Annotated in this window: 54 protein-coding genes; 28 read left to right on the forward strand and 26 right to left on the reverse strand. The window is 71.3% G+C overall.

The window, feature by feature from the left end; all coding sequences use genetic code 11:
* The 5 genes from I2501_RS28200 to I2501_RS28220 all read right to left on the reverse strand — a co-directional run.
* On the reverse strand, positions 1 to 1,356 hold a 1,356-nt coding region (locus I2501_RS28200), incomplete at its 3' end, for an urease subunit alpha (RefSeq protein ID WP_236047392.1).
* Positions 1,353 to 2,072, reverse strand: coding sequence for an urease subunit gamma (gene ureA, locus I2501_RS28205; protein ID WP_196197096.1), 720 nt, complete (start codon positions 2,070 to 2,072; stop codon positions 1,353 to 1,355). The genes I2501_RS28200 and ureA, both read right to left, overlap by 4 nt.
* Before the next feature lie 20 nt (positions 2,073 to 2,092).
* The gene (locus I2501_RS28210) at positions 2,093 to 3,286 is read right to left on the reverse strand and encodes an agmatine deiminase family protein (RefSeq protein WP_196197097.1); all 1,194 of its coding nucleotides are present in this window, start codon (positions 3,284 to 3,286) and stop codon (positions 2,093 to 2,095) included.
* A gap of 55 nt (positions 3,287 to 3,341) precedes the next feature.
* On the reverse strand, positions 3,342 to 4,214 hold the full coding sequence (locus I2501_RS28215; RefSeq protein ID WP_196197098.1) for an agmatine deiminase family protein: 873 nt from the start codon (positions 4,212 to 4,214) through the stop codon (positions 3,342 to 3,344).
* The gene (locus tag I2501_RS28220; protein ID WP_196197099.1) at positions 4,211 to 4,864 is read right to left on the reverse strand and encodes a TetR/AcrR family transcriptional regulator; all 654 of its coding nucleotides are present in this window, start codon (positions 4,862 to 4,864) and stop codon (positions 4,211 to 4,213) included. Before I2501_RS28220 ends, I2501_RS28215 begins: the two co-directional genes overlap by 4 nt.
* A 235-nt stretch (positions 4,865 to 5,099) precedes the next feature.
* Between I2501_RS28220 and I2501_RS28225 the strand changes: the two genes are divergently transcribed.
* From I2501_RS28225 to I2501_RS28260, 8 genes are all read left to right on the forward strand, one after another.
* Positions 5,100 to 6,101: an agmatine deiminase family protein gene (locus I2501_RS28225; RefSeq protein ID WP_328806691.1), complete on the forward strand. Its 1,002-nt coding sequence runs from the start codon at positions 5,100 to 5,102 to the stop codon at positions 6,099 to 6,101.
* A 105-nt stretch (positions 6,102 to 6,206) separates the two neighbouring features.
* Entirely contained in the window at positions 6,207 to 7,955 is a 1,749-nt protein-coding gene (locus tag I2501_RS28230) for an ABC transporter substrate-binding protein (RefSeq protein WP_196197100.1), read from the forward strand.
* Positions 7,952 to 8,911 (forward strand): ABC transporter permease, encoded by a 960-nt coding sequence (locus tag I2501_RS28235; RefSeq protein ID WP_196197101.1) that lies wholly within the window; start codon positions 7,952 to 7,954, stop codon positions 8,909 to 8,911. Before I2501_RS28230 ends, I2501_RS28235 begins: the two co-directional genes overlap by 4 nt.
* Positions 8,908 to 9,777 (forward strand): ABC transporter permease, encoded by an 870-nt coding sequence (locus tag I2501_RS28240; protein ID WP_196197102.1) that lies wholly within the window; start codon positions 8,908 to 8,910, stop codon positions 9,775 to 9,777. Before I2501_RS28235 ends, I2501_RS28240 begins: the two co-directional genes overlap by 4 nt.
* Positions 9,774 to 10,802, forward strand: a complete 1,029-nt coding sequence (locus I2501_RS28245) for an ABC transporter ATP-binding protein (RefSeq protein WP_196197103.1) — start codon at positions 9,774 to 9,776, stop codon at positions 10,800 to 10,802. Before I2501_RS28240 ends, I2501_RS28245 begins: the two co-directional genes overlap by 4 nt.
* On the forward strand, positions 10,795 to 11,661 hold the full coding sequence (locus I2501_RS28250) for an ABC transporter ATP-binding protein (protein WP_196197104.1): 867 nt from the start codon (positions 10,795 to 10,797) through the stop codon (positions 11,659 to 11,661). Before I2501_RS28245 ends, I2501_RS28250 begins: the two co-directional genes overlap by 8 nt.
* A gap of 39 nt (positions 11,662 to 11,700) precedes the next feature.
* Positions 11,701 to 12,927 carry an agmatine deiminase family protein gene (locus I2501_RS28255; RefSeq protein ID WP_328806692.1) on the forward strand — a complete coding sequence of 409 codons (1,227 nt, stop codon included), beginning with the start codon at positions 11,701 to 11,703 and terminating at the stop codon, positions 12,925 to 12,927.
* Positions 12,924 to 13,838: a DUF4436 family protein gene (locus I2501_RS28260; RefSeq protein ID WP_196197105.1), complete on the forward strand. Its 915-nt coding sequence runs from the start codon at positions 12,924 to 12,926 to the stop codon at positions 13,836 to 13,838. Before I2501_RS28255 ends, I2501_RS28260 begins: the two co-directional genes overlap by 4 nt.
* 23 nt (positions 13,839 to 13,861) lie before the next feature.
* Here the strand turns inward: I2501_RS28260 and I2501_RS28265 are convergent, their stop codons facing one another.
* On the reverse strand, positions 13,862 to 14,563 hold the full coding sequence (locus tag I2501_RS28265) for a hypothetical protein (protein ID WP_196197106.1): 702 nt from the start codon (positions 14,561 to 14,563) through the stop codon (positions 13,862 to 13,864).
* Between the two features lie 133 nt (positions 14,564 to 14,696).
* Here I2501_RS28265 and I2501_RS28270 point away from each other — a divergent pair, with 133 nt between their 5' ends.
* Complete coding sequence (locus I2501_RS28270; RefSeq protein WP_196197107.1) at positions 14,697 to 15,959, forward strand: agmatine deiminase family protein; 1,263 nt, start codon at positions 14,697 to 14,699, stop codon at positions 15,957 to 15,959.
* Between the two features lie 43 nt (positions 15,960 to 16,002).
* Here the strand turns inward: I2501_RS28270 and I2501_RS28275 are convergent, their stop codons facing one another.
* A complete protein-coding gene (locus tag I2501_RS28275; RefSeq protein ID WP_196197108.1) occupies positions 16,003 to 16,443 on the reverse strand; it encodes a VOC family protein in 441 nt (146 codons plus the stop codon).
* Positions 16,440 to 17,285, reverse strand: coding sequence for a helix-turn-helix transcriptional regulator (locus I2501_RS28280; protein WP_196197109.1), 846 nt, complete (start codon positions 17,283 to 17,285; stop codon positions 16,440 to 16,442). Before I2501_RS28280 ends, I2501_RS28275 begins: the two co-directional genes overlap by 4 nt.
* A 129-nt stretch (positions 17,286 to 17,414) precedes the next feature.
* Between I2501_RS28280 and I2501_RS28285 the strand changes: the two genes are divergently transcribed.
* A complete protein-coding gene (locus tag I2501_RS28285; protein ID WP_196197110.1) occupies positions 17,415 to 18,194 on the forward strand; it encodes an SDR family oxidoreductase in 780 nt (259 codons plus the stop codon).
* A 36-nt stretch (positions 18,195 to 18,230) separates the two neighbouring features.
* On the opposite strand, the gene I2501_RS28290 is transcribed toward I2501_RS28285, so the two are convergent.
* Together I2501_RS28290 and I2501_RS28295 are read right to left on the reverse strand one after the other, a co-directional pair.
* Complete coding sequence (locus tag I2501_RS28290; RefSeq protein ID WP_196197111.1) at positions 18,231 to 18,851, reverse strand: L-threonylcarbamoyladenylate synthase; 621 nt, start codon at positions 18,849 to 18,851, stop codon at positions 18,231 to 18,233.
* Between the two features lie 125 nt (positions 18,852 to 18,976).
* Entirely contained in the window at positions 18,977 to 19,444 is a 468-nt protein-coding gene (locus I2501_RS28295; protein ID WP_196197112.1) for a molybdopterin-dependent oxidoreductase, read from the reverse strand.
* 311 nt (positions 19,445 to 19,755) lie between these two features.
* On the opposite strand from I2501_RS28295, the gene I2501_RS28300 reads away from it, so the two are divergent.
* Positions 19,756 to 20,772: a GNAT family N-acetyltransferase gene (locus tag I2501_RS28300; RefSeq protein ID WP_196197113.1), complete on the forward strand. Its 1,017-nt coding sequence runs from the start codon at positions 19,756 to 19,758 to the stop codon at positions 20,770 to 20,772.
* Between the two features lie 126 nt (positions 20,773 to 20,898).
* On the forward strand, positions 20,899 to 21,090 hold the full coding sequence (locus tag I2501_RS28305) for a hypothetical protein (protein WP_196197114.1): 192 nt from the start codon (positions 20,899 to 20,901) through the stop codon (positions 21,088 to 21,090).
* 51 nt (positions 21,091 to 21,141) lie between these two features.
* On the opposite strand, the gene I2501_RS28310 is transcribed toward I2501_RS28305, so the two are convergent.
* Together I2501_RS28310 and I2501_RS28315 are read right to left on the reverse strand one after the other, a co-directional pair.
* The gene (locus I2501_RS28310; RefSeq protein ID WP_196197115.1) at positions 21,142 to 21,624 is read right to left on the reverse strand and encodes a GNAT family N-acetyltransferase; all 483 of its coding nucleotides are present in this window, start codon (positions 21,622 to 21,624) and stop codon (positions 21,142 to 21,144) included.
* Positions 21,625 to 22,129: 505 nt separating this feature from the next.
* Entirely contained in the window at positions 22,130 to 23,377 is a 1,248-nt protein-coding gene (locus I2501_RS28315) for a chitinase (protein ID WP_196197116.1), read from the reverse strand.
* Positions 23,378 to 23,665: 288 nt separating this feature from the next.
* Here I2501_RS28315 and I2501_RS28320 point away from each other — a divergent pair, with 288 nt between their 5' ends.
* The 4 genes from I2501_RS28320 to I2501_RS28335 all read left to right on the forward strand — a co-directional run bounded on the left by I2501_RS28320 (position 23,666) and on the right by I2501_RS28335 (position 26,882).
* Positions 23,666 to 24,943 (forward strand): serine hydrolase domain-containing protein, encoded by a 1,278-nt coding sequence (locus tag I2501_RS28320; RefSeq protein WP_196197117.1) that lies wholly within the window; start codon positions 23,666 to 23,668, stop codon positions 24,941 to 24,943.
* 117 nt (positions 24,944 to 25,060) lie between these two features.
* Entirely contained in the window at positions 25,061 to 25,780 is a 720-nt protein-coding gene (locus tag I2501_RS28325; RefSeq protein WP_196197118.1) for a hypothetical protein, read from the forward strand.
* 129 nt (positions 25,781 to 25,909) lie between these two features.
* Positions 25,910 to 26,365, forward strand: coding sequence for a flavodoxin family protein (locus I2501_RS28330; RefSeq protein WP_196197119.1), 456 nt, complete (start codon positions 25,910 to 25,912; stop codon positions 26,363 to 26,365).
* 31 nt (positions 26,366 to 26,396) lie between these two features.
* Positions 26,397 to 26,882, forward strand: coding sequence for a hypothetical protein (locus tag I2501_RS28335; protein ID WP_196197120.1), 486 nt, complete (start codon positions 26,397 to 26,399; stop codon positions 26,880 to 26,882).
* Here the strand turns inward: I2501_RS28335 and I2501_RS28340 are convergent.
* On the reverse strand, positions 26,879 to 27,100 hold the full coding sequence (locus I2501_RS28340; RefSeq protein WP_196197121.1) for a hypothetical protein: 222 nt from the start codon (positions 27,098 to 27,100) through the stop codon (positions 26,879 to 26,881). The two genes, I2501_RS28335 and I2501_RS28340, sit on opposite strands and share 4 nt — an antisense overlap.
* A 227-nt stretch (positions 27,101 to 27,327) precedes the next feature.
* On the opposite strand from I2501_RS28340, the gene I2501_RS28345 reads away from it, so the two are divergent.
* From I2501_RS28345 to I2501_RS28355, 3 genes are all read left to right on the forward strand, one after another.
* The gene (locus I2501_RS28345; protein ID WP_328806693.1) at positions 27,328 to 28,089 is read left to right on the forward strand and encodes a cysteine hydrolase; all 762 of its coding nucleotides are present in this window, start codon (positions 27,328 to 27,330) and stop codon (positions 28,087 to 28,089) included.
* A gap of 110 nt (positions 28,090 to 28,199) precedes the next feature.
* Positions 28,200 to 29,183: an ATP-binding cassette domain-containing protein gene (locus tag I2501_RS28350; RefSeq protein WP_196197122.1), complete on the forward strand. Its 984-nt coding sequence runs from the start codon at positions 28,200 to 28,202 to the stop codon at positions 29,181 to 29,183.
* The gene (locus tag I2501_RS28355) at positions 29,180 to 29,941 is read left to right on the forward strand and encodes an ABC transporter permease (RefSeq protein ID WP_196197123.1); all 762 of its coding nucleotides are present in this window, start codon (positions 29,180 to 29,182) and stop codon (positions 29,939 to 29,941) included. The genes I2501_RS28350 and I2501_RS28355 overlap by 4 nt, the downstream gene beginning before the upstream one ends.
* 2 nt (positions 29,942 to 29,943) lie before the next feature.
* On the opposite strand, the gene I2501_RS28360 is transcribed toward I2501_RS28355, so the two are convergent.
* Positions 29,944 to 33,240 carry an AfsR/SARP family transcriptional regulator gene (locus tag I2501_RS28360; RefSeq protein ID WP_196197124.1) on the reverse strand — a complete coding sequence of 1,099 codons (3,297 nt, stop codon included), beginning with the start codon at positions 33,238 to 33,240 and terminating at the stop codon, positions 29,944 to 29,946.
* A gap of 104 nt (positions 33,241 to 33,344) precedes the next feature.
* Between I2501_RS28360 and I2501_RS28365 the strand changes: the two genes are divergently transcribed.
* Complete coding sequence (locus tag I2501_RS28365; protein WP_196197125.1) at positions 33,345 to 34,175, forward strand: COG4705 family protein; 831 nt, start codon at positions 33,345 to 33,347, stop codon at positions 34,173 to 34,175.
* Between the two features lie 305 nt (positions 34,176 to 34,480).
* Positions 34,481 to 34,720, forward strand: coding sequence for a dsRBD fold-containing protein (locus I2501_RS28370; RefSeq protein ID WP_196197126.1), 240 nt, complete (start codon positions 34,481 to 34,483; stop codon positions 34,718 to 34,720).
* A 50-nt stretch (positions 34,721 to 34,770) separates the two neighbouring features.
* On the opposite strand, the gene I2501_RS28375 is transcribed toward I2501_RS28370, so the two are convergent.
* The 5 genes from I2501_RS28375 to I2501_RS28395 form a co-directional block, all read right to left on the reverse strand.
* Positions 34,771 to 35,424 carry an HAD family hydrolase gene (locus I2501_RS28375; RefSeq protein ID WP_328806694.1) on the reverse strand — a complete coding sequence of 218 codons (654 nt, stop codon included), beginning with the start codon at positions 35,422 to 35,424 and terminating at the stop codon, positions 34,771 to 34,773.
* The gene (locus tag I2501_RS28380; protein WP_196197127.1) at positions 35,421 to 36,263 is read right to left on the reverse strand and encodes an enoyl-CoA hydratase-related protein; all 843 of its coding nucleotides are present in this window, start codon (positions 36,261 to 36,263) and stop codon (positions 35,421 to 35,423) included. The genes I2501_RS28375 and I2501_RS28380 overlap by 4 nt, the downstream gene beginning before the upstream one ends.
* 30 nt (positions 36,264 to 36,293) lie before the next feature.
* Positions 36,294 to 37,568, reverse strand: a complete 1,275-nt coding sequence (locus tag I2501_RS28385) for an acyl-CoA dehydrogenase family protein (protein ID WP_196197128.1) — start codon at positions 37,566 to 37,568, stop codon at positions 36,294 to 36,296.
* 216 nt (positions 37,569 to 37,784) lie between these two features.
* Entirely contained in the window at positions 37,785 to 38,456 is a 672-nt protein-coding gene (locus I2501_RS28390) for a TetR/AcrR family transcriptional regulator (RefSeq protein WP_328806695.1), read from the reverse strand.
* Positions 38,457 to 38,511: 55 nt separating this feature from the next.
* On the reverse strand, positions 38,512 to 39,459 hold the full coding sequence (locus I2501_RS28395) for an alpha/beta fold hydrolase (RefSeq protein ID WP_196197129.1): 948 nt from the start codon (positions 39,457 to 39,459) through the stop codon (positions 38,512 to 38,514).
* A 140-nt stretch (positions 39,460 to 39,599) separates the two neighbouring features.
* Between I2501_RS28395 and I2501_RS28400 the strand changes: the two genes are divergently transcribed.
* Positions 39,600 to 41,165: an AMP-binding protein gene (locus I2501_RS28400; protein ID WP_196197130.1), complete on the forward strand. Its 1,566-nt coding sequence runs from the start codon at positions 39,600 to 39,602 to the stop codon at positions 41,163 to 41,165.
* A 130-nt stretch (positions 41,166 to 41,295) separates the two neighbouring features.
* On the forward strand, positions 41,296 to 42,561 hold the full coding sequence (locus I2501_RS28405) for a GNAT family N-acetyltransferase (protein WP_196197131.1): 1,266 nt from the start codon (positions 41,296 to 41,298) through the stop codon (positions 42,559 to 42,561).
* 19 nt (positions 42,562 to 42,580) lie between these two features.
* On the opposite strand, the gene I2501_RS28410 is transcribed toward I2501_RS28405, so the two are convergent.
* Positions 42,581 to 43,648 carry an alpha/beta hydrolase family protein gene (locus I2501_RS28410; protein WP_196197132.1) on the reverse strand — a complete coding sequence of 356 codons (1,068 nt, stop codon included), beginning with the start codon at positions 43,646 to 43,648 and terminating at the stop codon, positions 42,581 to 42,583.
* Positions 43,649 to 44,044: 396 nt separating this feature from the next.
* On the opposite strand from I2501_RS28410, the gene I2501_RS28415 reads away from it, so the two are divergent.
* The gene (locus I2501_RS28415) at positions 44,045 to 45,220 is read left to right on the forward strand and encodes a hypothetical protein (RefSeq protein ID WP_196197133.1); all 1,176 of its coding nucleotides are present in this window, start codon (positions 44,045 to 44,047) and stop codon (positions 45,218 to 45,220) included.
* A gap of 193 nt (positions 45,221 to 45,413) precedes the next feature.
* Positions 45,414 to 46,670, forward strand: coding sequence for a cytochrome P450 (locus tag I2501_RS28420; protein WP_196197134.1), 1,257 nt, complete (start codon positions 45,414 to 45,416; stop codon positions 46,668 to 46,670).
* 38 nt (positions 46,671 to 46,708) lie between these two features.
* On the opposite strand, the gene I2501_RS28425 is transcribed toward I2501_RS28420, so the two are convergent.
* The 4 genes from I2501_RS28425 to I2501_RS28440 form a co-directional block, all read right to left on the reverse strand.
* Positions 46,709 to 47,809, reverse strand: a complete 1,101-nt coding sequence (locus I2501_RS28425; RefSeq protein WP_196197135.1) for a C40 family peptidase — start codon at positions 47,807 to 47,809, stop codon at positions 46,709 to 46,711.
* Between the two features lie 41 nt (positions 47,810 to 47,850).
* Positions 47,851 to 48,333, reverse strand: a complete 483-nt coding sequence (locus I2501_RS28430; RefSeq protein ID WP_196197136.1) for a poly-gamma-glutamate biosynthesis protein PgsC/CapC — start codon at positions 48,331 to 48,333, stop codon at positions 47,851 to 47,853.
* A gap of 90 nt (positions 48,334 to 48,423) precedes the next feature.
* Entirely contained in the window at positions 48,424 to 49,755 is a 1,332-nt protein-coding gene (gene pgsB, locus I2501_RS28435) for a poly-gamma-glutamate synthase PgsB (protein WP_196197137.1), read from the reverse strand.
* A 29-nt stretch (positions 49,756 to 49,784) separates the two neighbouring features.
* The gene (locus I2501_RS28440) at positions 49,785 to 52,085 is read right to left on the reverse strand and encodes a HAMP domain-containing protein (protein ID WP_196197138.1); all 2,301 of its coding nucleotides are present in this window, start codon (positions 52,083 to 52,085) and stop codon (positions 49,785 to 49,787) included.
* Positions 52,086 to 52,398: 313 nt separating this feature from the next.
* Here I2501_RS28440 and I2501_RS28445 point away from each other — a divergent pair, with 313 nt between their 5' ends.
* Positions 52,399 to 54,324: an ArnT family glycosyltransferase gene (locus tag I2501_RS28445; RefSeq protein ID WP_196197139.1), complete on the forward strand. Its 1,926-nt coding sequence runs from the start codon at positions 52,399 to 52,401 to the stop codon at positions 54,322 to 54,324.
* Between the two features lie 48 nt (positions 54,325 to 54,372).
* On the opposite strand, the gene I2501_RS28450 is transcribed toward I2501_RS28445, so the two are convergent.
* On the reverse strand, positions 54,373 to 55,062 hold the full coding sequence (locus I2501_RS28450; protein ID WP_196197140.1) for a DUF4232 domain-containing protein: 690 nt from the start codon (positions 55,060 to 55,062) through the stop codon (positions 54,373 to 54,375).
* Between the two features lie 161 nt (positions 55,063 to 55,223).
* Positions 55,224 to 55,844, reverse strand: coding sequence for a TetR family transcriptional regulator (locus I2501_RS28455; protein ID WP_196197141.1), 621 nt, complete (start codon positions 55,842 to 55,844; stop codon positions 55,224 to 55,226).
* 147 nt (positions 55,845 to 55,991) lie between these two features.
* Between I2501_RS28455 and I2501_RS28460 the strand changes: the two genes are divergently transcribed.
* Together I2501_RS28460 and I2501_RS28465 are read left to right on the forward strand one after the other, a co-directional pair.
* Positions 55,992 to 56,150: a hypothetical protein gene (locus I2501_RS28460; protein ID WP_196197142.1), complete on the forward strand. Its 159-nt coding sequence runs from the start codon at positions 55,992 to 55,994 to the stop codon at positions 56,148 to 56,150.
* 20 nt (positions 56,151 to 56,170) lie between these two features.
* Complete coding sequence (locus I2501_RS28465) at positions 56,171 to 56,431, forward strand: DUF4190 domain-containing protein (protein WP_408022794.1); 261 nt, start codon at positions 56,171 to 56,173, stop codon at positions 56,429 to 56,431.
* The last annotated feature ends 20 nt before the right edge of the window (positions 56,432 to 56,451 follow it).

Here is a 56,451-nt window from a genome sequence, read left to right on the forward strand (position 1 = left end):
GAGTTTGCCGGGTTCGATGGAGCCGATCTCGTGGGCGAGGCCGTGGGCGATGGCGGGGTTGATGGTGAGTTTGGCGATGTAGCGCAGGACGCGTTCGTTGTCGTCGCCGGACTCCGTGGTGCCGTAGCTGCCGTCGCCGTCGAGGGGGCCGAGTTCGTGTTTCATTTTTCCGGCCATGGCGAAGGTGCGGCGGACGGTTTCTCCGGCGCGGCCCATGCCTTGGGCGTCACTTGAGGTGATGCCGATGACGCCGAGGTCGTGCAGGACGTCTTCGGCGCCCATGGTTCCGGCGCGGATGCGGTCGCGGGCCATGGCGGCGTCGCCGGGGAGGTCGGTTTTGAGGTCGTGGGCGGAGACGATCATGCCGAAGTGTTCGCCGAGTGCGTCGCGGCCGTAAGGGAGGGTGGGGTTGGTGGAGGAGCCGATGACGTTGGGGACGCCGGCCATTTTCAGGACGTTGGGGACGTGTCCGCCGCCGCAGCCTTCGATGTGGAAGGCGTGGATGGTGCGGCCTTCCAGGACGGCGAGGGTGTCCTGGACGGAGAGGCATTCGTTGAGGCCGTCGGTGTGGAGGGCGACTTGGACGTCGTGGTCCTCGGCGACGCGCAGGGCGGTGTCCAGGGCGCGGGTGTGCGCGCCCATGTCCTCATGCACCTTGAACCCCGAAGCGCCGCCCTCCGCCAACGCTTCGATGAGCGGGGCGGGGTCGGAGGACGAGCCGCGGGCGAGGAAGCCGATGTTGACGGGCCACGCGTCGAACGCGTTGAACGCATGCCGCAACGCCCACGGCGAGTTCACCCCCACACCCCATGCAGGCCCGATCTCCTGGCCGATGATGGTGGTGACGCCGGAGGCCAGCGACGCCTCCATGATGCGGGGCGAGAGCAGGTGCACATGCGTGTCGATCGCACCCGCGGTGGCGATCAAGCCCTCACCCGACACGATCGTCGTCCCCGTCCCGACGACGACGTCCACGCCGTCGACCGTGTCCGGATTGCCCGCACGCCCCAGGGCGACGATCCGACCCTCGCGGACCCCGATCGACGTCTTGCGGATCCCGGCAACGGCGTCGATGACGGTGACGTTGGAGATGACCAGGTCGCAGGTGTCGCGGACGGCCGCGGCCTTAAGGTGCAGGCCGTCGCGGGCGGTCTTGCCGAACCCGGCCAGGAACTCCTGCCCCGGCTCCTGCGAGTCCGACTCGACCCGCACGATCAGCCCCGAGTCACCCAGCCGCACCCGGTCCCCGGCTCGCGGCCCGTGGACCGCGATGTAGTCGTGCGGGTCCGTGAAGGACGACGGCACGGCGCCCGGACGGCCGTGGCAGCCCGCCGCGTCGAAGATGCTCCCGCTCATCGGGCCTCCTCCTGATCCTGGTCCTGCTCGAAGTTGGTGAGATAGCCGCAGGCACGTGCCTTCTCCAGCGCGGCCTCCCGTGCGCCAGGCGCGTCCAACGGGCCGTCGACCAGGCCCGCGAAGCCCACCGCGATCCGCTCCCCGCCGATCGGCAGCAGGCCGACCTCGACGACCGCGCCCGCGTCGAACCGCACCGACGACCCCGCCGGAACCGCCAACCGCATCCCATACGCAGCCGCCCGGTCGAACGCCAACCGCGGGTTGGCCTCGAAGAAGTGGAAGTGCGAGGTCACCGTCACCGGCACCGGTGCCGTGTTCCGCACCGGCAGCACCACCACGGGCTCGGCCGGCTCGTAGCCGACCCCCTCGCCCGGCAGCGCCGCGCCCGGAGCCTCCGCACCCAGCGAACCCTCACCACGGAACGGGTCATCGATCACACACAACCGCGTCCCGTCCTCGAAGACCGCCTCGACCTGAAGCGTCGTCACCACATCGACCACGCCCGGCAGCACGTCCTTCGCCGACAGCACGGTGCGCCCGGCCTCGATCGCCTCCGCGAGCCGCCGCCCGTCCCGGGCCGCCTCGCAGACCGTGTCCGCGATCAACGCGGTCGCCTCCGGCACGTTCAGCCGCAGCCCACGCGCACGGCGGGCGCGGGCGAGTTGGGCTGCGCTGAACAGCAGCAGCCGATCCTTCTCTGTCGGTGTCAGTCGCACGATGCCTCACTGATTGAGTGTCAGGACTGGGCCGGGGTGCCGGGCTGGTCGTGGGTCGAGCAGTGGATGCCGCCGCCGCCCGAGGCGATGTTGTCGATGGTCAGCGGCACGATGTCGCGGTTCGGGAAGTGGTCGCGCATGATCTGCTGCGCGTTCGCGTCGGCGTCCGCGTCGCCGAACTTGGGCATGAAGACGGCCCCGTTGGCGACGAAGAAGTTGATGTAGGAGGAGACGAACGCGTCGCCCTGGCCCGTGATCTTGTTGGGATCGGGCTCCTGGACCTCCACGATCTGCAGCGGGTTGCCGCGCGCGTCGGTGGCCTGGCTCAGCACCTGCTTCGCCTGGGCGGCGGCCTCGGACCACACGTCGGCGGGGGCGCCGGGGAAGGGCTTGTCCAGCAGGACGACTCCCGGCCCGGCGAAGCGGACCAGGCAGTCGACGTGCGCGTCGGTGATGTCCTTGCCCTTGACTCCCTTGAGCCAGATGACCTTGGTGATGCCGAGGGCTTTCATCAGCTCGGCCTCGACGTCGTCGCGGCTCATGCCCGGGTTGCGGTTGTCGTTGACGACCGAGCTCTCGGTGACCAGGAGCGTGCCCTGGCCGTCGGTCTCGAACGCCCCGCCCTCGGCGACGATCGGGGTCTGGATGCGCGGGATGCCGTACTTCGACAGCAGGGCGGCGGCGAGTTGGGAGTCGTTGCCGTGCTCCTTCTGCTTCCCGCCCCAGCCGTTGAAGTTGAAGTCGACGCCCTTGAGCGTGCCGCTGTCGCGGACGAAGACCGGGACGGTGTCGCGCGCCCACAGGTCGTCGACCGCGATCGGCACGACCTGGACGTTGTTGCCGACCGCCGTCTGGGCGTCGTCCGCCTGCTCGGGACGGGCGAACATGACCACCGGCTCGTAGCCGGCGACCGCCTGGGCGAGGCGGGTGATGTCCGAACGGACGCCGGGGAGTTGGCCACCCCAGATGTCGGTGGACGCGGGCCAGCTCATGAACGTCCGGGCGTGGGACTCCCATTCGGCGCCGAAGACACGACCGGGCGTTGCCGCCGCGTCACGGATCCCCGACGGGCTCAGCGACGGGCCGGCGGACACGTCGGACGTGTCGGACGCGTCCGAGGAGGAGCAGGCGGCGGTGCCGAAGGCGAGCAGGCCGAGGCCCGCAGCGGACTGGAGCAGCATCCGCCGGGATATCGAAGGAGGCGGAAAGGGCATGGATCACTCCTGGGCAGGAAGGTGAGCGGTAAGCCGTAAGAGATGAGCGCAGGTCTCAGGCGCGGGGCTGTTGCATGGTCGAGCAGTGGATGCCGCCACCGCCCGCCATCAGCCGGTCGACGTCCAGTTGGACGACCTCGCGGCCGGGGAAGGCGGCGGCAAGGGTCTGCCGGGCTCCCTCGTCCTTGACGACGTCGCCGAACTGGGCCGTGATCACCGCGCCGTTGACGAGGTGGAAGTTCAGGTAGGAGTCGACGAACGTCGACTTGCGCGAGCGGACCTGGTCGGGCCCCTCGACGCGGATGACCTGCAGCCGACGCCCGCGTGCGTCAGTCACGCGCGACAGGAGGTCGAACTGCTCGCGGGCGTCGCGCGCCCACACGTCGTGCCGGTCCGCGGGCGGAACCTGCACCATGACGACGCCCGGGCGGACGAAGCGGGAGGTGACGTCGATGTGGTCGTCGGTGATGTCCCGGCCCTTGATGCCCGGCACCCAGATCATCCGCTCGGCGCCGTAGGCCTCCAGCACCGCCCGCTCGACCTCGTCGCGGCTCATGCCGCAGTTGCGGTTGCGGTTGACCAGGCTGCTCTCGGTGGCCATCACGGTGCCGTCGCCGTCGGTCTCGACGGCGCCCGCCTCGCCGACGAACTCCGCCTGCTCGAACGGCAGTCCCTCGCGCTCGTCCGGCGCGCACAGGATGACCGGTTCGAAGCGGGCCACAGTGCGTGCGATCAGGGCGATGTCCTGCTGGACGCCGTCCAGTTGCCGCCCCCAGATCGACCGGGACGTCGGCCAGGACATCCACGTACGGGCGTGCGGGACGTCGTCGGCCTCCACCCTCCCCCGCTGCTGCACCGGCATCCGGGACACGGGCTGCTGCTGCGCCCCGCCGAAGAGACGGCCGAACAGGGAGTGCGGTTCGTTCATGGCTCCACACTGGCATTGACTGAACTTTCAGTCAAGCTCTGACTCACCGCACTCACCGTGCCCACCGTGCCCACCTCCGGGGCGATGGCGTCCAGCTCGATGGCTATAGCCTCCGCGAGCAGGCGACGGGCGTGGTCGATGGGGAGCGAGCCGCTGAGCCAGCGCATGCTCAGGCCCTCCAGCAGCGAGGTGAGCCGCTCGGCGGCTGCGGCGTGGGCGGGGGCGGTGCCCTGCGGGCGGACCCGGCCGATCAGCTCGGCGGTTTCGTGGATCCAGGTCAAGGTGGCCTTGGCCAGCGCCTCGCGCAGGTCCGGTTCGAAGATCGCGCAGGCGCGCAACTCGCCCCAGGCGGTGCTGTTCTCGCGCACCTCAGGGGTGTCCTGGAGCTCCAGCAGCAGGGCCTGCTCCAGGTCGGCGCGGGGATCGAGGTCCTCCACCGCGCCGCGCTCGGCGGTGTAGCGGTCGGCGCGGTCGTTGATGTACTCCAGCGTCCGGCGCAGGATCCCGGCGCGGTCGACGAAGTGGTAGTAGATCAAGGACGTCGACACGCCCGCCTCGGCGGCCAGCTCGCCCACGCGCAGTCCGCGCACCCCACGGCGAGCAATGACGCGGGTGGCGGCTCTCAGAATCTCAGTTCGACGGTCTGACACAGACGGAGACACTACGCCATCGGGCCGAAAAGCTGACTGGTTCTTCAGAATCTGACGAGGACAGGACCCCGCAAGCGCCGCCGGACGCAGATCCACGCCGCCACATGGCGCGGAATGCCCGATATTCCACCGTCTACGGAGGGCTAATCGGCCCGCCCGACTGTATTGACTGAAGTTTCAGTTCGATGGATGATTCGGGGCACCCCTCCCGCCTCCAGCACCTGAGGAGATCCCTGTGTCCTTCCGTATGCCGGCCGAGTGGGCCGAACACGAGCGCTGTCTGATGGCCTGGCCCACCCGCCTGGACCTGTGGGGTGCCGTGCTGGACGACGTTCGGCGCGAGTACGCGGCGGTGGCCCGCGCGATAGCCGAGTTCGAGCCCGTCACCATGGTCGCCCTGCCCGGCCAGGGCACGGAGGCCGCCGAGCTGTGCGGTGACGGCGTGGAGGTGATCGAGATGCCCATCGACGACTCCTGGTTCCGCGACTCCGGCCCGATCTTCGTCCTCGACGGGAAGGGCGGACGCGCGGGCGTCGACTTCCGCTTCAACGCGTGGGGCCGCAAGCACCACCCGTGGGACGCCGACGACCGGATCTCCGCCCTGCTGCTGGAGCACTTCGACGTCCCGCGCCTCGCCTCCGGGATGATCCTCGAAGGCGGCGCGATCACGGTGGACGGCGAGGGCACGCTGATCACCACCGAGCAGTGCCTGCTCCACCCCAACCGCAACCCCGGCCTGAGCCGCGAGCAGATCGAGGACGAGCTCAAGGCGACGCTCGGCGTCACCACGATCATCTGGCTCCCCTACGGCGGCCTGGAGGACAGCGAGACCGACGGGCACGTGGACGGCGTCTGCGCCTTCGTCGCGCCCGGCAAGGTCGTGGTCCAGCTGCCTAGCGACCCGGACCACCCCGACCACGAGCGGATGCGCGTCAACCGCGCGGTGCTGGAAGGCGTCGTGGACGCCAAGGGCCGACGGCTGGAGATCGTCGACCTGCCGCAGAGCGTCTTCGTCGAGGTCGACGGCCGCCGGACCGAGGTCGGCTACCTGAACTTCTACCTCGCCAACGGCGGCGTCGTGGTCCCCGTCGGCGGCGTGCCGGAGGAGGACGAGGGGGCGCTGGCCGTCCTCGCCTCCGCCTTCCCCGACCGCAAGGTGGTCGGCGTCCCCACCCCGTCCGTCGCCTGGGGCGGCGGCGGCATCCACTGCATCACCCAGCAGGTCCCGCGCGCCTGACCGCGCATCAGATCTCCCGCAGCACGCTTGCACGTTCCGTCACCCCTGGCCGCTGACCTCCCCCGCCGCCTTCCCCGGTGGGCCGGAAGATGGAAGAGAGCTCCGATGCCCCAACCCCAGCCCCCGTCCGGCAGATCGGACCACCCGGCAACCGGGCCCCGCACCAACCGCACCCGACACACCAGTCGCACCCGGCGGCGCGCCGCCGCTGCCGTGGCATGCGCCGCGGCGCTCGGCCTGGTCGCCGCCTGCTCCGGCCCGCCCAGCACCGGGACCGGTCTGCCCGCGAGCGCCTTCGCGCTCTCGGCCGGGACGCCGCTCCCGAAGGGCGACCTCGCCTCGTTCACCTGGGCCTCGTACGCGGAGCCGCTGACGCTGGACTACGCGATGGCCTTCGACTACCCGTCGAACACCATCCTGTCCAACGTCTGCGAGAGCCTGATGAAGTGGACGCCGCAGCTCAAGGAGGTCCCGGGCCTGGCGCAGCAGGCGCTGCACCCGAATCCGACCACCTGGGTCTACGACCTGCGTCCCGGCGTGCACTTCCACGACGGCAGCGTGATGACGGCCGACGACGTCGTCTACAGCCTGGACCGCCAGATGGACCCGAAGGTCGGCGCGGCCTGGGCGGGCGTCTTCCAGAACGTCGCGTCGATCACCAAGACGGGTCCGTTGCAGGTGACGGTCAGGCTGCGGACGCCGGACGCGGTCTTCCCGCAGTACATGGCCACGGCCGCGGGCGTGGTGGCCAGTGAGAAGGGCATCAAGGCGGCGGGGGCCAACTGGGGCACCGGCAGCCTCGACTGCACCGGGCCGTTCAAGCTCGGGGCCTGGAACAAGGGCCAGTCGATCGAGCTGGACCGGTTCGCCGGCTACTGGGGCACCCCGGCCAAGTCCGCCAAGGTGACCTTCGAGTTCCTGACCGACCCCTCCGCCCGGACCAACGCGATGCTCACCGGCGCGGTCGACGGCGGCTACCTGATCCCGACCGAGAGCTACCAGCGGCTGCGGGACAGCGGCGTGGGCACCCTCTACTTCGGCGAGAGCCTGAGCACCGTCAACGTCAACGTCACCGACATGAAGGGCGTGCTCGGCGACGCCCGGGTGCGGCAGGCGCTGTCGCTCGCGCTGGACCGCTCGGGCTTCGTCAAGCAGGGCCTGGCCGGCAACGGCCAGCCCACCAACGCGCTGACGGACAAGGCTTCCTGGGCCGGAGCCGACCCGGCGACGCTGCACGCCGCCTTCGACACGCTGCCCTCGACGACACCCGACCTGGCCAGGGCCAAGGCGCTGATCAAGCAGGCGGGGGCGACCGGCAAGACGGTGACCATCGCCACCAGCGCGATCGGCCAGGACGTCTCGCTGCTGGCGACCGCCGTCCAGGCGGCCGGGACCGAGATCGGCCTGAACGTGCAGGTGAGGACGATCGCCCCGGACGCCTTCTCGGCGCTGTTCACCGATCCCAAGGCACGCCAGGGCATCGACATGTTCCCCGAGACCTACTACCTGTCCATCACCGACCCGATGGACCTGCTCGCCAACTTCGAGACGGGCAACTACCAGAACTACGCCGGCTACAGCAGCCCCGCCTACGACAAGCTGGTCCAGCAGGCCACCGGTACCGACGACACCGCCCAACGCCTGGCGATCGAGGCGAAGTTGCAGCAGCTGGCGGTGCAGCAGAACCTGTGGATCCCGGTGGCGAACTGGCCCACCGCGGTCTTCATGAACAAGCGGATCACGGGCGCGCCCACCACCATCTCCTACCTGTACTACCCGTGGGCCGCCGACATCGGGGCCGCGAACACGGAGGCCGCGAACACGGGGGCCACGAACACCGGGGCCGCGGGATGACGTTCACCCGCTTCGCCCTGCGGCGCCTGGCCGAGATGGCGGCGACGCTGCTCGCCGCCTCGTTCCTGATCTTCGGGGCCATGTACCTGGCCCCGGGCAACCCGGCGAGCTTCCTGCTCTCGGGACGCTCCGCCTCCCCTGCCGCGTACCAGGCGATCAACGACCAGTATCACCTGAACGACCCGTTCTGGCAGCAGTATCTGCGCTGGCTCGGGCAGGTGTTGCGGGGCGACTTCGGCCGCTCCATCGAGTACCGGACGCCGGTCTCGACCCTGATCGGCGCCCGGCTGCCCAGCACGCTGCTGCTGGTGGGCATGGCGCTGGTGCTGGTCGTGGTGGTCGGGCTGGCACTCGGTTGGCTCGGCGCGGTGCGCGGCGGCGCGACCGACGGAGCCGTCCTGGTCGGCACCACCTTCGCCGTCGGCACGCCCTCGTTCGTGGCGGCCGTGCTGCTGCAGGGGCTCTTCTCGGTGAAGCTCGGCTGGTTCCCCAGCGGCGGAAGCGGCAGCGGGTTCGGCTCGATGCTCTGGCATCTGGCGCTTCCCGCAACGGCGTTGGCGCTCTACCTGATCGGCATGCTGGCCCGGGTCACCCGCAGCGCGATGCTGGAGGTGATGGGCCACGAGCACGTCACCGTGGCACGCAGCCGTGGCGTGATGGAGCGTCAGGTGATCCGCCGTCATGTCTTCCGCAACACCCTGGGCACGGTGCTGACCATGGGCGGTCTGATCGTCTCCACCCTGCTCATCTGCACCGTCCTGGTGGAGACGGCCTTCAGCGTGGACGGGATCGGGCAGTTGCTCGACCTGTCGACGACCACGAAGGACTTCCCCGTCGTCCAGGCCATCTCACTGATCATCGTCGGGATCTTCATGCTGGTGAACTTCGTCGTCGACCTGCTGCTCCCGCTGGTCGACCCCCGGGTCGCCCTCGGCACGAGAGGAGCGACCGGATGACCACCGCACTCGTCCGCCGACCGGGGCTGGCCCGGCTGCGACTGTCCGGGAGCAGGGGTGGCCGTTCCTGGCTCTACCTGCTCTGCCTCGGCTTCCTCGCCGTCGTCGTGCTGCTGGCGCTGCTCGCGCCGTGGCTCTCCCCGCACGACCCCAACGCCGTCGACCTCGGCAACGCGCTGGCCGGGCCGTCCGCCACCCATCCGCTCGGCGTCGACGGCTCCGGACGCGACACCGCGTCGCGGCTGATCACCGGCGCGCGCACCTCGCTGCTCGGCCCGCTGGGCGTGGTCGTCTTCTCCACCGTCGTGGGCGTCGTCGTCGGCGTTGCGGCCGGCTGGCGCGGTGGCTGGCTCGACTCGGTGCTCTCGCGCACGACCGAACTCGTCTTCGCCTTCCCGGGGTTGCTGCTGGCGATCCTGATCGTCTCGATCTACGGGGAGGGGCTGATCGCGCCGGTCGTCGCGCTCGGCGTCGCCTACCTGCCGTATGTCAGCCGCCTCACCCGCTCGTTGGTCCTCGCCGAGCGCGAACGGCCGTATGTGGAGGCGTATCGGGTGCAGGGCCACTCCGGACCGCAGATCTGCCTGCGCCATGTGCTGCCCAACATCGCGCCGGTGGTGCTGGCGCAGTCCACCATCAACTTCGGCTACGCGCTGATCGACCTGGCCGGTCTCTCGTTCCTCGGCCTCGGCGTGCCCGCGCTGACGCCCGACTGGGGTCGGATGGTCTTCGACGGCGAGAGCGCCATCCAGTCCGGCTACCCGCTCTCGGCGATCCTGCCGTGCGCCGCGATCGTGCTGACCGTCGTCGCCTTCAACGTCGTCGGCGAACGCTGGGCCGACCAGGTCGCCCGGAGGGACCGATGACCACGACATCAGGTACAACACCAGGCACGACACCCGAGTTCACCTTGGACGTCCGCGGGCTGCGGCTGCACCTTCCGGGCGCCGCCCGCCCGGTGCTGGCCGGGGTCGACCTCACCGTCGGCGCGCGGGAGACCGTGGCGCTGGTCGGCGAGTCGGGCTCCGGCAAGAGCCTCACCTCGCGCAGCGTGCTGCGGCTGCTGCCGCCGGGCGCGACGGCCGAGGGAACGGTCGCCGTCCAGGGCGAGGACGTGCTGACCATGGACGCCGCCCGGCTGCGGCGACTGCGCACCCACACCGCGGCCATGATCTTCCAGGACCCCCGGGCCGCCATCAACCCGCTGCGTCGCGTCGGCGACTTCCTCACCGAGAGCCTGCGGCTGAACGCCAGAACCCCGGACGACGCCGCGACCGAGCGCGCCGTCACGATGCTGGAGGCGGTCGGCCTGGGCGAGCGGGCGCTGCGGCAGTACCCGGGCCAGCTGTCCGGCGGGATGCTGCAACGCGTCATGATCGCCGCCGCGTTGATGGGCGACCCGGCACTGATCCTGGCGGACGAGCCGACCACCGCGCTGGACGTGACGACGCAGGCCGAGGTCGTCGGCCTCCTGGACGACCTGCGTGAACGCTTCGGCACCGGGCTGCTCTTCGTCACCCACGACCTGGGCCTGGCCGCCGCCATCAGCGACCGCGTCTACGTGATGTACGCGGGCCGGATCGCCGAGACCGGCCCGGCCGAGGCGCTGTTCGAACGGCCCCGCCACCCGTACACCGCCGCGCTGCTCCGCTCCACGCCTCGTCTCGACGCCCCGGCCGGGCGGCTGGCCGCGATCCAGGGCCAGCCGCCCAGCCTGCGCGAGGAGCTGACGGGCTGTCCGTTCGCGGCGCGCTGCCCCTTCGCCACCGAGGTGTGCGCCGAGGATCTGCCCCCGCACGAGCCGGTACCGGACGAGCCGTCCCGGCTCGTCGCCTGCCACCACAGCGACCGGCTCGCCGACCAGCTCGCAGAAAGCGCCCTCCATGACTGACACCACTGCGACAGGAACCCTGCCCGCCGACAGCGCCGGAGGCGACCCGGTCCTCGACGTCACCGGCCTGCACCGGAGCTTCGGCAGCGTCCAGGCGGTCCACGACGTCTCGTTCCGCCTCGCGCGCGGCGGGTCGCTGGGCATCGTCGGCGAGTCCGGCTCCGGCAAGACGACCACCGCGCGGATCATCGTCGGCCTCGAACGCGCCGACGCGGGCAGCGTCCTGGTCTGCGGCCGGGACCGGTCCGGACCGGCCGGACGCGGACGGCGGGGACACGGCCGGTCAGCGCGGCTGGAACGCGCCCGCGAGGTGCAGATGGTGTTCCAGGACCCCTTCCTCTCCCTCGATCCGCGGGTGCCGGTCGGCGGCGTGCTGGGCGAGACGCTGCGGCTGCACGTCCCCGGGAGCAGGGCCGATCACGACCGCCGCGTCGGCGAACTGCTGGACCAGGTCGGCCTCGGCGCGCGGGAGGCCGCCGCGCTCCCCCGGCAGCTCTCCGGCGGCCAGCGGCAACGCGTCGCCATCGCCCGAGCGTTGGCCGTCGAACCGGCCGTCCTCGTCCTGGACGAGGCGGTCGCGGCGCTGGACGTCTCGGTGCAGGCGCAGATCCTCAACCTGCTGGCCGACATCCGCCGGGACACCGGCATCGGTTACCTGTTCATCACCCACGACCTCGGCGTGGTCCGCTGCGTCACCGACGACGTCGTGGTGATGCGGCACGGCCGGATCGTCGAGGCGGGCCGCACCGCCGACGTCCTCGCCGACCCCCAGCACGCCTACACCCGGCTGCTGCTGGACTCCGTCCCGCGTCCGGGCTGGAACCCCAAGCTCATCGCCGCCGCGCGCCGAGCGCTCTGATCGATATGCACGCGGACATAATGGGGCAAATATGCCCACGTGCCTGCTGCCATCGATCGGGGTGCCATGCACCAGCCCGGCCTGAACCGTCGCGCCCTGCTCCGCACCGGCGCGGGTCTCGCCGCTGCCGCCACGCTGGCCGGCTGCTCCTCCCCGGCCTCCTCGGACGGCGGCGGCACCGGCGGTACCGGTTCGAGCCCGACCCCGGCCGGAGCGGAGAGCCCCTCGGCTTCGGGCTACGCCATGCCCGCCGAGTGGCTGGAGCACGAGCGCACCTTCATGGCCTGGCCCGCGCTCAGCGAGGTCTGGGGCGACCAGCTTCCGGACGTCAGGAACGACATCGCCAACCTCGCCAAGGCGATCGCCCAGTACGAGCCGGTCGTGCTGATGGCCCGTCCGGACCAGGCCGACCAGGCGCAGCAGCAGTGCGGCAGCGACGTCGAGGTGATCGCGCTGGAGGTGGACGACCTGTGGGCCCGCGACACCGGGCCCACCTTCGTCACCGGCCAGGGCGGACTCGCCGGGGTGGACCTGAACTTCAACGGCTGGGGCAACAAGCAGACCCACGCCAACGACAGCCACGTCGCGCAGAACCTGCTGACCAGGTACGGCATCCGCCGCATCCAGGCCCCGATCACCGGCGAGGGCGGCGCCATCGAGGTCGACGGCGACGGCACGCTGATGGCGACGGAGAGCTCCCTGGTCAACCCCAACCGCAATCCCGGTCTCAGCCGCGACCAGATCGAGGCGAACCTGAAGACCCTCTTCGGGGTGAGCCAGGTGATCTGGTTCAAGGGCGTCGCGGGCCAGGACATCACGGACTGTCATGTCGACGCCCTGGCCAGGTTCGTGGGCACGGGCGTGGTGGCGCTCCAGCGTCCCGGCCCGAACACCCCGCCCGACATCTGGTCCGCCGCCTCCGACCAGGCGCTGACCGTGCTGAACCAGGCCACCGACGCGCAGGGCCGCTCGCTGCGGGTCATCACGATCACCGACCCCGACCTCGACCGGATCCAGGGCACCGGCAAGGACTTCCTCGCCACCTACCTCAACTTCTACGTCTGCAACGGCGCGGTGATCGTGCCGCGCTTCGGCGACCAGGCCGCCGACGAGAAGGCCGCGTCCACGCTGCGCGACCTGCACCCCGGCCGGGACGTCGTGCAGGTGTCCATCAACGCCATCGCCTCCGGGGGCGGCGGCATCCACTGCTCCACCCAGCAGCAACCGAAGCTCGACGCGTCCTCGCCGCTGGCGTCGCCCTCGTGAGGGCGGTCGGCGGTCGCCGGTCCCGTTGGCGATCCCTGCGCCCGCTGCGGACCCCGCTGGTTCTCGTGCTGGCCGTGGCGGCGGTCTGCGGCGCGGGCGTGGCCCTGTACCTCAACGAGCGCAGCAGCCGTCAGCAGATCACGGTCGTCGGCAACCCGTCCGCGAACGACTGGGTCGAACTCGACATCACCAGCCAGGGCGTGGACACCTCGGCGCTGGAGCTCTCGCTCTCGGTCACCGCGGTCCCGCACGGCAGCCTGGCTGCGGAGCCGGACTCGCTCGTCTTCACCAAGAACGTCGAGATCACCACCGTCTCGCTGACGACCACGACCTTCCACACCATCCCCGGCGAGCCCGCGCCGCTCCAGGTGGTCAGCGCGGGTCTCTACGACGGCACGCCGACGGACTACCCGTTCGACCACTACGACGTGTCGGCGGGCTGGATCGCGACCGTCGACGGCCACGACGTGCCGCTGGCCATCACCTTCAGCGACTCCGACCCGTTCTTCGTCGTCCGTCCCACCAAGAGCACCTCGGCGGGCTCGGTGGCCCGGCTGGACGCCCGGGCGGGCCGCTCGCGCGGGACGTTCATCCTCGCGTGGTTCATGATGGTGGCCATGTGGGCGCTGGCCCTGGCCGTGGCCGGTGGCGCCTGGGTGCTCGCGCGAAGGCGTCAGGGGATGGTCTGGCCCGCGCTCGGCTGGATGGCCGCGACCCTCTTCGCCCTGGTCGGCCTGCGCAACGCGGCACCCGGCAGCCCGCCGATCGGCTCGCTGATGGACTACGTCGCGTTCTTCTGGGCCGAGGCGATCATCGCCGCCGGCCTCGCCGTCACCACCGCGTTCGGCGTGCGCGCCGAACGCCGGGCCATCGCGGCGGAGGGGGCGTCCAAAGCCCTGCCACCAGCGTAAGTTGACGTACCGTCAGGATGCCGTCAGGACACGACCGGCAGCTGGTCCGCGCCGGCGGCCAGTCCGTGGACCAGCGCCCGCACCACCGCCTGCGCGTCCACCTCCGACCCGAGGGACCGGATCGCCGCGAGCCCGTCCGCCGCCGCGGCCAGCGCCTCACCGAGCGTCACCGCGTCCACCCCGCCGGTCTCCCCCGCCGTCGCGGCCCGTTCGCGCGCGAGCACGCGGAAAAGGTCCACGAAGCAGGCGCGCCACCGGGCGTACTCCGCCTCCACGGCGACGCGCACCCGGTCGTCGGTCAGCGAGAACCAGTGCAGCGCCGAGTGCATCCGGGCCAGGTCCGCCGCCTCCGGCTGCGCGAGCAGGCCGACCACGCGCTCGGCGCGCTCGGCGAAGGTGCCGGGCTCGGCGACCGCCTCCTCCATCGGCGTGATCCACTCCGGGCGGATGTCGGCGACGACGGCGACGATCAGGTCGGTGCGGTCCTTGAAGTGGTAGTGGCACATCCCGTGCGTCACCCCGGCGAGCGCCGAGACGTTGCGCGTGGTGAACGGGACGTCGTCGGCCCCGGCGAGCAGGCTCCGCGCGGCGGCGATCAGCCGGGCGCGCGTCTGCTCGCCCTTCGCCGAGACCCGCGGTTTGCGGGCGGCGCGGACCTCCCCGCCTGCGCCCTCGGCCCCCTGAGGTGCGCTCTCTTCCACGTCTGCGCCTGCTTCCTTCGCCACGCGCCCACCTTAGCCAGGCGCGTCGGCCGCGGTGGGCCGAACCAACCCTTGCGGGCACTATTGACCGAGCGCATGGTCAGTTATAGCTTCCCGCTCAGCCGCACACGCGCGCCCCGACCAAGGGAGGCCTGGGATGGACCAGCACGGCAGGGCTGACGGCCCGAACGACCCCTTGCACACACCGCCCGCGAGCACACCGCTCGCCGACCGGAACGCCCGCACGCTCGACCGGCGCCGCTTCCTCGCCGCCACGGGACTGACCGCCGCAGGCGCTGCCTGGGCCGCCACCGGCCTCGCGGGAACGGCCCGCGCCGCGACCCGGGCCACGGGGGCCGCCACCGGGGTGACCAGGAGGACCTCGGCCCTCAGGCAAGCGGCCGCCGGCACGTTCGCCGTCCCGCTGGACAGCGTCCCGCACACCCGCACCTGGATGGCCTGGCCCGACAGCACCGCCATCTACGGCCGCAAGCTCGCCGGCATGCAGACCGACATCGCCCGCATCGCCAACGCCATCGCCACCTACGAGCCGGTCTACCTGCTCGCCAACTCCGCCAGCGTCGCGGCGGCGAAGCGCGCCTGCACCAACCCGAACGTCACGGTGATCGGGACCATCCCGATCGACGACTGCTGGATGCGCGACTCCGGCCCGGTCTTCCGCACGAACGGTGCCGGCGGCCTGGACGCGGTCGGCCTCAACTTCAACGGCTGGGGCAACAAGCAGACCCACGCCCGCGACGCGCTCGTGGCCCAGCGCGTCGCCGCCTACCTCGGCGTCGGCTTCACCGCCGCCGGGCTGGTCAGCGAGGGCGGCGCGATCGAGACGGACGGCGCGGGCACGCTGATGGCCACCCGGAGCAGCATCATCAACTCCAACCGCAACCCCGGAATGACGCAGGCGCAGATCGAGCAGGCCATGTGCGCCGCCTACGGCGCGTCCGAGGTGATCTGGTTCACCGGCATCAGCGGCCAGGACATCACCGACGACCACGTCGACGCCACGTCCCGCTTCCTCTCCCCCGGCGGCGGCCTCGTGCAGACCCCCAACCCGGCCGATCCGGCGGACATCTGGTCCAACGACGAGCAGCAGCAGTACGACACCCTGTCAGCGGCCACCGACGCGCAGGGCGCGGCGATCGCGGTCACCGCGCTGGAGTCGCCGGACTACAACCTGATCCGCGCCACCAGCGTCAACTTCGTCGACTCCTACGCCAACTACTACGTCTGCAACGGCGCGGTCATCTCCGCGCAGTTCGGCGACTCCACCGCCGACGCCAACGCCAAGTCCGTGCTGCAGAGCCTCTTCCCCGGCCGGGCCGTCGTCCAGCTCGACATCGACAACCTCGGCAACCAGGGCGGCGGCATCCACTGCGTCACCCAGCCCCAGCCCGCGCCGTAACGGCCGGAGGCCGACCGGCCGGACTGGCCCGGCGGCTCGGGCGTCAGCCCGTCCGCTGGGCCAGTCCCAGCAGGATCCCCTCGGGGCTGCGCAGGAAGCAGAGCCGGTAGACGTCCTCGAACTGCTCGACCCCGCCGACCAGTTCGCCGCCGCGGGTGCGCAGTCGGGCGATCACGTCGTCGAGGTCGTCCACCTCGAACATGATGCGGCGCAGGCCCAGCGTGTTCAGCGGCGCGGGCCTCGGCTCGGGGCTGATCACGGCGGGCGCGTGGAACTTCGTCAGTTCCAGCGCGCCGTGGCCGTCCGGGGTCCGCATCATCACGATGTCGCAGCGGAGACCGTCGAGCGCGACGACGCTCTCCACCCACGATCCGCTGAGCGTCGCCTCGCCCTCCCGCTTCAGGCCCAGCTCGGCGAAGAACGCGACCGCCGCGTCCATGTCCTCGACGACGACACCGACGTTGTCCATCCGAAGAAGCGTCATGTCCCCAGCGTACGAGCCGGGGTTCCAGTCGCCACGGAGGCGAGCAGGCGGAGCTTCTCGTCGCTCTCGCTGCCCTCGTCCGCGTAGTAGAGGACCAGCACCACGCCCTCGACCGGCAGCTTCTCCCGGTGCAGCCGCAGTTCGCCGACGACCGGATGGTTGACGGTGGTGGTGCCGCCGTCCAGACCGCGCACGTCGTGGCGCGCCCAGGACCGCCGGAACCGTTCGCTCGACAGGGCGAGTTCGCCGACCAGTTCGACCACACGCGGGTCGTCGGTGTCGTCGCCGACCGACTTCCTGAAGACGGCGACGAAGCCCTCCGCCGACCGCTCCCAGTCCTGGTGGAAGGCCTGCTCCTCCGGGTCGAGCAGGAGCGAGCGGAGCCGGTTCTGGCCGGGCTTGAGGCGCGGGTTGAATGCGACAGCCAGCTCGTTGGAGGCCAGCACGTCGAACGCGCGCCCCTCGACGAACGCGGGCACCTGCACCGCCGCGAGGAGCTGGTGCAGCCGCGCGGGCACGCGTTCGGGCCTGCGGCGCGGCCGTGGCTTCGGGCGTGAGCCGGCGAGGCCCAGGTCGAGGAGGTACTCGCGTTCGAGGTCGTCCAGCAGCAGCACGCGCGCGAGCGACTCCAGCACCTGCGCGGACGGGTTCTTGTCCCGGCCCCGCTCCAGCCGCAGGTAGTAGTCGGCGCTGATGCCCGCGAGCATGGCGACCTCCTCGCGGCGCAGCCCGGGGACGCGGCGGTTCGTGCCGGCCGGGATCCCCGCCTGTTCCGGGGTGACCAGCGCGCGCCGGGCACGCAGGTACTCGCCGAGCAGGTTGACGCGGTCGTCCTCGCTCATGCGTCCTCGCTCATGCTCACCATCGTAGGTCGGCCCGGGCCTGCGACGACGGCCCGAAAGGGGGTCCTGCCAGGACCCCGTACAGCGGGGGCACTGGTTGCGTCCGCCGCCCGAGGCGACGCTGAACCCATGGACATCTCCGACCGCACGATCCTCATCGCCGGTTCCACCTCGGGAATCGGACTCGAACTCGCCCGCCGCTTCCGCGCCGCGGGCAGCACCGTCGTCGTCGGCGGCCGTCGCGCCGACCTGCTCGCCGAGCTCGCCGCCGAGGGCTTCGCCACCGTCCCGCTCGACGTGACCGACCAGGCGAGCGTCGACCGCGCCCGCGACACGGTCCTCGCCGACCATCCGGGCCTCGACACCGTGATGACCATGTCCGGCGTCATGCTGCTGGAGGACCTGCGCGACCCCGCACACTTCGACGCCGCGCAGCGGACGGTCGACACCAACCTGCTGGGGACCATCCGCGTCATCGACGCGTTCACCCCGCACCTGATCGCGCGGGGCGCGGGAACGATCATCACGGTCACCTCGGGCATCGCTTTCCTGCCGTTCCCGCCGATGCCCACCTACGCCGCGACGAAGGCGGGCGTGCACGCCTACTCCGAGGCGCTGCGGGCACAGCTGCTCGGCACGGGCGTCGAGGTCGCCGAGCTGGTCCCGCCGGCCGTCGCCACCACCCCCGAGCAGGCGCGGCTCAACCCCCGCGCGCTGGACCTGGGCGACTACGCCACCGAGGTGATGGACCTGCTCCAGGCCGACCCCACGCCCCACGAGGTCCTGGTCAAGGGCGTGCTGATGCACCGTCACGCCGAGCGGGACGGCACCTACGACGAGCTGGTCGCCCAGCGCTCCCAGGCCCTCGCCATGCTGCCGGGCCGCCAGGCCCCGCCGTCGGCGTCCTGAGGCGGGCGGGTGGGGGCGCGCGGGTCGAACCGCGCGCTACTCGAACCGCTCGGGGTCGCCCGCGCCCCGGCGGACGATCTCGGCCTCCCCGCCGGAGAAGTCGACGACCGTGGTCGGCTCGGTGCCGCAGTCCCCGGAGTCCAGCACCGCGTCGACCACGTGGTCGAGCCGCTCCTTGATCTCCCAGCCCTGCGTCATCGGCTCCTCCTCGCCGGGCAGCAGCAGCGTGCTGGAGACCAGCGGCTCGCCCAGCTCCGCGAGCAGCGCCTGGGTGACGACATGGTCCGGGATCCGCACGCCGACCGTCTTCTTCTTCGGGTGCAGCAGCTGCTTCGGCACCTCGTTGGTCGCGGGCAGGATGAACGTGTAGCTGCCGGGCGTCGCCGCCTTGATCGCGCGGAAGACGCGGTTGTCGATCTGCACGAACTGACCCAGCTGGGCGAAGTTCTGGCACACCAGCGTGAAGTGGTGACGATCGTCAAGCTGACGGATCGTCCGGATCCGGGCGATGCCGTCACGGTTGCCGAGCTGGCACCCGAGCGCGAAACACGAGTCCGTCGGATAGGCGACCAGCGCCCCGCCCCGGACCAGGTCGACCACGTTGTCGAGGATGCGCGACTGCGGATTCTGCGGATGCACGTCGAAGTACTTCGCCATCCGCCGAGCCTACGGGATCGGACGCCGCGCGCGGCTCAACGGCTCAACGCCTCCACGCCTCACCCTCGGAAGGGGCCCACCCACTCCACGGCTCGCCCTCGAAAGGGGCCCACCCACTCAACGGCTCACCCTCGAAAGGGGCCCACCCACACGTCGGTGATCCCGCTGATGTACCGCGCGCCGCTCCGGTCCCCGGGCACCACCAGCTGCGGTCCGGCGGCGTCGAGCGGGGTCCCGTCGGCGCTGGTGGCGAGCAGGATCTCCTGCCCGCCGAAGTCCGGGTCGATCTCCGCCCACGACACGACGGCACAGTGCCCGTCCGCGCCCGTCACCGCCAGCAGGAACGCGAGCCGCGCCTTCCGCCCCCGCAGATCCACCACCGGCCGCGCCGCCCGCACCACGTCCCACAACCTCGGCCCTTCGAACCGATGCCGCTGCTCGCCACTCCCGAGGCAGTCGAACGTCGCCTCGACCCGACTCACGGGCAGCTCGCGCAGCTGGGCGACCGTCAGCTCGCCCGGTGCGTCGAGCATCCCGTGCAGCCGCACGGACGCGTGCGTGCGGGCGGGCGCGGATAGGTCGGATCTGCTCACAGAACCACTCCCTGCAACCGGTCGACGGAGAACCGAAGGTTGCGGAAGTGGTACCCACGCGTGGACGCAGATACCCACCCGATCGCCCCATGGATCTGGCACTTGCCAGGGCTTGCATCCCACTCTCTTGGCAGATGCGGCACCGCTTTCTGCCCTGCGGAAGGCGGTCACCGTGCCCCTGGGACTGTTCAGCCACGAACTGATCATGATTGCCTTCGTGCGGGGCGCCTGCAGTCGGCCGTCCCGCGTCAGCGTGCGTCTCGGCGGGACGCCTGCCGTCGGTCACCAAGGCATGGGAAAGGGATCTGGTCATGGGCGTGGAAACAGCGCAGTTCGCTCCCGAACGCGCTTCGGCGGACGAACTGCGCGCCTGGTACGAGCTGTTCGTCGAGGTGTCCGAGGCGGAGTTCCCCGACAACCCGGTGCCTCCGTACGACAGCTACGTGCGGCAGTTGCGCAGGTCCTCCTCCAGCCAGTGGTCGCGACTGCGCTGGGAGGCACGCGACGGCGGACGGCTGGTCGGCACGGCAACCGCCACGTTCCCGATCGGGGAGAACAGCGGATACTGCGACATGGCCGTACGCGTGACCGCCCCGGACCGTCGAGGCGGCGTCGGGACGGGGCTGCTCCGGGCGGCGCTGCCGGAGATCCGCGAGCGCCGCTGCCGGACCATCGGCGGCGAGGTGAAGGCGGACTCGGACGGCGAGAAGTGGGCACAGGCCCTCGGTTTCCACCCGGTCCTGAGCCTCACCGAACACCGCCTGGACCTCACGACCGCGGACCCGGCGCAGTGGCAGGTGGAGACCCCGCCCGGGTTCCGACTCCGCCGGTGGGCGGACACGGCGCCTGACGACCTGGTGGAGGGCTTCGCCCAGGCCCTCACGGCGATGGCCGACCAGCCGATCGGCGAGGCGACGTTCACCTACCCGGTCTGGACGGTCGAGCGCCTCCGCAAGCGCGAGGCCGACTCCCTCAAGGCCGGGCAGTCGCGCCGCTACGTCGTGGCCGTGGACGAGCGCACCGGGACGGTGGCGGGCTTCACCGAGATGGTCATCGACGCCGAGCAGAAGACCCACGGCCATCAGGGGGACACGGGCGTGCTGTCGGAGTTCCGTGGATCCGGGCTCGGCCTGGCGGTGAAGTCCTCGATGATGCGTTGGCTCACCGCGGACCTGCCCCACCTGGAGCAGGTGGAGACGATGACGGCCTCCGAGAACACCCACATGATCCGCGTCAACTCCCAACTCGGCTACCAGGCCACCTACACCTTGCTGAGCGTCGAGTCCGATGTCGACGCGCTCGAAGCGGCTCTGCACGGGACCCGCTGAGCTGCGACGTGCCGCCCAAGAGGGTCACCGGGCGGCCGGCGCATGGACATAGTGGTACCGAACCAACATTCCCGTTGCCGACGCGCGATACGACGAGCGCCTCAAGGCAATGGAGGAGGAGCCCCAATGAACACTGAGAACTTCACCAGCTGGACCGACACAAAGGCTCGGGCACGTGCGATTCGCGAGGCTGCGGGTACCCAGCGGACTCCCCTCGAAGAGGCAACAGCCCTCGAGCAGCTGCCGGCCAAGGATCTCACTCAACCTCTGCTGAAGGCTGTTGAGGCGGTCGACCTCGATCCGACACCGCTGCCCTGAAACGCCGGCCTCGCACTCGTGGCACGGCCGGCGTTTCAGTCAGGTGCGGGGCTACAGCTCGCGGAAGTACACGGCCACAGGCAGCTTGATGCACCCGAGGCTTTCGTACAGCGCTCTGGCCGGGCCGTGGAACTCGTCGCCGCCGGTTCCGATCTCGGCGTACACGGCTCCGTGGGCACGCATGTGGCTGAAGGCGTGCTCGCACAGCTCGGTGGCCAGATGGTCACGGCGGTGGTGTTCGTCGACGGCGAGGATGGTGATCGTCCCGTGCTCGCGGGCAGGGTCGATCTCCCAGCCCACGTAGCCCGCGAGCGCTCCGTCGAGGTCCGCGACGGCGACGTGCTTGTTGTGCTCCGGGGCGTGCAGTGTGGCAAGGAGGTTGCGGTAGTCCTCGCGCCACTGGCCGTGCTGCCGAGCGAAGATGACCTCGCCGACCAAAGGCCGGAAGGAGCCCTCGTAGAACGGCCCGAAGGTCTCGATGGTGAGCTCGGTCAGCCGCAGTAGGTCACGCGGCTCGAAGCTGCGAATGATCATGGAATGCGCCTCTCGCTGAGAAGTCGACAACCGCAGGAACAGGCATCGACGGGCTCGCTCGCGGCGAAGACGGGCAGCGAGTGAGCCCTCAGCAGCGCGGACGCCAGGAGGCGAAGCATTCCATGCTCGCCAGGCTACCGAGCTCCCCCGACAGGCGCAGACCATTTCGGGTCCGGCCGCAGCCTCCTGTCGGAACGGAGACGCACAGATATGCACGGTCCGAGGGAAAACCCGGCCGGGAGCTTGAACATGATCCGCCACTCCTGGTTCTCCTGTATGGCGCCGTCCCACCAGTGCACCGACCTGACGGGGCCCTCGAGCTGCGCAGGCGGCGGCGCGGGCCTCGACGGCGGCGCCCCCGAGGGTCGGTGACGACCCGAGGCTACGCATCCGACTCGTTCGGCTTCGACTTCCGCTCGTCACCGGAACCAGTGGACACCACAGGCCGCGCCGACTCCTGGGCGTGGAAGCGGCCCGGCCTGTGGTGTGACCCGAGATGGGGCTTCTAACACGCGCCGTCGTCGTTCCAGGCGCCGGAGGGGCCGCCGGGGGTCTCGTCGTCGTTCCACTGGTTGGCGGTCCAGTTGTGGCCGTTGTACGAGACTTCCTGGCCGGAGGTGTACGCGGTCGAGGCGCTCCACGCCGCCGCGCAGGTTCCGCCGCCGCCGGAGGTCGAGGTGGCCGTGGGGGTAGGCGTGGGAGTGGGTGTCGGGGTGGGCGTCGGCGAGGGGGTGGGCGGGGTCGCGCCCGCGAACTCGGCCGTGTACTTGGTGAAGTCGTAGGCGTTCTGGGTGACGCTGCTGCACTCACCCGACAGGTTGCCGTTGTTGTTCGGCGGGTTGCACTCGCGGTCGCGGTTGACGTCCCAGAACGTGTACCGGGACATGCCGTTGGACTCGGCGAAGTTCAACAGCGTCTGGAAGTCCGCCTGGTAGAAGAACTCGGCGCTGTCCGTGCGGCCGTTCATGCCGGAGACGCCCTCGTGCGCGTACGCCGTCGCCGAGTTCCAGCCGAAGGTGTTCATCAGCTGGGTGTTGAAGTCCTGCAGTGCGGTGATCTGACTGGCCGCACCGGAGAAGCCGCCGTCGAAGGGCATGATCGAGTAGTTGTTCGGAGTGAACCCCAACGTCTTGGCGTTGTCCAGCAGTTGCTGCCCGAAGTAGTTCGCGCCGGACGTGGTCGACGGGATCGTCACCGAGACGTACAGCCCCGGGTTGTCGGCCTGGAGGATCTGCGCGGCGCCCAACTCGTTGTTGATCGCCGTGGAGTTCTCGATCTCCGGCTCCTCCAGGTCGAAGTCGATCGCGTGCAACCCGTAGGCGCTGATGACCTGTTGGTACGCGGCGGCGGTGGCCGCCGGGGTGCCGCACTCCTGGCCGAGCTTGGTGCCGCCGTAGCCGCCGGCCGAGACGGAGACGTCCCCGCCGTCGGCGCGGACCTCGTTGATCACCGCGGCGACCTGGGTGTCGGAGGACACCGGATCCGTTCCGTCCCAGGTCGGCGTGCAGCCGCCGCCGTTGGGGGCCAGGACGAAGGCCAGCTCGAAGGCCTTCTGCCCGGTCGCGGACATCACCTGGCCCAGGTCGGGGGCGCTGGAGTCCAGGGTGTAGTAGTACGGCGCGGAGCCGTACCAGTTGCTGCCGAGCGCCGCCGTGGTGGAGGCGTGCCCGGTACCGGCGGTCAGCACCAGGGTGCCCGCCGTGAGCAGTGTCGCGACAACCGTCGCGGGAAGCATCGCTCCCAGTCTTCGCATCTCGTCACCTTCGTGTGGGGGGAACGCAAGGTAAGCCGACGTTGACATGCGGGTGGAGAGTGATGCAGGCGGCGCCGCACTGCACTGAGACATCGTCAATGTGGGCCTCGGGCCAGGTCACTGTCAAGGTCTGGACCAATATGAGGTCTGGACCACTGACCCGGACACGCCCACTGTCGGAGCAACCTGTCGGGCGAGCGGCATGACAGTCGTTTCATCGACTCAGCACCGACGCCGCTCAGGATCAGCCCGTCCGGAGAATCGATCGGGTGACCAAGGAAGGCGACCATGCCCCTCCGCTCAGTCTTCGCCCGTCCGACCTCCCCTCAACCGGCCTCCGCCCGCCGCCGTTTCGGCGCCCTGCTGGCCGCCGGAGCCACGCTGCTGCCGCTGACCCTGGCGACGCCCGCCCCGGCCTCGGCCCCGACGGCCCCGACGGATGCCTCAGCCCCGGCGCAGCAGCTCCGCAGCGCGCCGCCCTACGCCGCCACCCTGACGCCCGAGCTCATCGCCGAGCTGCAGCGGCTCCGCGTCCCCGGCGGTGTCGTCGCCGTCAGCACGCCCGGCTCGGGCACCTGGATCAAGTCCCTGGGCACCTCCGACCTCGCCACGGGACAGCCGATGAACCCGGGCGACCACTTCCGGATCGGCAGCATCACCAAGACCTTCACCGCGACCGTGATCCTCCAGCTGGTGCAGGAGCGTCTGCTGACGCTGGACGACAAGGTCTCCCGCTTCCGCCACGACGTCCCCGACGGACAGAACATCACGATCCGTCAACTGCTCAACATGACCAGCGGCCTCTACAACTACAGCGAGGACCTGGACTTCAACCGCGTGCTGGACCGCGCGCCGCAGACGCGGTGGACGCCGGACCAACTGCTGCGGATCGCGTTCCGGCACCACTCCTACTTCGACCCGGGCTGCGGCTTCCACTACTCGAACACCAACTACGTCCTGCTGGGTCTGATCATCGAGCAGCTGACCCACCGCCCGGTCGCCTACGAGTACCAGCAGCGAATCTTCCGCCCCCTCGGCATGACGGAGACCGGTATGCCGACCGGAACGGAGCTGCCCTCGTCCTACTCGCACGGCTACCAGGCCGTCTCCAATGTGGCGAGCCTGACCACGCCGATGCTGACGGGCAGGGACGCCGCGTGGGCGGACTGGTCCGCGGGCGTCCCCGAGGACGTCACCCACACCAGCCCGTCGTGGACCTGGGCGGCCGGCGAGGCCTACTCCGACGTCCACGACCTGCTGCGCTACGCGCCCGCCCTGGCCGAAGGGACGCTGCTCAGCCCCGAGCTGCAGCGCGAGCGGCTGACCTTCGTCCGGCCCTCCCCTGGCGGCCCCGGCTACGGCCTGGGCATTGTCGACTTCCTGGGTTTCCTGGGCCACGATGGCCAGATTCCGGGCTACAACAGCTTCGAGGCCTACGACCCGGCGCTCAAGGCCACCGTCGTCGTGCTGCTCGACCTCAACCAGTCCCCCGACGGCTCGGCCCCGGCGGACAAGATCGCCATGCTGGTCTTCAAGCAGCTGTTCCACCTGCCGACCAACCCCTGAGCCCGCCCGCGACACCCGCCCCGCGAGGGCACGCCCCGCCCGGCTCGGGTGGCGACCCGCAGACGGTGCGTCCACGCTGGACTGAGGTATGCGAACCGGACAGCACCGGGAGTGGGTATGCCGAAGGACGGTGAGGAACCGGGCCGCCGGAGCAGCCAGAGCCGCCGGGCCAAGATAGCGGCCCAGCAGGCGGCGGCCGCGCAGGCCGAGCGCCGACGGCGCCTGCTGATGATCGTGGGAGCGGTGATCGTGGTGGCCGCCGTCGTCGTGGTCATCGTGCTGAACTTCCCGAAGTCGTCGACCACGTCCACCCGGGGCCCGGAGGGCATCACGGTGGAGAGCGGCCCGGAGCTGGCCTCGATCAGCTCCGCCGCGACCGGCAAGACGGTGGACGGCATCTCCTGCGACGCCAGCGAGCAGGTCGCCTACCACATCCACACACACCTCGCGGTGTACGTGAACGGGCAGGCGCACTCCATCCCCTACGGCATCGGTGTGGTGCAACCCGTGCCGCAGGCCGCCAACGGCGGCACGTTCGTCTCGGCCAGCACCTGCTACTACTGGCTGCACACCCACGTCGCGGACGGCATCATCCACGTCGAGTCGCCCACCGAGGCCAAGTACACGCTGGGCCAGTTCTTCGACATCTGGGGCCAGCCCCTGTCGACGGACCAGGTGGGCCCGGCCAAGGGCACCGTCACCGCGTACGTCAACGGCAAGCAGTTCACGGGCAACCCGCGCGACATCACCCTCCAGCCGCACGAGGACATCCAACTGAACGTCGGTTCCCCCAACGTGCCGCCGCAGTCCGTGGACTGGTCCGGATCCGGGCTGTGACCCGTTCCTCCGCTCCGACCGGCGACCTTCGTCGACGATGTCACATCCCACGGCTCCGTCCTGTCCTCCTTTTCGAGCGCGGCCGACCGGCGGCGCCGAGCGGGAGTACGAAGAGCGAGGAGCCTCGTCATGAAGGCAGTCATCGTCTGCGCGTCCGTGTCCCACGGGAACACGAGGCGGATCGCCGAGGTCATGGGCACGGTGCTGTCGGCTCCGGTGGTCGAGCCCGAGGAGGTCGACCCGGCCGAGCTGGCCGGCTACGACCTGGTGGGGCTCGGCTCCGGGATCTTCTCCCAGCGGTTCCACCCGCGGCTGCGCCGGTTCGCCGAGGCGCTGCCGGAGGGTGGGAGCGGCGGCCGGGCGTTCGTGTTCGCCACCAGCGGCCTGCCGGAGCCGGGCTTCCGGCCGTTCAGCCGCCCGCTGGTGCGGCTGCTCGAACGGAAGGGCTTCGCGGTGGAGGACACCTTCTCCTGCCGCGGGTACGACACCTGGCTGCCCTTCAAGCTCGTCGGCGGCATCAACCGGACGCGACCCGACGGCGGCGACCTCGCGGCAGCACATGCGTTCGCCGAGGCACTACGGTGACGAATCCGTACACAGGCTCGTTGGGCACGGCGTGAAGAAGCTCGCCACCGTCGCGGCGCTGGCCGCCACCGTGCTCACGCTGACCGTCACCTCCGACGCCGTCGCAGCTCACCGGCCCGACGTCCCCACCCCGGTCGGCGCCGCCCCGACCGGCGCCGCCCCCGTGGCTGCCGTGGTGCTCACCAACCGCGACAGCGGCCGGACGGTGGACGTGGCCCCCGGCGACGTGATCGAGGTCCGCCTGACCGGTGCCCTGGGCGAGAACGACACCTGGGCGTGGAGCACGCCGAGGTCATCGTCCGCGACGGTGCTGGCGCAGTCGGTCGGGACCACCTCACCCGACGGCGACGCGGAGGCGCTGTTCCAGGCCACCGGACCGGGGACGGGCCGGATCACCGCGATCCGCAGGTGCGTTCCCGGCCCCGGCGCGATCTGCCCGTTCCTGGCCGTCCTGTGGGTGGTCGACGTGGACGTTCGCCAGGGAGCCGACGTTCACAGCGGAGCGGACGGCCGCTAGGAGGCCGCCGCGACCGGCACCGCGGGCACGTTCGTGGCCTGCTGCCAGGGCGTGCGCCGCACCAGACGGGTGAGCAGGTGCACCCGGTCCTCGCCCCACTGCGCGGCCTCGTGCCGCCGGTAGGCCTCGGCGTCGCCGTGGAACCTGCTGAACTCGACGACGTGGGGGCGACGTCCGGGGCGGTCCGTCCGCACGGCGTACTCGAAGAACTCATCCATCGCGTGCCCCTCCTGGCGTCCTGACGGCGGTGCCGGTCGCGTCTTCCCGGGTTTCCGGGTTTCCGGGTTTGCCGGGTGTATCTCAAACACCTTTAGGCGGGCTGGAGTTCACCGCAGGAGCCGCACGGCCCGCAGGCCGGTCGCCGGGTCGGTGACTACTTCGGGCGGATCCGGGAACCCAACACCCCGAGGGCGGTGCCGCGCCGTCGCGCGTCAGAGGAGGGCCCGTGACCGACTTCGACATCGACGCCTGTAACGACCACGCCCTGAACAGTCCGTGCTTCCCCGGCCAGGACGGCCGACAGACCGTGGAACCGCGCCTGCACCAGTGGCGGATCGACCCGTACGAGTACCGGCGGCACGAGCGCCGGCGCGGGCGTCGGCACGCGTTCACGCACCTCGACCCGGAGCGGACCGCGCTGGTGGTGGTCGACATGGTGCCGTTCTTCGACGGGTCCTACTTCCGCGGCGTCGTGCCCCAGGTGAACCGGCTCGCCGACGAGCTGCGCGAGGCGGGCGGCAGCGTGGTGTGGGTGCTGCCCGGCGAGGGCGGCGCGCTGCCGGTGCGCGAGGAGTTCTACGGCCCGCTCGTCGCCGAGAGATTCCGCACCTCCGGCGGCGCCGGGCCGCTGGCCGACCGGCTCTGGCCCGGCCTCGCGGTGGACGAGAAGCGCGACGTGCTGATGGAGAAGACGGCGACCAGCGCGCTCTTCCCCGGCAGCAGCGACCTCGGCGCGCTGCTGCGGCAGCGCGAGATCACCACCGTCGTCCTCTGCGGCACCGTCACCGGCGTCTGCGTGGAGGGCACCGCCCGCGACGCGGCCCAGCTGGGCTACCGCGTGATCATGGTCGCCGACGGCTGCGCGGGCGGCAACGACGAGGCCCACAACGCCAGCCTCCGCGTGGTCTACCGCAGCTTCGGCGACGTCCGCGCCATGGCCGAGGTCGTCGACCTGATCCACGACGGGGCGACCGCGCAGCGCCTCTGACCTGCGCCGATACCGCGAATCATGGTGTCGGCGCCGTGTCAGTGCCGCGTCGGCGGCCGTGTCAGCGGCGTGTCAGCGCGGTGTCAGGGCCGCTCGGGATCGTAGTCGGCATGAGGAACACGGTGATCGCAGCCTCGGGGCTGCAGAAGACGTACGGGGACAAGGTCGTTCTCGACGGCGTCGACTTCGACGTCGAGGCGGGATCGGTCTTCTCGATGCTCGGCCCGAACGGGGCCGGCAAGACGACGACGGTCAACATCCTGACGACGCTGATGAAGGCCGACGCGGGCACCGCGCGCGTCGCCGGGCACGACGTGGCGACCGCGACCAGGGAGGTGCGCAAGGTCATCGGCGTGACCGGCCAGTTCGCGGCCGTGGACGAGCTGCTGACGGGTCGTGAGAACCTGCGGATGATGGCGGACCTCAAGCGGATCCGCCCCGCCGAACAGGTCGTCGCGGGCCTGCTGGATCGGTTCGACCTGGTGGAGTCCGCCGACAAGATGGCGGCGACCTACTCCGGCGGCATGCGCCGCAAGCTGGACCTGGCGATGACGCTGGTCGGCAACCCGCAGATCATCTTCCTGGACGAGCCGACCACCGGACTCGACCCGCGCAGCCGACGCACCATGTGGGACATCGTCCGCGAGCTGGTGGCCGAGGGCACCACCATCTTCCTCACCACGCAGTACCTGGAGGAGGCCGACCAGCTGGCCGACCGGATCGCGGTGCTCGACCAGGGCCGGATCGTCGCCCAGGGCACGCCACTTGAGCTCAAGCGCCAGATCCCCGGCACCCACGTCCGGTTGCGGTTCGCCGACGCCGGGACGCTGGACGCCGCCGCGGGCTTCCTGCCCGGATCCACGCGGGACGAGCAGGAGTTGACGCTGCGCGTGCCCAGCGACGGCGGATCCCGGTCGCTGCGCGCCCTGTTGGACCGGCTCGACGAACACGCGGTCAACGCCGAGGAGTTCTCGGTGCACACCCCCGACCTGGACGACGTCTTCTTCGCCCTGACCGGCCGCGCCAGCAGCGCCGCCGCCACCGGCACCACCGACACCACCCACTCCAACTCCTCGGAGGCGATCGCACGATGAGCACGCTCTCGGTCTCGCTCGGCGACTCGGCGATCATGCTGCGCCGGAACTTCAAGCACACGGTCCGGAACCCCGCCACGGTCTTCCAGGCGGTCCTGTTCCCAGTCGTGATGATGTTCATGTTCGTCTACGTCTTCGGTGACGCCTTCAACGTCGGTGGCACGTACGTGGACTACGCGGTGCCAGGGCTGATCGTGATGGCCCTCTGCTACGGCATGGGTCCGACCGCGACGGCCGTGAACGACGACATGACGAAGGGCATCATCAACCGCTTCCGGGCGATGGACGTCTCCCACGGCGCGGTGCTGACCGGCCATGTCGTGGCGACGACGGTGCGCGGCCTGATCGCCGACGCGGTCATCGTCGGCGTCGGTTTCGCGATGGGGTTCCGCTCGGACGCGAGTGCGCTCGACTGGCTCGGCGTCGTCGCCCTGTCGCTGCTGCTCGGCTTCGCGGCCAGCTGGCTCACGGTCGCCATGGGCCTGGCTGCCAAGTCCCCCGAGTCGGCGGGGATGGGGACCGTGCCGCTGATCATGCTGCCGTTCCTCAGCAGCGCGTTCGTGCCCGCCGCCAAGATGGGCCCCGGCATCCGGCAGTTCGCGGAGTACCAGCCCTTCACCCCGATCATCGAGACGCTGCGCGGGCTGCTGACCGGCCACGCGGCGACCGGCGCGGCGGTCCAGGCCCTCGCCTGGTGCGTCGCACTGGCCCTCGTCGGATACCTGTGGGCGGTCTCCACCTTCAGGAAGCGGGCCTGACGTCAGCCGGCCAGCACCGCGTCGACCAACTGCGACCAGTCCGCCTGCTCCCCCGCACGAACCGCCTCGGCGAACTCCACTTCGCCGAGGCGGTTCTGTGCGCTCCGCTCGATCCGGGCCGCGTCCGGGTGCGTCAGGTCCGGAAGGCCACGTACGGCCACGCTCGCCCCGAGCAGTCGCGCGGCCTGCTCCGGCCGGTCGCGGCGCAGTGCGTAGTCCGCGACGCCGACGAGCACCTGGCCAATCAGCAGCGCGTGTCCGGCCTCGGCCGCCGCCGCGCAGGCCGCCACGCGGTGCGTCCGGGCCTCGTCGAGGTCGTCGACCAGGTAGCCGAGCGTGTCGTGCCGCAGCGCGCGGATCTGCACCAGCTCGGCGTCGTGGCCCAACAGCGCCATCGCGACGTCCAGTTGCCTGCGGGACTCCTCGGCAGCGCCGCTCCAGCGGGCCAACTCGGCTTTGGCGAGCACCAGTTCAGCGAGCGCGTTGGGCCAGGTCACTCGCTCCGCCCACCGCTGCGCCTCGGCGAGGGAGGCGGCGACGGACTCCTCCTCGCCCAGCAGCCAGTACAACTTCGCCTGGATCGACCGCAGCCGGATGAGGTCCTCGGTGGCGCCGAGCTCGGTGACGACGGCGATCGCCTGCTCGTGCAGCTCACACGCGGCGGCGAACTCCCCACGGGTGGCGATCCGTTCGGCCAGCTCGGACAGCGCGAACGAGATGCCGAACCGCTCACCGATGGCCCGGAACTCGGCGAGCGCCGCCTGAAGGTGCGTCTCCCCCTCCGGGCCGCCGTCGCCGAGCAGGATCCGGGTCTTGCCCAGATGCAGCCGGGCGAGGGCCCGCACCCACGGGTCGTCGTCCTGCAACAGCGGCTCCCACGCCGACAGCAGCTGGTCCGGTCCCTGCAACAGGCGTTCCATCGCGGCGACGAGCCCCAGCAGCGGGTAGCCGCCCCGGCCGCGCAGGCTCAACCGCGAGGCCTCGTGGATCCACTCCGCGGCCTCCTGCGCGTCGCCACGCCCGGAGCTGACGAAGAGCACGACCAGGCCGTACACCATGGCCCTGACCTCGTCGTCCACCTCGCCGGTCACCTGGCCTGGCGCTCCGGCAGGCGCACCTGCCGCAGCCGTGATCAGCTCCATGCCCTCGGTCCGGTGCCCGCTGAGCCACCAGTACCAGCCGGCTCCCGCCGCCAGTCGCATCGCTGCCTGCGCCTCACCGGCCGCGAGCGCGCCGCGCATCGCCGAGGCGATGTTGTCGTGTTCCGCCTCCAGGACGGCCAGCCACTCCAACTGCTCGGCGCGACGCAGATGCGGGTCCGCGGTCTCGGCGAGCTCGGTGACGTAGGCGAGGTGCGCCTGCCGCGCCGACTCCGCCTCGCCCGCCTCGGCGAGGCGATGCCCCGCGTACTCCTTGATCGTGCCGAGCATCCGGTAGCGCGGAACCGCGTCGCCCGCGGTGACCAGCAGCGACTTCTCGGTCAACGAGGTGAGCAGGTCCAGCACGTCGCTCTGCTCGACTCCCGCGCCGGGGCCCACCCCGCCGTCCGCGCAGACCTGTTCGGCCGCCTCCAGGCTCGCGCCGCCCGCGAAGACCGAGAGCCTGCGCAGCACCGTCCGCTCGGCGTCGGACAGCAGCTCCCAGCTCCAGTCGACCACCGCGCGCAGCGTCCGGTGGTGCGGGAGCGCGGTACGGCTGCCGCCGGTGAGCAGCCGGAACCGGTCGTCGAGCCGGTTGGCCAGCTGGTCGACGGTCATGGTGCGCAGCCGGGCCGCGGCCAGTTCGATGGCCAGCGGCATCCCGTCCAGCACCCGGCAGACGCGCGCCATCGTGGCCATGGTCGCCCGCGTCCGGGCGTCGGCAACACCATCGGCGGCGACGGGCAGGTCCCGACGCACCGCCCCGGCCCGGTCCTGCAACAGCCGGACGGCGGGCGAGGACGCGATCTCGGCCGCGCCCGCGTCAGCGCCCGGCAGGGACAGCGGCTCGACCGGGAACAGCGCCTCGCCGGTGATGCCGAGCGGTTCCCTGCTGGTCGCCAGGATCCGCAGGCGTCGGCACTCCCCCAGCACCCGGTGCGCGAAGACCGCGGCGGACTCGATCACGTGCTCGCAGTTGTCCAGGATCAGCAGCGCCTCGCGCTCACGGATCGCTGCAATCAGACGCTCCGTCAGATCCGCGGCGTTGGGCGTGTCACCGAGCAGGGTGTCGCGCAGGCCGAGCCCCAAGAGCGTCGCCTGCGCCACATCGCCGTCCGGGCCGATCGGCGCCAGCTCCACCAGCCAGGCACCGTCCGGCAGTTCGCCGAGCAGGGCGCGGCCGGTCTCCCCGGCCAGCCGGGTCTTGCCCGAACCGCCGGGCCCGATCAGGGTGGTGAGCCGGTGCGTGCCGACGAGCTCGCGGACCGCTGCGACGTCGGCGTCCTTGCCGACGTAACTGGTCAGCTCGGCACGGAGATTGGTCCTGCGGGTCTCCGGCTCTCCAGACGGGTGCGGCTCGCCGGACCGGTACGGCTCGCCGCGCGTCGTGCCACGCGACTCGCGCAGCTCCCCGCGCAACTCCCCGCGCAGCAGCGCGACATGGAGCGCGGACAGTTCCGGCGAGGGGTCGACGCCCAGCTCGTCGGCCAGCGCCTCCCGGGCGCGCTGGAACGCCTGAAGCGCCTCGCTGTCGCGTCCGGCCGCGACGAGCGCCCGCATCAGCGCGGCGACCAGCCGCTCGCGGACCGGGTGCGCGGCCACCAGGTCGCTCAGCTCGGTGACCAGCTCCGCGCCGCCTCCGAGGGCCACCTCCGCGTCCAGCCGCTCCTCGGCGGCGGTCAGGCGCAGCGCTTCCAGCCGGGCGACGACCGCGTCGAAGGCGGCGCTGTCCTGCAGTCCGACGTCCTGGAGGGCCGCGCCGCGCCACAGGTCGAGGGCCTCGCGCAGCAACGTCACGTGACGCGAACCGTCCTCGGTGCGGGCACGGCCCGCCGCCTGGGCCGCGCTGACCAGCCGCTCGAACCGCACGGCGTCGACGGCGTCGGGCGCCACCGTCAACCGGTACCCGTCCGGCTGCCCCTCGACCGCGCCGTCCGGCAGCACCTTCCGCAGTCGGGAGACGAGGCGCTGGAGCGCGTTCGTGGCGTCGGCGGGCGGGTGCTCACCCCAGATCCAGTCGACGAGGGTCGCCTTCGGCACCACGTGCCCCGGCGTGAGCGCGAGGGTGGCCAGCAGTCCCCGCAACCGCGCACCCGGCACGTCGGCCAGGCCGCCGTCGTCCGTGCGAACCTCCAGTGGACCCAGCATCCCGATCTGCACCCGCCGATTTTGCCACGGCCGGGGATCATGCCGGGAGCCGTGCGGAAGCGGGAACCGGGCGGGGCACTCACCCTACGTTTACGCTGGCCCCCTAAGGTGTGCGGATGACTTCTCCCGCTCGTCACGCCCGTTCGGGCACCGCTGCCGCCGGTGTCCAGGGCGCCGCTCTACGTGTCCCCGGGATCGTCGCCGCTTTCTGGATCGTCAAGGGACTGTCCACCGCCATGGGCGAGGCGACCTCGGACTACCTGGTCGGGGCCATGGTGCCGCAGATAGCGGTGCTGATCGGCTTCGTCGCGTTCCTGGTCGCGCTCGTGCTGCAGTTCCGGATGCGCCGCTACTGGGCGTGGACGTACTGGTTCGCCGTCGCCATGGTCGGCATCTTCGGCACCATGGCCGCCGATGTGATGCACGTCGCCCTCGGCGTCCCGTACACGCTCTCCAGTGCGCTCTACGCGGTGCTGCTCTTCCTGGTCTTCTTCGTGTGGAAGCGCACCGAGGGGACGCTGTCGATCCACAGCATCGACACCCCGCGCCGTGAGGCGTTCTACTGGGCGACGGTCGTGGCCACCTTCGCCATGGGAACCGCGCTGGGCGACTTCACCGCCTTCACCCTGCGCCTGGGGTACTTCACCTCGGCGGGCATCTTCGCGGCGCTGATCCTGATCCCGGCCGCCGGATACCGGTTCCTGAACTGGAACCCGGTGGCCTGCTTCTGGGCCGCCTACGTGATCACCCGCCCGCTCGGCGCCTCGCTCGCCGACGGCTTCGGCAAGCCCACCTCCACGGGCGGCCTCGGCTTCGGCGACGGCCCGGTGGCGCTGGTGCTCGTCGCGATGATCGTGATCGGCGTCGCGTACCTGGCCGTCACCAAGTCCGACGTCCAGAGCGCGCCGGAGCCCGAGCTGGAGCGGGAGCACGCCTCGGCGTACTGACGCACCCGACACGGGCAAACCTTTGGGGCTTCTCTCCGCACCGGCGGGGAGGAGCCCCTCGGCATGTGCCGCACGTTTTTTGTGGCCCCGGCGCGACGGGGGTGCGCGCCGGGGCCGCCCGCAGGCTGCTCAGCTCAGCCTCGTCGCCGACGGTAGGCAGCCGTCCATGAATCCGGCTGGACGTGCGCTCAAGCCCGTGCGGCGTCACCCGCCGTCGGTCGCGCGGCTGCGGGGATGCCGTTGCACGGGGCCGGGCGCAGGCTGGATAGGTGTACGGCGCACGGCTACGCCAGGAGGTGGGCGCCATGCAGACCATCGTCGGCTGGCACATCGAGATGGAGTTCGAAGAGGTCGACCGTAAGACCCGGGCCGCCGCCCTACTGAGGCTCCCCGACGGCACGGAGCTACGGGCGCGCGGTCATGCGACCCGGCACGAGAACGACCCGGAACAACTGCGCGTCGGCGAGGAGACCGCGGCGGCCCGCGCCCTCAACGCCCTCGCCAGCGAGCTGCTGATGAAGGCGGGCACGGACCTCAAGGAGTGACGCGGCTCAGGGAATGACGCGGCTCAAGGGGTAGCTCCAGGAGCAGCAGGTCAGGCCCACGCCTGCGGAAAGAGCCGCTGGAGGATCCCGACGGTCGCCGCGCTGTCCACGTGGTGCAGTCCGCGGATGCCCAGCCGTGCTGCCCCGTCGAGGTTCTGCACCAGGTCGTCGATGAGCACGCAGTCCTGCGACGCGACGCCCAGCCGCTCGCAGGCGATGGTGTAGATCCGGCGTCCCGGCTTGCGTTCGCCGACCTCGCTGGAGATCACCGCGACGTCGCAGAGCGCCGGGAGGTCCACGTCGCGGTAGAGGTCGTCGCCGAGCGCGTTGGAGACCAGCGCCACCGGCACGCCCGCAGCGTGCAGGCGACCGATCGCGTCCACCATCCGCGTGTCCGGCCGGATGTCCGCGCTGAGGGCGGCCAGCAGACCGTCGGGCGCGACGTCGGCTCCGCGCGCCCGCAACGCCTTGGCGAGCGCCTGCTCGAAGTCCGCCTGCGGCAGGCGTCCGCGTTCGTGCTCGACGAGGGCGCGGGAGACGTCCTCGTCCTCCCGGAAGAGCCGTTCGACCGTGTGCGGGTCGCCGGTGACGCGCGCGGAGTAGGCGCGGAACGAGACGAAGATGTCGGTGGTGAGCACCCCGCCGAAGTCCGTGAGCACGGCCTTGGGCGGCGGGGCGTCTGCGTCCATGAGAATTGACGTCACGTCAGCACCTTCGGGTCAACGGCCTTCGGTTCGAGCGGCGGGAAGGCCGGGGCGCGGTGTTCGAGGTAGCTGGCGACGCCCTCGCGCACGTCCGGGCGCTGGAAGCCCTCCAGCATCAGCGCGTCCGCCTCGGCGACGGAGGCGGCGAAGGTGCTGTCCAGGCTGTGCTGGAGCTGCTGCTTGATCACGCTCATCGACCAAGGGGAACAGTTCTGGGCCAGGTCAGTCGCGTAGGCGACTGCGGCGTCCAGCAGTTGGTCCGGCTCGGCGACGAAGTCCACCAGGCCCATCGCCAGGGCCTCCTGGCCGCGCACGACCCGGCTGGAGAGCAGCAGGTCCGTGGCCCGGCTGGTCCCGACCAGGCGTGGCAGCAGCCAGGCGACGCCGTACTCGGCGATCAGTCCGCGACGCGCGAACGCCGTGGTGAACTTGGCCTCGGGCGTGGCGAAGCGGATGTCGCAGTAGAGCGCCTGGACCAGACCGAGCCCGGCCGCCGCCCCGTTGACCGCGGCGATCAGCGGCTTGCGCAGCGTGAGCGGTCGCGTCCGGGGACGGGCGGCGGCACGGGCCGGGAACTGGGTGGCGAGCGTCTCGGCGTCCGCGTTACCGGCCGCCGCCAGGTCGTCGAGGTCCGCGCCGGCGCAGAAACCGCGTCCCGCGCCGGTGACGACCACGGCGCGGACGTCCAGGTCGGCCTCGGCCTCGTCGAGCAGGTCGAAGTACCGGCCCTCCAGGGCGTACGTCCAGGCGTTGAGCCGCTCCGGGCGGTTCAACGTCAGGACGAGGACCGCGCCGCGGCGCTCCGCGAGGACGGTGTCGGCGGTGGATGGTGTTCCCACAGGACTGCTCCTCCCCAGGACGGTTGGGACTCAGGCGTTCCGGGCTGCGGTGTCCCGAGCTGCGGTGTCCCGGGCTGCGGTGTCCCGGGCTGCGGTGTCCCGATACTTGGCCAGCTCCTGCTTGGCGATGGCCGCCTTGTGCACCTCGTCCGGGCCGTCCGCGATCCGCAGCGTGCGCAGGTGGGCGTAGGCGCTGGCGAGCGGGAAGTCGTCGGTGACCCCGGCGGCGCCGAAGACCTGGATGGCCCGGTCGACGATCTTGAGCGCGACGTTGGGCGCGGCCACCTTGATGGCGGCGATCTCGGTGCGGGCGGCCTTGTTGCCGACCGTGTCCATCATCCAGGCGGCCTTCAGGGTGAGCAGCCGGATCTGCTCGATGTCGATGCGCGCCTCGGCGATCCAGTCCTGGATGTTGCCGCGCTCGGCGATCGGCTTCCCGAAGGTGGTCCGCGACAGCGCGCGGCGGCAGAGCAGCTCCAACGCCCGCTCGGCCATGCCGATGGCGCGCATGCAGTGGTGGATCCGCCCCGGACCGAGCCGGGCCTGGCTGATCGCGAAGCCCTCGCCCTCGCCCTTGAGCACGTCAGTGAGCGGCACGCGGACGTTCTCGAAGGTGATCTCCGCGTGGCCCTCGCGGTCCTGGTAGCCGAAGACCGGCAGGCCGCGCAGGACGGTGACGCCGGGGGCGTCGATCGGGACGACCATCATCGACTGCTGGCGGTGTCGGTCCGCCGTCGGGTCGGTCTTGCCCATCACGATCATGACGGTGCAGTTGGAGTGCAGGGCGTTGGAAGCGAACCACTTGCGGCCGTTGAGGACGTAGTGGTCGCCGTCGCGCTCCATCCGCAGCTCGATGTTGGTGGCGTCGGAGCTGGCGACGGCCGGCTCGGTCATCGCGAAGGCGGAGCGGATGGTGCCGTCCAGCAGCGGGCGGAGGTACTTCTCCTGGTGCTCCTCGGTACCGAAGAGCGTCAGCACCTCCATGTTGCCGGTGTCGGGCGCGGCGCAGTTGGTCGCCTCGGGCGCGAGGTGGGCGCTGCGGCCCATGATCTCGGCGAGCGGCGCGTACTCCAGGTTGGTCAGGCCCGCGCCCCACTTCGGGTCCGGGTGGAAGAGGTTCCAGAGCCCGCGGCGGCGGGCCTCGGCCTTGAGGTCCTCCAGCACCTGCGGCTGCGCGTGCGGGTCGCCCGCGGCGCGCATCTGCTCCTCGTAGACGGCCTCGGCGGGGTAGACGTGCGTGTCCATGAAGTCCAGCAGCTCGGCCTGGTACTTCTGGGCGCGTTCCGACAGCTCGAACAGGGACATCGGTGGACTCCTGCCAGGAGGTTCGGCGTGTGCCTCCCTGTATAGTTGAATCCAACGTCAAGTTCAAGTAATCGCCGACGCCGGCCGCCCCGGCCGTCGACCCCGGCCGTCGACCCCGGCCGTCGGGACAGCGAGAAGGGGCCTGACGGACAGACCGTCAGACCCCTGGCACGCTCGGCACGGCTACTGCCGGCCGTTACGACTACTCCTCCGCGCCTACTCCGCCTGCTCCGGCCCGTGGCCGCCCGGCTCGCGCAGTTGCAGGCCGTTGAACCAGATCTGGTTGAGCGTGGTCACCAACCGCTCGAACGCGATGCGCTGCTCCAGCACGAAGACCATGTAGGCCATCCGGCTCACCATGTGCGACAGCGCGTGCGCGGTCACCAGCGGGTCGAGGCTCGGGTCGGCCTCGCCGCGCTCCTGGAGCTGCTGGATCAGCTTGGCGTTGCGCTGCGCGAAGGCGTTGCCGCGCTTGATCCTCAGCGCGCGGAAGGTCGGGTCGATCTGCGCGACCTGCTCGAACAGGGCCATCAGGCGGGCGTTCTGCTTGTACGAGCGCAGGTACTCGCGGTTCGAGGCGTCGATCAGCTCGCGGGCGTCGGTGATCCCGGTGCGCTCGCGGAGGTGCGGGTGGAGCATCTCCTCCTGCACCTGCTCGACGACGGCGGCGAAGATCTCTTCCTTGTTGGTGAAGTACGTGTAGAAGGAGCCGGAGGCGACGCCGGCGGCCTTGGAGATGTCGGTGATCCGCGCGTCCAGGTAGCCGTCGCGCTCGAAGACCTCGCGGGCGCCCGCGACGAGGGCGCTCCGGGTCCGCTCGCCGCGCGCGCTGCGCGGGGCGACGATCCGCGCGTGCGAGCCCTCGTCGGTCGGGACCTGGCCTGCCACAAGCGTCCCTTCGACGTGCTTCGCGTTTCTGCCAGGGATGATAGCAATCGGCCCCTCAGAGAGCGCCCAGGAAGCCCAGCAACGCCGCGTTGACCTCCTCGGGCCGCTCCTGCTGGATCCAGTGGCCCGCGCCGTCCAGCACGAGCTGGCCGCGCTGGTCGGTGAGGACGCGGTCCAGTCCCTCGGTGGCGCTGAACTTCGCCACCGGGTCGCGGGAGCCGATCGCGAAGAACGACGGCTGGTCGACGGTGCGGCCGTCCAGCGACTCCATCAGCCGCCAGTTGCGGTCGATGTTCCGGTAGTAGTTGAGGCCCCCGGTGAACCCGGTCTCCTCGAACGTCCGGATGTAGACCTCGAGTTCGTCCTCGTCGAACCAGTCAGGACGCGGCTCTGCCGGTTCGTCGCGGGCCGCCCACGCGGCCGTGGGCGCGCGGCGCGACAGCAGGGTGCGCCGCACGTCGGCCCGGAGCGCCGTCTCCGGCTCCGCCGTCTGGAACCAGTTGATGTAGAAGTCGTCGCCCATCCGCGACCGCAGGATCGACAGCGGCGCGACGGGCGCTCGCGGCGCGGGCGGGACGCTCAGCCCGGCCACGGCGCGCACCCGCTCCGGGTGCAGCAGGGCCAGGTGCCAGACGACGGCCGCGCCCCAGTCGTGGCCGACGAAGACGGCGTCGGCGAGACCGAGCGCGTCGAGCAGCCCGGTCAGGTCGGCACAGAGGGTGACCATGTCGTAGGCGGCGGGATCGGCGGGCCGGGAGCTGCCGCCGTAGCCGCGCATGTCGGGCACGATCACGCGGTGACCGGCGTCGGCGAGCGCGCCGACCTGGTGGCGCCAGGAGAACGCCAGCTCGGGGAAGCCGTGGCAGAGCACGACGGGCGGGCGGTCCGCTGCGGTCCGGTGGGTCTCTGCGGTGTCGAAGACGCGGAGCTCGATGCCGTTGGTGGCGATCTGGCGCACGGCCAGCTTCTCCCACGCGGCGAGTGCGCTGCTGTCGGTGGCCATGGCACCGAGGCTAGTCAAACTTGACGTCGGATTCAATATCTGCCGCGACGGGCCCACCTGCCGCCGCCCGGGATATTGAACTCGACGTTGGATTCATCTATACCGGGGTCAGCCTCGGACCACCCTCCGGAAGGGAACCCATGTCGAACGCCGCGCAACCCGTCTGGGACCACGCCGAGTCCGCCCCGCAACGCACCGCCCTGCACGGCACCGCCGGTCAGAGCTGGTCCTACGCCGCCCTGCGCGACCACGCCAGCACCGTCGCGGCACGCCTGCGCGCGGCCGGGATCGGGGCCGGGGAGCGGGTGCTGCTGATCGCCCCGTCGGTGCCCGAGTTCGTGGCGGCCTACTACGGCGTGCTGTCGATCGGGGCGATCGCGGTCACCGCCAACACCATGGCCCCCGCACCGGAGCTGGAGTACATCGGCACGGACGCCGGGATCTCCCTGGTCATCGGCTGGCACGCGGTCTCCCCCGCGCCCGCGGTGGCAGCCGCGGCCGTCGGCGTGCCGTACTGGGAGCTCCAGCGGGAGTTGGCGGGCCTGACCGCCGAGGACCTGACCGCCGAGGGCCTGGCCACCGACGAGGTCACCGCGGTTGCTCCCGTCCCGGCCCCCGCCGACGCCGACACGGACGACACCGCGGCCATCCTCTACACCTCCGGCACCACCGGCCGCCCCAAGGGCGCGATGCTCACGCACGGCAACCTGCACGCCTGCGCGTCCATCTACCAGCGGATCCACCGTCTCGGCCCCGACGACCGCGCGGGCATCGCACTGCCGCTCTTCCACGTCTACGGCCAGGCCTGCATCCTCGCCACCACCATGCGCGTCGGCGCGTCCCTGTCGCTGCTCCCCCGCTTCGACCCGCACGAGATGCTGGCCGTGATCCGCGACCGGCGGCTCACCACGACGGCGGGCGTGCCGACGATGTGGAACGCCCTGCTGCACGCCGCGGGCGACGCCGACCCCGCCGACTTCGCCTCGCTCCGGCTCGCCTCCTCCGGCGGGGCCTCGCTGCCGGGCGAGATCAAGCGGGCCTTCGAGGAGCGCTTCGGCTGCACCATCCTGGAGGGCTACGGCCTGACCGAGACCACCGGCTCCGCCACCGTCCAGGTCGCCGGTCGCCCCGTCGCGGTCGGGTCGGTCGGCGCGCCGATCCCCGACTGCGAGATCGCCGTCCGCTCGCTGGACGGGGCCGAGCTGGCGCCGGGCGAGATCGGCGAGGTGCATGTGCGCGGTCCGGTGGTGATGAAGGGCTACTGGGGCCGTCCCGAGGCCACCGCCGAGGTGCTGCACGACGGTTGGCTCGCCACCGGCGACCTGGGCCGGATCGACGACGCCGGAGAGCTCCACATCGTGGACCGCAAGAAGGAGTTGGTGATCCGCGGCGGCTACAACGTCTACCCGCGCGAGGTCGAGGAGGTCCTCTACGAGCACCCCGACGTCGTCGAGGCGGCCGTGATCGGCGTCCCTGACGCGCACTACGGCGAGGAGGTCGCCGCCGCGATCGCCCTGCGTCCCGGCGCGTCCCCGGACGCGGCGGCTCTGCGCGCCTGGGCCAAGGAGCGGCTGTCCGCGTACAAGGTCCCGCACCTGGTCGCCTTCGTCGACACGCTGCCCAAGGGTGCGACGGGCAAGATCCTCAAGCGGGCCATCGACCGCTCCCTCTTCGAGAGTTCGACGACCGACAGCACCGCGGGCTGACCTCCTGAGCTGCCGATCCACGCTCTGACCTGACACATAATCCGCTTGACCCTGGAGCGTGCGGACGTTGCACTGTGCCGGGCACCACGGACGGTTGGTGCTCCGGCATCCGAGAGAGGCAGCGCCAGCGATGGAGATCCGGCCCACGACCGACGAGGACCTCGACGTCTTCGTCGACACGATCCACACCGCGTTCGGCCTCTTCCGGGGGAGGCCGGACGCGGACGGCGGCGGGGTCATCTGGTCGGCGTACGAGATGGACCGCAGCCTGCTTGCCGTCGCGACGGACGGGCGGCCCGTCGGCACGGCCGGTGCCTACTCGTTCGAGCTCACCCTGCCCGGCGGGGCGCTGGTCCCGGCGCCCGGAGTGACCGCTGTCGGCGTGCTGCCCACACACCGACGCCGGGGCGTGCTGACGAGCCTGATGCGGCACCAGCTGAACGACTTCCGCGCCCGCGGCGAGTCGCTCGCGGTCCTGCTGGCCTCCGAAGCCGTGATCTACCGCAGGTTCGGCTACGGCCCGGCCACCTACACCGGTCGTCTCAACGTCCAGCGGCACCAGGGCGCCTTCGCCGCTCCGCGTGCGGGCGCAGGCGCCAGCGCGGGCGCGGGCGCAGGCGCAGGCGCAGGCTCAGGCGCGACGGCCGGTGCGGACTCCGGCACGGTCGAGGTGCTGCGCCGCGCCGAGTGCGTCGAGATCCTGGAGCAGGTCTACGACCGCTACCGCCGTGCGCAGCCCGGCGCGCTCTCCCGCCCGCACCGCTGGTGGGCGTCGGGCGCGGGCCAGCCCCCGATCTCGCGCGCGCCGCGCTACGTCGCCGTCCACCGGGACGCCGACGGCGTGCCGGACGGTTACGCCAGCTACACCCTCGACAACGGCACCCTGACGGTCGACGAGACCATCGCCGCCGACGACGCCGTCACCACCGCCCTGGCCCGGTTCGCGCTCGACCACGACCTGGTCGAGCGGGTCGTGTTCAAGCACATGCCGCCCGGCCACCCGCTGCGCTGGCAGCTCGCGGACTTCCGCGGCGCGGAGGTGAGTCACGACAGCGACTGGCTCTGGGTACGGCTTCTGGACATCCCGAGCGCGCTGACCGCGCGCGGCTGGTCCAGCGACGGCGAGCTGGTCCTGGACGTCGACGACCCGTTCCTCGGCGAGCACCACCGCTACCTGCTGACCGTCCGCGACGGCAAGGCCGACTGCGTCCCGACCGACCGGGAGCCTGACCTGTCCCTGGACGTCAGCGACCTCGGCTCGGTCTACCTCGGCGGCACCGCGCCCAGCACGCTGGTCCGCGCCGGACACATCCGCGCCCACCGCCCCGGCGCGGCCGCCCTCGCCGACGTGCTCTTCCGCGCCGAGCGTTCCCCGCACTGCGTGCACTGGTTCTGACGGCCGCTGATCGTTCTGGTCATTCGTCAGATGCCGGACGCCCGAGCTGTGTCGCCAGCCAGTCCGCCGTGCGTGGGAGCCACTGCGCTCGCGCGTTGCCGAGCAGGTGGTCCCCGTCCGGCACGAGCAGGTACTCAGCCCGCGCGACGGCCGTGGGCCACCGCGCGCCGGTGGCGCCGCCCGGGGGCCCGGGCAGACCCCCGGGCACCACCCGCAGGGGACCGCGGATGGCGTGCGCGAGCGGCAGCAGGTTCACCTGCTCCGCGAACTCCCGTGCGGCGTCCGGGGATCCGCAGCGCTGAGCCAGCGTCTCGGTGACAAAGGCGGGCAGCTCGGACCAGTCCAGCGCGGTGGGGCTGCTCACCGTCACGGTCGCGCGGACCCGAGGTTCGCGGGCGGCGACCACCCCGGCGTAGAAGCCGCCCATGCTCAAGCCCACCAGGCCGGTCCGTTCGTGATCCAGCCCGTCATGCCGGGCAGCCAGGTGGTCGAGGACCGCGCCGACCACCCGCTCGTAGTGGGGTTCGGGCGCCGAGCTCGCGGCGAGGAGCCCCTGGCCCGGGCCGTCGACGGCCGCGACCGCAAGACCTCGCGCGAGCAGGGCATCGGCCACGTCGTGGAACTCCTCCTTGCTGGAGTCCATGCCCGGAACGATCACCACCACCGGCGGCCTGCGCACCCCGGCGGGTCGGCGCAGCCGGCCGACGAAGCCGGGCCCCTCGATCCGCGCCGCGTCCGGTTCCGCCAGGGCGAGCGAGCGCCGCATGGCCTCGTCCGCGCCGGTCTCGGCACGGACGAGCGCCTCACGGTCGGGATGCGGCAGGAGAGTTGCGCAGTGCAGCCAGGCGGCGGCGGTCCGGAACGAGGTCGCTGCGGAGACGAGGTGACCGGCCGCCTCCGCCGTCTCCCCCGCCGCAAGGTGGGTGCGACCGGCGCGCTCGAAGGCGGCGGGCCACTCGTACAGGGAGGTGATCGTGGCGGTCACCCGGTCGTACGCGAAAGGGTCCACGCCCGCGCCGACCGCCCGCGAGCGGTTGCCGGCGAGGAAGGCGGGCAGCAGGCCAGGGGTGTCGAAGAACGTCGTCATCAGGTGCGGGTGCTCCAGGTTCGGGTGCCGTGCGGACGCGCCAGAGCGGCGCGCGGGGGGACGGGCACCAGTGGATCCCGGGTCCGCGCGCGGGATCCAACAGCCGATCGGACGCACCGACAACTGCCGGCTGTCGGGCACGTGCGGATGTGAACGACCGAGGTCGAATTCTGTGCGGAACCTGTGGGGATTCCGTACCTCTGCGTTCCTTCTATTGACGGTGACCAGTCAGCGCCAGTTGACTCCACCACGCCCAGTGGTGACGGGCAGTCGGTTCGGGACGGCCGACTGCCCGCCCACCACCGGGCGACCGCGGAAACCCCTCGTTCGAGTCGCTTCCAGCCGTGCCGCCACCCGTGGCCCGGTTCCTGGACCGACAGCGAAAGGAGCCCCACCATGGGCGTTACGTCACGTCCTCGTGCCCGCCGCCTCGCCGTTTCCGGCCTGGCTTCCCTCTCCCTGCTCACCGCCGCGACCCTCGCCGCGACCGCGCCCTCCGCACAGGCCGTGCCGGCGCCGTCGCACGTGCAGAACGTGTCGCACGTGACCGCGAACCCGTTCGACCCGCAGACCGGCCACGCCTACCGGCACGGTGTCATACCCAACCGCGCCACCACCGCCAAGATGCGCGCGTGGGCCAAGTCCCACCAGAGCCCGAACGCCGCGACCGGCCCGGAGACGCTGTCCTACGGCGGCGGCATCAACGGCGTCGGCGTGCTGGACGGCCACGCCAAGGTCTACCTGGTCTTCTACGGCAACCAGTGGGGCACGCAGTCCACCGACTCCAACGGTGACGCCGCCTTCTCCGGTGACCAGGACGGCGCAGCGTCGGCCGCGCAGGAGATGTTCAAGGGCATCGGCACCGGCGGCGAGCAGTGGTCGTCCGTGCTGACGCAGTGGTGTGACGGCCCCAACGTCAGCGCCGGGGCCACCAGTTGCCCGAGCAACGCCAGCTTCATCCCGTACCAGACCGGTGGCGTGCTCTCCGGCGTCTGGTACGACAACTCGGCGGCGTCGCCGAGCGCGGCGTCCGGCAACCAGCTGGGCCAGGAGGCGGTCAACGCGGCGGCGCACTTCGGCAACACCACCGCCGACGCCAACCGTGACGCCTACTACGTGATCCTGTCGCCGACGGGCACCAACCCGGACAACTACCAGGGCCAGTACTGCGCCTGGCACGACTACACCGGCGACTCCTCGCTGACCGGCGGTGCGGTCAACTCGCCCTACGGCGACCTGGCCTTCTCCAACCAGCCCTACAACATGGACTCCGGCTCCGGCTGCGGCGTCGGCTTCATCAACTCGCCCGGAACGCTGGACGGGTACACGATGACGCTGGGCCACGAGTGGCAGGAGATGATGTCCGACCAGTACCCGGCGGGCGGTTGGACCAACCAGCAGTCCGGCAGCAGCTACAACGGCCAGGAGAACGCGGACGAGTGCGCCTGGCTCTCCCCGGGCACCGCTGGTGGCGCGGGCATGGTGTCCATGGGCACCGGCAGCTTCGCCGAGCAGGCCACCTGGTCCAACGACACCAACGAGTGCGATCTCTCCCACGCCACGCTGCACTGACAGCGCAGGGGTTCCGATCCTGAACGGGGGTCTCGATCGGACGGCCTGACCCGGTGACGGGCAGGACAGCAGGGCCTCTCGGCGGCTCGACGGCATCCGTGCCGGACAGCCCGCCGAGGGGCCCTGTCGGCGTCCGGGGACCAGTACATTGCCGCTGAGGGAACGTCAGCTGATGCCGTCGGAAGGATGGTTGATGGAACTCCCCCACGCCGACCCGGACGTCTTCGACCCGCGCGTCTTCGCGCGCGGGATCCCGCACGACGCCTTCCGGCAGCTGCGCGACACCGCTCCCGTCGCCTGGCAGCAGGAGCGCCAGGTGCTCGACTGGCCCGCCGGGCCCGGCTTCTGGGCCGTCACCCGGCACCGGGACGTGAAGCACGTGCTGCGCACACCCGAGGTCTTCTCGTCCTGGCTGGGTGCCACGCAGATCCGCGATCCGGAGCCGGACGACCTGGGCTTCATCCGGCGGATGATCCTCAACATGGATCCGCCCGAGCACAGCCGGATCCGCCGGATCGCCGCCGGGGTGTTCACCCGGCGGCGGCTTGAGCGGTCCTACGAGCGGATCAGCGCGCGGGCCGCCGCCCTGCTGGACGCCGTCGCCGGGCGCGGGGAGTGCGACCTGCCGGTCGAGGTGACCGACGACTTCCCGCTGACCAACCTGGCCGAGCTGCTCGGCGTCCCCGAGAGCGACCGCCGGCTGCTGCTGGAGTGGACCAACCGAGTCATCGGCTACCAGGACCCCGAACACGCCCAGGTGGTACGGGATGCGGACGGACGCCCGGTCAACCCCCGCTCCCCCGCGATGCTGCGCGACATGTTCGACTACGCCCAGGAGCTGGCCCGGCACAAGCGGGCCCGCCCGGCGGACGACCTGATGACCGCGCTTGTCCACGCCTCGGTCGACGGGCGGGAGTTGACCTGTGCGGAACTGGAGATGTTCTTCTTCCTGCTGGTGGTCGCCGGCAACGACACCGTGCGCAGCGCACTGCCCGGCGGTGTGCTCGCCCTGCTGGACCACCCCGACGCGTACCGGCGGCTGCGCGCGGATCCGGGCCTGCTGCCCACCGCGATCGAGGAGATGCTGCGCTGGCACCCGCCGGTGCTCAGCTTCCGCCGGACCGCCGCGTGCGACACCGAGCTCGGCGGGCAGCGGATCCGCCGGGGCGACAAGGTCGTGGTCTACCACGTCTCGGCCCACTACGACGAGCGCGTCTTCCCCGACCCGTACCGGTTCGACCTCACCCGCAGCCCCAACGACCACCTGGCCTTCGGGCAGGGCCCGCACCTGTGCCTGGGCGCGCACTTCGCCCGGCTGCAACTGCGGGCCTTCTTCACGCAGTTGCTGCAGCGGCTGCCGCAACTGGAGCCCGCCGGGCCGCCGGTGCGGCTGACGTCCAACTTCATCAACGGCCTCACCCACCTGCCGGTGCACTGGTCAACCGGCTGAGGCCGACCAGCTGAGGCCGGGAGGCCGGGTGTTCGGAGTCAGATTCTTCGCGCCGCGCGGAAGCCCCGGGCGTAGAAGTCGGTGCCGTCCAGCAGCGCGTGCCCGGCCATGTCGCCCATGGTCGGGCCGTTGGCGGCGGAGCGGCTGGAGTAGAAGCGGGGACGGCCGTTGCTGTCCGGGCCCATGTAGAACCCGCAGTGGTCGATCACGTCCGGCTGGCCCTTGAGGATGCCGAAGAAGACCAGGTCCCCCGGCTGCAGCACGCTGAGGTCGGTGGCCTGGGTGCCGGTGTTGGGGATGAGCAGCACGCCCGGGCCGTAGGCGGCGATGGCGAAGGCGCGGCGGGGCAGGCCGACGCCCGCGGTGTCGGTGTTGTGCATCGGCACGCCCATCCGGTAGCCCCAGAGCAGCCGCTGGAAACCGGAGCAGTCCACGTCGCCGAAGCGCGCCTTTTCGGGCTGGACCTGAGTTCCGTCCGGAAATGTCCAGCTAGTTCCGAGATAGTCGTAGAAGTCCGATTGCTCGGCGTGGTAGGCGAAATCCAGCGGCCCGTTGACTTTCGGATTACGCGGACCAAAATGCGCTGTTCCGGCAAACCGGACACCCTGCGCGTTGAACTTGTCCGGCGCTCCGGCGCTGCTGTACTCGAAGGCGGTGGCGAAAAGGTCCGGACTGGTGTCGTTCAGCGTCTTCGGGAACCACTGCCCGAACCAGGCGCTCTTCTCCTCGCCCTGCTTCCACTCGCTCGGCAGCAGCCGCACCCACGCCTCGGTGGTGACGGTGGCGGAGGTGGTGCGCGGCTCGCTGAAGGTCCGGCTGGCGCCGCGCAGCACGACGGTGCGGGCGCCGTCGGTGAAGACGGCGAGCTGGTTGCCCGACCCGTCCAGCGCCACCGTGCGCCCCGGCGAGCTCTGCCGCTGGAAGCGGTAGCCGCCCGATTCCGTCACTGGGCCCGACCCCTTCGCCGACGCCGCGTCCCCGCCGACGCCGAGCGACGTGCTCCCTGTCCCGCCCCGGTTGTGGAGTTCGTATCCCAACGCGCCGGCAGTTCCGGCCAGGACGAGTCCGGCGGCACCGGCGAGCAGGGCGCGGCGGGAGGGACGGGAGGGAGTCGAAGAGGACGAGGAGGACGGGGACATCGGTGGAACTCCAGGGGTCGGGTGCCGGCTACCGGCGTGGATCAGGCCGTGGGCAGCGCGCCCAGCAGCAGACCCGCCGCCAGCACGACGTAGGCGGCCAGGGTCACCGCCGTGGTGGAGATGACGGTGGCGGCCTTGGGCTGTCGGACGAGCTGGTAGGCGATCAGGCCGGGCACGATGAAGCCCAGCGTCTGTGCGGTGTAGAGCAGCGGGAACTCCTGTTGCAGAGCCAGCATGACACTCATCTGCAGCACGACGGCTGTCAACACCACGGCGGCGAACAGCCGCTTGCCGTAGAGGATCACGACCCGTTGCAGACCCACCGTCACCAGGAAGGTCAGCACGGTGACGCCGAGGACCAGCCAGAACCGGCTCACGTCGGTGACCAGGGTCAGCGCCAGCCAGCCGGGCGTGATCATGCCGCCGGGCGAGAGGTTGGTGGTGAGGTAGCAGATGAGCGAGAACACGAGGCCGAGCGCGATACCCAGCGCGGCGGTCTGGGGGGTGACGTTGGCGGGGATCACAGGGCTTCCTCGTGGTGGGATCCGACGGTGGGTCGACGGGTGGGCCGACAGCTGGGTCGACGGGTGGGGCTGGTGATCACGGCAGCGCGCCTAGCGCCGACGCTGGCGCGGGACGCGCAGCGTGAGCGTCGGCGAGTCCGGGGACATGCGGGCGGGCCAGGCCCAGGGGTCCTCGACGCCCTCGGGCAGCTCGGCGAACCGGCCCTCCGGCGCGGGCGGCGTGAAGGCGTCGTCGTCCTCCTCGTCCTCCGGCAGCTCGGCCAGGCAGTCCAGGAAGAGCTCGCCCTGGCCGTGGATGTTGCCGACGGCCACCAGCGAGGAGTCCTCGGGCAGTTCGGCGAGCAGGTCCCGGGTGAGCTCCTCCGGGTCACGCCGGTCGCCGCCCAGGTCGACGATCCGGCCCTGCCAGTGGCCGGGGATCCCGTCGCGGGCGCTCTTGGTCGGATGGCCGATCAGGAAGACCGTGTCCGGGGCCAGGTCGGGGACGATCGCGCCCATCTGGCCGTTGCGCTCCACCCGGTCGGGGCGGCAGTTGATCACGACGTTGAGCGGGCGGCGGATCGCGCCGAGGTCCAGCAGCTGCCGCACGTTCATCAGCGTCGACTCGGGGTCGTTGGCAGCGAAGACGTTGGCGAAGCGCAGCCGCTTGTCGTCCTCGGTGCGGTAGCGCTCCACCGACAGCACGCCCGGGTCCGGCGGGGCCTCCCACATGCCCTGCAGCGCGGTCTCGCGGTCGACGCCGAGCAGGTCGGCGACGGCCAGGGCGATGGCGACGTTCTCCTTGAAGGTGAACCAGCTGAAGCCGCGCAGCTCCTCGTCGCTGACGGTCTCCGGGTCCACCGCGATCAGGCGGCAGTTCCGCTTGTCGGCCTCCTCCTGGAGGATCGCCAGCCGGTCGCGCTCGGCGGTCACGCAGATGCCGCCCTCCGGCATCGAGCGGGACAGCGACCGGGCCACGTCGTCCAGGGTGGGGCCCATCTCGGCGAGGTGGTCCTCGCGGACGTTGCACAGGACGCCGATGGTGGAGCGGATCAGCTTCTGCTGGTTGATCTCCTGGAGCGCCGGCATGACGGCCATGCACTCGATCACCAGCGCGTCCGGCCGGTAGACGGCGGCGCGGCGGACGATGCCGATCTGCTCGACCACGTTGGCCAGGCCGAACTTGCGGTAGACCGGCTCCTCGGTGGCGTCGGGGTGGATGAACCGGGCCGCGGTGCCGGTGGTCTTGGCGACCGTGACCAGGTTGCCGCCGCGCAGCGCGCCCGCACACAGCCGGGTGATGGAGCTCTTGCCGCGGATGCCGTTGACCAGCACCCGGACCGGTATCTGCTCCAGCGAGATGTAGTGGCGTCGCTGCTCGACGATCCCGGCCAGGAGGAGCCCGGCGCAGCAGATCACCAGCACGCAGTAGAGGAAGAGCACCGAATGGTTCCTTAGGGCCTTGTGGTCTGTCAGTTCCGGGGCGCCGTGGCGTTGCCGGCCTTGCCGGCGCTGCCTGCGTTGGTGGCCTTGCCGGCCTTGGTCGCCTTGGAAGACGCAGACGCGCGGCCTCCGGATCCCAGCCGCTGACGGATGATCTCCAGGCTCCGGGTGATGGAGCCGACCTCGTCGTGATGGACCGGGTACAGCACGGTCTTGCGGTCACCGGCGGCGAGGCGCTCGGCGACCTCGGCCAGGTCGCGCAGCGGCCGGACCACGACCACGAAGAGCCAGCCGAGGCAGATGACCGAGACGGTCAGGCCCAGCAGACCGACCAGCATGGTCAGCCGCTCCGTCCGGTTGGCGCTCAGGTCCAGCCAGGACTCCGGCTGCGCGCTGACCACCTGCCAGCTGGGCTGGCGCGACACGTTCGCGATCACGCCGACCGGCGCGGCGGCCGCGATCGCGGTGCCGTCGGAGGTGGGCACGACCGCATTGGCGGGCTGGACCGGGTTGTCGACGGCGAGCCCGGTCAGCGACGGGTCGGGCAGGCTCTGGAAGGCGCGGAAGCCGCCGTCGGAGCCGATCACCTTGTGCTCGGCGTCCACCAGATAGACGTGGCCCATCCCGGCGTGGTTGAGGACGCTGTTGAGGTAGCTGGTGTCGAACTCGCCGACCACGGCGACCGGCGTCCCGGGCCCGGTGACGGGCTGCGGCTTCCCGGCGACCGGCGCGGGCTTGGACACCACCGCGTAGACGGCCGTCGACGGCACCTTGCCGCCGGTGTTGAGCTGCAGCACGCCGCCGCCCGGGGGCACGTGGTGCAGCTGCTGACGCGGAGCGAGACCGACCGAGGTGAGGACCGAGCCGTCCTGCGCGAGCACGTAGAGCGCGCGGTAGCGGCTGTGCTCCTTGAGCGTGCTGGCGAGCAGCTGCTGCATCCGGGAGGTGGTGCTGGAGGCGGACAGCGAGGCCGCGACCGAGGCGACGTCCGTGTAGCCGGTGGCCAGGCTGCTCTCCACCCGGTTCGCGGCGGCGACGGTGCGCAGCTGCTGATCGCTGATCAGCTGCGCCGGGACCTGCTCGGTCGACGTCGGCTTGTCCAGCACGAACAGCAGCGGAACGGACCAGGCCACCAGCACGAACCCGCAGAGCACCACCAGGGCGCGGGCGCCGAAGGTCCGCTTGAGCGGCTGGAACACCTTGGGCGACGAGCCGACCTGCTGGCGGCGCAGCCCCTCCAGCGCGCGGCCTATTCGGGCGGCCTCGCCCAGGCGCGGCTGCGGTGCGGGCCGGGAGAGGTCGCCCCGGGCTATCCGCGCGCCCGCGAGGTGCAGCCGCAGCAGCGGGCGCTGCAGCCCGAGCACCAGCAGTGCGGTGATCAGCAGCGCGGCGCCCAGCAGGGAGGCGGCGGCGATCAGCGCGACCAGCGAGTTCCCGGTCACGGCGGAGGTCTGCGGGGTGGAGACGGCCACGACGGCGACCAGGTGCAGGGCGTCCGCGCCGCCGTCGGAGACGGTGGCGACGTCGGCCCAGCCCGCCACGGTCCGGTGGCCGCCGGCCAGGCTGCCCAGCAGGAAGCCGGAGGGCCGGGTGGAGCTGTTGGCGATGTCGCCCTGCTGCGCCGCGGCGGAGGACGCGTCGGCGGGTATGCGCTTGTCCTGCGTGGCGGTCAGGGCCGGGCCGGAGCCGGCGACGACCTTGCCGTGCCGGTCCACCAGCTCGACGGTGCGGGTGAGGTCGCCGCCCGGCGCGGGTGCGGCCAGCAGGTCCGAGCCGACCAGCAGCCGGGTGCCCTGGCCCTGCAGGTCGACCGAGGCGAACACCAGCAGCCGGGTCTGACCGTTGGTCAGCGTGACCAGCTTCGGCGGGATCGTCTCGTTCGCCGCGACCGAGGAGACCGCGCTCGCCGGGAACGCCTCGCCCGTGGTGGCCAGCTCGGTCCCGGTGGTCGGGTCGACCAGGGCGGCGCCGCGCCAGGGCGTGCCGAGCGCGGTGAGCGCCTTCAGGTAGGCGGCGTCGGTGGTGGCCTGGTCTCCGGAGAGCGCGGTCGCGTCCTCGCGGATCGCCGCCACGTCCTGGTTGACGGCCGCGCGGATGTCGGAGGCGGTGTCGGAGGCGATGTGCTGCTGCGAGTTGAGCACGGCGGGCGCCACGTCCTCGGCCACGGTCTGACCCAGCGCCAGCATGGCGAGGGCGACCACGGCGAGGAGCAGGCACAGCAGCGCGGCGAGGGGAGGACGGACGCCGCCCAGCAGCGGCATGTCGGCCCGGAGCCGGGTGCGGTGCCGGCGAGGCCGACCAGGACCGTACTGCGACGGTCCCGGGGTCACGGCGGGCGTGGACAGGGTATTCACCTCTCGAAGGAGAGAAAGGCACATGCCGGAACGGTGCGAGCCGACAGTCGACCGCACGCTATCGGGCCAGCGAGCACAAAAGCATCACAACCAGGGCTCCTTTCCTACCAGATTTTGACGTGCTGCTCGAAGCTGTGTCCGAGCCATGAAGAAATCGCCGGAGGATTGTCCGGATTCGCCGTGGCGCGGAGGTCTTATTCAAAGCCGGGGAGCCGGGCGAACGGGAGTGCCTTTACACTCCGGTTGCACCACATCCTTTTCCTCGTCACAGCCGCAGAGGTGCCACTCCATGACCACGACCGATCTCGGCCCGTCGTGGGCCGAGGCGGGCAGCAGCCGGACCCGCGCGGCACACCGCACCACCCGACGGACGCCGGCCTGGGTGCCGATCGGCGTGGCCCTGGTCTGCCTGCTGGCCGCGTACCTCTACGGCTGGGGTCTCGGCGGCACGTCCGTGCACCCGTACTACACCGCTGCCGTGCGCTCCATGGCGACGAGTTGGCACGCCTTCTGGTACGGCGGGCTCGACTCCAGCGGCAGCATCACCGTCGACAAGCTCCCCGGCTACCTGTGGCCGCAGGCGCTGTCGGTGCGGATCTTCGGGATGCACGTCTGGGCCGTGGCGCTGCCTCAGGCGATCGAGGGCGTCGCCACCGTGCTGGTGCTCTACCGGGTCGTCAGCCGCTGGGCGGGCGCGGTGGCGGGGCTGCTGGCCGCGCTGATGCTGGCAGTGACCCCGATCGCCACCGCCCTGGACCGGGGTGACATCGCCGACACGCTGCTGACCCTGCTGCTGGTGCTGGCCGCCGGAAGCGCCATGAACGCGGTGCGGACCGGCGGTCTGCGTCCGCTGCTGGCCTGCGCGCTGTGGACCGGGCTCGCCTTCCAGGCGAAGATGGTCCAGGCCTGGGTGGTCATCCCGGTCTTCGGCCTGGTCGTCCTGTACGCGGCCCCGACGGACTTCTGGCGCCGGGTCAGGAACCTGGTCGTCGCGGGTGTGACGGCGCTGCTGGTCTCCTGCTCGTGGCTGCTCTGGGTCTGGATCACGCCCGCCTCGCAGCGCCCGTACCTGGACGGGACGACCGGCAACAACCCCTTCGCGCTGGCCTTCGGCTACAACGGTCTGTCCCGCTTCGGCTCCAGCGCGACCAGCAGCAACCCCGGGTTCGGCAGCGTCGCGGGAACCGCGGCGAGCCGTCCGGTGGGCGGCTCCGGCTGGACGGTGCTGCTCAACCACACCGCCGCACCGCAGATCAGCTGGTTCCTGCCGGTCGCACTGCTGGGCCTGGGCCTCGGCCTGGCCTGGCGTCGGTCCGAGCCGCGCACCGACCAGGGACGCGCGGGCTTCCTGCTCTGGGGCGGCTGGCTGGCCATCAACACCCTTGCCTTCGGAGCGTCCTCGGGCATCCACGACTACTACCTGGTGGTGCTGGCCCCGGCCCTGGCCGCGCTGGCCGCCGCCGGGCTGACCACGTCCTGGGCCGCCTACCGCGCGGGCGGCGACCGGTCCCGCGCGCTGCTTGCGGCGCTGCTGGTCGGCGTGTTGTGGGCGGTGGTGGTGAGCTCGAAGTACAAGAGCTTCGACGTCTGGCTGGTGCCCGTGGTCGGCCTGCTCGCCCTGCTCGCGGCGGCGGGCCTGGCCCGCGGCGGTACCAAGCCCCGGCCGCGGATCGACGGAATCACCGTGGCGTCGGCGGTGACGGGGCTGCTGGCGCTGGTCCTGGCACCGGCCGCGTGGTGCGTCTCGACGGCCACCAACCCGCTGTACGCGGGCGTCTCGACCTCACCGCTGGCCGGCCCGGTCGGGTCCGGCTACACGTCCATGCTGCACCACGGGCGCGGCAACCCGATCAACTTCGCCGCTCCGGCGGGCACCTACGGCAAGCTGCTCACCTACCTGGAGCAGAACCGCGGCAGCACCTACTACCTGGTCGCCACCCAGAGCGCCGAGCCGGCGGAGCCGCTGCTGCGCGCGACGTCCGAGCCGATCCTGGTCACCGGCGGCTTCACCGGCAACACCCCGTTCCCGTCGGCGCAACAGATGGCGTCGCTGGTGCAGCAGGGGCAGCTCCGGTTCGTCATCACGACCTCGATCCGGCCGAAGACGGCGGCGAGCGAGTGGGTCACCGCGCACTGCGCGGTGGTCTCGCCCGCGGCCTACGGGATGGCGTACCAGGCCGTCGAGACCCTCTACGACTGCCGCAGCCAGCTCTGACTCCGACGGCCTGTCAGAACCGGCTGCCGTCAGGCCGCGTCGGCGGCGTCAGTCCGCCAGGCTGGAGAACGGGTCGACGGTCAGGGTGCCGCAGACGCTGAGGGTGCCGTTGTCGATGCCGCCGGTGACCGGCACCGACTTCTGCGTGGTGGTGTCCGGCAGGATCACCTGGACCTTGGAACCCTGGACCCCGCAGACGTAGCGGGCCGACGAGGTGCCCTCGGTGTTGATGTCACTGAAGGTCAGGTCGGCCTGGGCGGACTGACCTGGCACCAGGGTCACCGTCTGGCCCTGCATCCCGGTGTGGCGGACGGCGTTGATCGGCGAGGACTTGCCCTGGTCGTCGGCGAGCTCGATGCCGGGGAAGCCGGCGAGGGTGCAGTTGTGCCCGGAGTTGTTGACCACGTGCAGGGTGGCCCGGGCCGGCTGCTGGTCGTTGGCGTGACCGGCCGGGCCGGTCACGGTCATCCTCACCTGCGAGACCGTGCACTTGGCGCTGCTGTCCGAGCTGCTCCCCGACCCGCCGGTGCTGCCGCCGGTGGTGCCGGTGCTGCCCGTCGTTCCGGTCGTTCCGGTCGTGCCGGTCGACGCGGACGCCGAGGCGGAGGTCGAGGCGACCGGGGACGAGCCGCCCCCCGCGTTGGCGGACGAGCCGGACCCGCTGGAGCCGCAGGCGGTCAGGGCGAGACCGGCGGCGAGCACGACGGCGGCGGCGGACAGACGTGAAGCAGTGCGCATGTGAATCCCCGATGATGTGGTGTCAGGAAGGCTTACTGACTGTTCTGGTACCGACAGTTATATCGGCCCAAGATCGACAGCCAGGTCAGCCCTCTGTCACAGCCGGATGACAACACCAGACCTTCACACCGGCGCCACGCGGGCCGGACAGCTTCGGCCCCTCAGCCCGAAGTCCAGTGCCGCCGACCGAGACTGACCAGGCGCAACTGGCGACGGGCGGTCGCGATGATCCGCTCCGCGGTCTCGGCGTCGGCCTCCTGCAGCGCCGCCGCCGTCAGGACCATGTGGTCGACGTAGAGCCGGGCGACCATCCGGACGTCCTCCGGGTTCCAGCCCGAAGACGCCGCCTGCGAGGCCAACTCCCGGGCCACCTCGTCGGTGAAGTCCTCCAGCTCGGCGGCGATCGCCTCGCGGACCGGCCGCACTCCCCCGAACCGCTCGCGCGCGATGAAGCGGATGTGCGCCCGGTGCCTGCGAACGTGGTCCGCGATCACGTCGACGGCGTGGTCGATCAGTTCGTCCGTGTCGCCCTGCTCGGCGAAGGCCGCGCGGACCATGCCGTGCAGGCTGGCGAGGGCCTCCTCGACCAGGGCGACGCCCAGGTCGGACAGGTCGCGGAAGTGCCGGTAGAAGCCCGCGGGCGACATGCCCGCCTCGCGGGTCACCTCGCGCATGCCCAGTCCGGAGAAGCTCTGATGCTCCAGCAGCTGCAGCGCCGCGTCCATCAGTGCGCGGCGGGACTGCTGCTTCTGGGCCTCCCGGACCCCTGGCGTGTGACTCACGCCATTGAGTAAACAACTGTTTGCCGAAATCCGCCACCCGGCGTAGAGTGAAGAAGTCAGCGAACAGTTGTCATCACAAGTGTTCGCTGAATGTTTCGCTGAGATTTCAGCCGTCGTCTGCACTCTCCACCAGAGAAGAGCCTCTCGATGAGTCTCCTGATCGCCCTCGTCGCCCTCAGCCTGCTGGCGGGCGCGGCGGTGCACAGCAGCTTGTCCACCTTCCTCATCGCCGCCGCCGCGATCTCCGCATGGCTGCTCGCCTTCGGTGTCCGCGAAGGCCTCGCCCGCCGGAAGCACCAGCAGTGACCACCTTTCGGAGTCGTCCCGTGGACACCTTGACCCAACGTCAACGCACCTTCGACGCCGACCAGATGGCCGTCGCGTCGTTCATCCTGGGCCTGCTGGGCCTGATCGTCTTCAACCTGGTGCTCGGCCCGTGCGCGATCGTGCTGGCCGCGCTCGCCCTGTTCCGCCGCACCGGTCGCCCGTTCCGCGCCGGCCTCGGCCTCACCCTCGGCGTCGCCGACCTGGTCGTGCTCGCCACGACCGTCGTCTCCAGCCACAGCCTGCTGATCTGGCACGGCTGACCCGGCCGCGACAGCCGACG

Source organism: Streptacidiphilus fuscans (assembly GCF_015690355.1).
GTDB classification, from domain to species: Bacteria; Actinomycetota; Actinomycetes; order Streptomycetales; family Streptomycetaceae; genus Streptacidiphilus; species Streptacidiphilus fuscans.

Coding starts and splice junctions, on each gene's coding strand:
- I2501_RS28210 (WP_196197097.1), bottom strand. CDS start 3,286: ATGCCCTTTCCGCCTCCTTCGATATCCCGGCGGATGCTGCTCCAGTCC.
- I2501_RS28215 (WP_196197098.1), bottom strand. CDS start 4,214: ATGAACGAACCGCACTCCCTGTTCGGCCGTCTCTTCGGCGGGGCGCAG.
- I2501_RS28230 (WP_196197100.1), top strand. CDS start 6,207: ATGCCCCAACCCCAGCCCCCGTCCGGCAGATCGGACCACCCGGCAACC.
- I2501_RS28235 (WP_196197101.1), top strand. CDS start 7,952: ATGACGTTCACCCGCTTCGCCCTGCGGCGCCTGGCCGAGATGGCGGCG.
- I2501_RS28240 (WP_196197102.1), top strand. CDS start 8,908: ATGACCACCGCACTCGTCCGCCGACCGGGGCTGGCCCGGCTGCGACTG.
- I2501_RS28245 (WP_196197103.1), top strand. CDS start 9,774: ATGACCACGACATCAGGTACAACACCAGGCACGACACCCGAGTTCACC.
- I2501_RS28250 (WP_196197104.1), top strand. CDS start 10,795: ATGACTGACACCACTGCGACAGGAACCCTGCCCGCCGACAGCGCCGGA.
- I2501_RS28270 (WP_196197107.1), top strand. CDS start 14,697: ATGGACCAGCACGGCAGGGCTGACGGCCCGAACGACCCCTTGCACACA.
- I2501_RS28275 (WP_196197108.1), bottom strand. CDS start 16,443: ATGACGCTTCTTCGGATGGACAACGTCGGTGTCGTCGTCGAGGACATG.
- I2501_RS28280 (WP_196197109.1), bottom strand. CDS start 17,285: ATGAGCGAGGACGACCGCGTCAACCTGCTCGGCGAGTACCTGCGTGCC.
- I2501_RS28285 (WP_196197110.1), top strand. CDS start 17,415: ATGGACATCTCCGACCGCACGATCCTCATCGCCGGTTCCACCTCGGGA.
- I2501_RS28290 (WP_196197111.1), bottom strand. CDS start 18,851: ATGGCGAAGTACTTCGACGTGCATCCGCAGAATCCGCAGTCGCGCATC.
- I2501_RS28300 (WP_196197113.1), top strand. CDS start 19,756: ATGGGCGTGGAAACAGCGCAGTTCGCTCCCGAACGCGCTTCGGCGGAC.
- I2501_RS28305 (WP_196197114.1), top strand. CDS start 20,899: ATGAACACTGAGAACTTCACCAGCTGGACCGACACAAAGGCTCGGGCA.
- I2501_RS28310 (WP_196197115.1), bottom strand. CDS start 21,624: ATGATCATTCGCAGCTTCGAGCCGCGTGACCTACTGCGGCTGACCGAG.
- I2501_RS28315 (WP_196197116.1), bottom strand. CDS start 23,377: ATGCGAAGACTGGGAGCGATGCTTCCCGCGACGGTTGTCGCGACACTG.
- I2501_RS28320 (WP_196197117.1), top strand. CDS start 23,666: ATGCCCCTCCGCTCAGTCTTCGCCCGTCCGACCTCCCCTCAACCGGCC.
- I2501_RS28325 (WP_196197118.1), top strand. CDS start 25,061: ATGCCGAAGGACGGTGAGGAACCGGGCCGCCGGAGCAGCCAGAGCCGC.
- I2501_RS28330 (WP_196197119.1), top strand. CDS start 25,910: ATGAAGGCAGTCATCGTCTGCGCGTCCGTGTCCCACGGGAACACGAGG.
- I2501_RS28340 (WP_196197121.1), bottom strand. CDS start 27,100: ATGGATGAGTTCTTCGAGTACGCCGTGCGGACGGACCGCCCCGGACGT.
- I2501_RS28350 (WP_196197122.1), top strand. CDS start 28,200: ATGAGGAACACGGTGATCGCAGCCTCGGGGCTGCAGAAGACGTACGGG.
- I2501_RS28355 (WP_196197123.1), top strand. CDS start 29,180: ATGAGCACGCTCTCGGTCTCGCTCGGCGACTCGGCGATCATGCTGCGC.
- I2501_RS28365 (WP_196197125.1), top strand. CDS start 33,345: ATGACTTCTCCCGCTCGTCACGCCCGTTCGGGCACCGCTGCCGCCGGT.
- I2501_RS28370 (WP_196197126.1), top strand. CDS start 34,481: ATGCAGACCATCGTCGGCTGGCACATCGAGATGGAGTTCGAAGAGGTC.
- I2501_RS28385 (WP_196197128.1), bottom strand. CDS start 37,568: ATGTCCCTGTTCGAGCTGTCGGAACGCGCCCAGAAGTACCAGGCCGAG.
- I2501_RS28395 (WP_196197129.1), bottom strand. CDS start 39,459: ATGGCCACCGACAGCAGCGCACTCGCCGCGTGGGAGAAGCTGGCCGTG.
- I2501_RS28400 (WP_196197130.1), top strand. CDS start 39,600: ATGTCGAACGCCGCGCAACCCGTCTGGGACCACGCCGAGTCCGCCCCG.
- I2501_RS28405 (WP_196197131.1), top strand. CDS start 41,296: ATGGAGATCCGGCCCACGACCGACGAGGACCTCGACGTCTTCGTCGAC.
- I2501_RS28410 (WP_196197132.1), bottom strand. CDS start 43,648: ATGACGACGTTCTTCGACACCCCTGGCCTGCTGCCCGCCTTCCTCGCC.
- I2501_RS28415 (WP_196197133.1), top strand. CDS start 44,045: ATGGGCGTTACGTCACGTCCTCGTGCCCGCCGCCTCGCCGTTTCCGGC.
- I2501_RS28420 (WP_196197134.1), top strand. CDS start 45,414: ATGGAACTCCCCCACGCCGACCCGGACGTCTTCGACCCGCGCGTCTTC.
- I2501_RS28425 (WP_196197135.1), bottom strand. CDS start 47,809: ATGTCCCCGTCCTCCTCGTCCTCTTCGACTCCCTCCCGTCCCTCCCGC.
- I2501_RS28445 (WP_196197139.1), top strand. CDS start 52,399: ATGACCACGACCGATCTCGGCCCGTCGTGGGCCGAGGCGGGCAGCAGC.
- I2501_RS28450 (WP_196197140.1), bottom strand. CDS start 55,062: ATGCGCACTGCTTCACGTCTGTCCGCCGCCGCCGTCGTGCTCGCCGCC.
- I2501_RS28460 (WP_196197142.1), top strand. CDS start 55,992: ATGAGTCTCCTGATCGCCCTCGTCGCCCTCAGCCTGCTGGCGGGCGCG.